Below are 41142 nucleotides of genomic sequence, written 5' to 3'. Positions count from 1 at the left end.
TCCCGGCCGACGGCGCCTGCGCGGGTGGCCGGCGCTGCGGAAGGCGCGGCCGGGCGCTGCGGAGCCGCCTGCGGCTGGGACTGGTCCATCGACGGCGAGGTCGCCTTGACGTCGTCGAACCCGGCGGCGATAACGGTGACGCGCGCCTCGTCACCCAGGGCGTCGTCGATGACGGCGCCGAAGATGATGTTTGCCTCGGGGTGGGCAACTTCCTGGACCAGGCGGGCGGCTTCGTTGATTTCGAACAGGCCGAGGTCCGAGCCGCCCTGGATGGAGAGCAGCACGCCGTGGGCGCCGTCGATGGAAGCTTCGAGCAGCGGGGACGCGATGGCGAGTTCCGCGGCCTTGACGGCACGGTCCTCGCCGCGGGCGGAACCGATGCCCATGAGGGCGGAACCCGCGCCCTGCATGACGGACTTGACGTCCGCGAAGTCGAGGTTGATCAGCCCGGGGGTGGTGATGAGGTCCGTAATGCCCTGGACACCGGAGAGCAGCACCTGGTCCGCCGAGCGGAAGGCGTCCAGGACCGAGACGTTGCGGTCGCTGATGGACAGCAGGCGGTCGTTCGGGATCACGATCAGCGTGTCCACTTCGTCGCGGAGGGCGTCGATGCCCGCTTCTGCGGATCCGGCCCGGCGGCGGCCCTCGAAGGTGAAGGGACGGGTGACAACACCGATGGTCAGCGCGCCAAGTGAACGTGCGATGCGGGCGACGACGGGTGCGCCGCCCGTGCCGGTGCCGCCGCCTTCGCCGGCGGTGACGAAGACCATGTCCGCGCCGCGGAGCACTTCCTCGATCTCGTCAGCGTGGTCCTCGGCCGCCTGCTTGCCGACCTCGGGATTGGCTCCCGCACCCAGGCCACGGGTCAGCTCGCGGCCAACGTCCAGCTTGACGTCGGCATCGCTCATGAGCAGGGCCTGGGCGTCCGTATTGATGGCGATAAATTCAACGCCCCGGAGGCCGACCTCGATCATGCGGTTGACTGCGTTCACGCCACCGCCGCCGATGCCGACGACTTTGATGACGGCCAAGTAATTCTGCGGAGCTGCCACGTTACGTGTCCCTTGTTCGTGTTTATTGCGAAAACTGATGGAGAGCTTGAAGCCTGAAACCTTAACCTTCGACTTGAAGGTTATAGTTATGTCAAGTAACTCATGTCTGTGACGGTATTTCCTCTGGTTCCCACATTCAATAACCGGGTCCGCGTGTCGGATTAATACCGGAAAGAATGCCGGTCACCGCGTCACCGGGTGCCGGGGCACGCTGACGTCGTACACCTTGACCGGGTTTTTGGGGTCGGCTGGAACCTTGAGGAGCGCCTCCAGGACTTTAGCCTTGAGTTCCTTCTCCGATGCGTTCCCCCAGATGATGGTCTGGCCGTCCACGAGCTTGAGCTCAACCGCGTCCACGGACTGTGCCGAGGCATTGCTGAGCTTGGCCAGGACATCGGCCGGCAGCGCACCCAGGACGGCCGCCGTGGCGCGGAACAGGTCCTGGCCGATCGTCCCGGCACCACCGTCAATCACCGGCAGGGAGACCGAGGCGGGATCGGCAGTGGCGGCCAGTTGCACGCCTTCCACGTCCACCAATTGGTACTGCTCCCCCTGCTTGACCAGCGCCACGGGCACGCGCTCCCGCACGGCAACGGCCAGTCCCGACGGGGGCCGCGCTTCGGCCGAGACGGACTTCACCTGGACCAGCGGCTCAAGCAGCCGCCCCACTTCCTCGTCTGTGATTTGCGGCAGGGGCTTGCCCCGCAGCGGCTCCAGCGCGCCCTGCACCTGCTCAGGGGTCAGCAGCCGCGTGCCGGAGACCGAGATGGATTCCAGTGCCAGCACAGGCGAGTAGACGGCTCCCGCCAGCAGCCCGGCAACGAGCGCCACCACGGCAGCTGCCACCATGAGCAGGTTCCTCTTGCGCCGCTTTCCCTTTGGTTCAGGAAATGCCAGGACGTTCGGGGCCCCGCCGGCCGGCTCTGCGGGCTTGTCCTTCCGGAGCCCGGGGAAACGGAGCTTGCCCTCACCGGCCGGTTTTGCGGCCCTCGCGGGTTTTTTGGCTGCGGCAGGCTTGTCCGGCGCTGTTTCCGGAAGGCTGCGGGATGCGGAGATAACGTCATCGCCGCCCATATCCAGCCGCCCGGAAGCCGGCGTGTTTTTCCCGCCGCGGCCGGTGGCCGTGCTCCCCGTCCTTCCGGCGGGCCGGTAGGTGGGCCGGCGCGAGCTAGGCACGCAGTGCCTCGACGATCAGCGGGCCGTACACGGTGACGTCACCGGCGCCCGCCGTCAGGACGATGTCGCCTTCCTTCGCCGCGTCGGCGAGGGCTGCCACAGCGTCGGACGCCGGAACCAGCCTCCCGCCTGCGCCCAGATGGTCGGCGATGAGCTGGCTGGATACGCCGGGAATCGGGTCTTCGCGGGCGGGGTAGATATCCAGTACCAGGGCGGTATCGGCGAGGTTGAGGGCCTCGGCGAACTCCCGGGCGAATTCCCGGGTCCGTGAAAACAGGTGCGGCTGGAAGAGCACATGGACTTTGTGTTCCCCTGCCACCGACCGCGCTGCCGTCAGGGCGGCGCGGACTTCGGTGGGGTGGTGCGCGTAGTCATCGAAGACCCGGACGCCCCTGGCGGATCCCTTCAGTTCAAAGCGCCGGGCCGCCCCGGAGAAGTCAGCCAGTGCAGCGGCCGCGGCGGCGGGTTCAACGCCCAGTTCGAGGGCCACGGCGAACGCGGCGGCGGCGTTCAGCGCATTGTGCCGCCCCGGCACCTGCAGCGAAAGTCCGTGGCGGCCCGCGGGTCCGGACACCCACACCTTGCCGGGACCGTCGTCGTGCAGTACCAGGTCCGAGCCGGCACGGGTGCCGTACAGGACCACGCGGGTGTTGCCGCGCTCCCTGGTCCTTTCGGCAAGGGCCAGCGCCCCGGCGTCGTCGGCGCAGGCAACCAGCACGCCGTCCGCGGGCAGCAGTGCGGTGAAACGGTCAAAGGATTCATAGACCGCCTCCGCCGTACCGTAGTGGTCCAGGTGGTCAGGCTCAACGTTGGTGACCACCGCGATCCGGGGCCGGTAGTTCAGGAATGAACCGTCGGACTCGTCGGCCTCGGCGACGAAGATTCCGGAGTTCCCGTGCGCGGCATTGACACCGAGGGCAGGCACGTTGGCACCGATCGCGAACGAGGGATCCAGCCCTGCACCCTGCAGCAGGACGGTGACCATGGACGTGGTGGTGGACTTGCCATGGGTTCCGGCAACCGTAACCACGAGGTCCTCCCCCATGGTGGCGGCAAGCGCCTCGGAGCGGTGCAGCACGGGCAGGCCTGCCTGCCTGGCGGCAGCAAGCTCCGGGTTGTCTGCGCGGATCGCCGAGCCGGCCACCACCGTCTGCGCGTCGCCCAGGTTGGCAGCGTCGTAGCCGACGGCGATGCGGGCACCCGCCGCGGCCAGGTCCGCCATGACCGGAAGGTCCTTGGCGTCCGAGCCGCTGACGGGGACACCGCGGGCCACCATGATCCGCGCCACGGCGGACATTCCGACGCCGCCGACGCCGATGAAGTGGACCTTGCCGAGGGATTCCAGGCTGCCCGGGGATTCGAGGCCGGCGTTGTGGGGGTTCATGCAGTTACCGCTTCCAGGATGAGACCAGCCATGCGCTGGTCGGCGTTTCGAATGCCGAGCCGGTAGGAATTGGCCGCCATGGTGGCGAGCCGTTCCTTGTCGGTGACCAGCGGTATCAGCTCCCGGGCGACGTAGCCGGCGTTGAAGTCCCGGTCCGGAACCAGCAGCGCGCCGCCGGCCGCCACGAGGCCCGCGGCATTCAGTGCCTGTTCCCCGTTGCCGATGGGCAGCGGCACCAGGACGGCAGGGACTCCTACCGCGGCTGCTTCGCAGACAGTTGCGGCTCCCGACCGGGCCAGCAGCACGTCGGCGGCGGCGTAGACAAGCTCCATGCCGTCGACGTATTCCACCTGACGGTAGCCGTCGGCCGTGATCGGCTTGCCGGCGTCGTCCACGACCGACTTGCCGCGCCCGGTGATGTGCAGGGTCTGGATGCCGGCGGCTGCCAGTTGCCCGACTGCGCCGCCGATGGTCCGGTTGATGCTCTGGGCGCCTGAGGAACCTCCGGTCACGATCAGGGTGGGTTTGTCCGGGTCAAGTCCCAGTGCCGCCCTGGCGGCGGGCCGTGCTGCAGACCTGTCGAGGGAGGAAATCCCGGTGCGCATGGGCATACCGACGTGCACCGCATGCGGGAGCGGCGTGCCGTCGAAGGCGACCGCGACCCGCTTTGTCAGCATCGCCCCAACCCTGTTTGCCAGGCCGGGCCGTGCGTTCGCCTCGTGGATCACGATGGGGATGCGCCGCTTCCGGGCAGCGAGGTACATCGGGGTGCAGACGTATCCGCCGACGCCCACCAGGACGTCCGCCTGCGCCTTGTCGAGGATGGCGCCCGCCTGGCGCACGGCCCCGGCCAGGCGTCCCGGCAGCCGGACCAGGTCCACGGAGGGTCTCCGGGGGAACGGCACGCGGTCAATGGTGGCAAGTTCCACCCCTGCGGCCGGGACAAGCCGGGTTTCCATCCCGGAGGGTGTTCCGACGGCGAGCAGGGCAACATGCGGGGAGGCACTCCGCACCGCTGCTGCGATGGCCAGGAGTGGGCTGATGTGGCCGGCTGTTCCGCCGCCCGCCAGGACGATCGAGGGGGTTTTCGGAGTCATCTCGGATCAGGCACGCTTTCTTGCAGTCTTCTTCTTCGCAGCAGCCCCGCGGCTCCTGCCCTTGAACTTCAGCATCTTCTTGGGGCGGATGGCGGGCGCCATCTGCTCCCGGGCCAGCGACAGCACCACGCCGACGGCGCAGAGCGACATCAGCAGGGCCGAACCGCCATAGGAGATGAAAGGCAAGGGCACGCCAATGACGGGCATCAGCCCGGTGACGACGGCCATGTTGACGGTCGCCTGGCCCAGCAGCCACACCATGATGGTTCCGGCAAGGACCCGGTGGAACATGTCCTCCTGGGCCACCACCACGCGGTAGATGGCCGCGCCGAGGATCGCAAACAGGATCAGGACGACGACGGTGCCCACCAGGCCGAGTTCCTCGCCGATGATGGCGAAGATGAAGTCGTTGTGGGCTTCCGGGATCCAGCTGTACTTTTGCCGGCTCTGGCCGAGTCCCACGCCGAACCAGCCGCCGGAGGCCAGTCCGTAGAGGCCGTTGGTTGCCTGGTAGTTGGCGTCGATGCCGTCGGCACAGGATTCACCGGTCCACCAGGACGTGATGCGGCAGACCCGGTTGGAGCTGGTCACGGCCATGACGGCCGTTCCGGCGGCCGCCGCCAGGCCGGCGATGCCGAAGAGGTAGAGGGGCGCCCCGGCGAAGAACAGCGCTGCAGCGGTGATCATCATGATGATCATGGCGGTGCCGAGGTCGTTGCCCACCAGGACCAGGACAATAACCGCGGCCGCCATGGGGACGGCGGGAATGGCAACGTGCTGCCAGCGGCTCAGCAGCCGGCCCTTGATGGCCAGTACCGTTGCCATCCAGAGGGCGAGAGCAAGCTTTGACGCCTCGGACGGCTGGAAGGTGATGCCGCCCAGGTCGATCCAGTTCTTGTTGCCGTTGACCTCGGCGCCCACCAGCTGGACCAGGACCAGCAGCGCCAGGGCAATGCCGATCGCCGGCCAGGCGAGCCGCTTCAGCCAGACCACATTGATGCGTGAAAGCACGAACATGGTGAAGATGCCGATGGCAGCAAACATGCCCTGCTTCAGGGCATCGCCGTAAGGCGACTTGCCTGCTGCGATGGATTCGACGCTGGAAGCGGAAAGGACCATCATGATCCCGATTGCCGTCAGGGCAAGGGTGGAGCCCAGGATGAGGTAGTACGTGGAGCCGTTCCGGGAGGTTCCGTTGCCCTCGAGGGCGGACCAGAACCTGCGGTACGCATTCCGCAGTTTGCGGGGCAGGGTTGCCTGCCGGCTTGCGGACGTTGCGGAGGAGCCGGGGCCGGGCGTGCGGACCTGTCGTTTGGCTGGCGGCCGGGTGGGCGTGCTGGCCATTCTTACTCCTCGCCGGTCTGTCCCTGCCCTTCCACCAGCCCGCGGACAGCTGCGATGAATGTGTCACCACGGTGAGCATAGGAAGAGAACTGATCCATGGAAGCAGCTGCCGGAGCCATCAGCACGGTGTCGCCGGAGGCGGCCTGCCGGGCGGCGGACGCAACGGCCAGCGACATTACCTGTTCCCCGGACAAGGGGGAACCTGATTCGTCGGCACCCGCTGCGGCAGTCTGCACTTCTTCAGTGTCGCCCGGTACGGCCTCGATCACCGGGACATCCGGCGCGTGTCGCTGGAGGGCGGCGGTGAGGACCGAGGTGTCCTTGCCGATCAGCACCACGGCTTTCAGCCGGGAGGCGTGCTCACGCACCAGGTCGTCATAGGAGACGCCCTTCGACATGCCCCCCGCTATCCAGACCACATTGGTGAAGGCGGCAAGGGAGGCCGAGGCCGCGTGCGGGTTGGTGGCCTTGGAATCGTTGACCCAGAGCACGCCGTTGTGGCGGGCCACGGGCTGGATGCGGTGGTCCCCGGGGATGTAGTCCCGGATGCCCTGCCGCACGGCGGCTGCATCCACCCCGTAGGCACGGACCAGTCCGGCGGCAGCGAGGGCGTTGGCCACCATGTGGCGGGGCGCGAAGGCGCCGAGGTCCTTCATCGACGCGAGCTCGGCCGCGCTGTCCTTGCGTTCCTCGATGAAGGCCCGGTCCACCAGGAGCCCTTCAACCACGCCGAGCATGCTGATGGCGGGCGTGACCGTGGTGAACCCGATGGCCCGGCATCCTTCCACGACGTCGGCGTTCTCCACCATGCGCTCGGTCTCAAACTGTTCGGCGTTGTACAGGCAGGCTTTTTGGGTCTGCTCGTAGACCTTTGCCTTGTCCGCCAGGTACGAGTCGTACGAGCCATGCCAGTCCACATGGTCTTCGGCGACGTTGAGGCAGACGCTTGCCACCGGGGAGAGCGATTCGGCCAGTGCAGCTGGAAGCTGGACAGTTCGACAGCGAAGACGTCGTACTCTACGGGGTCCCGGATGGCATCGAGGATGGGCGTGCCCACGTTTCCCACGGCGATGGCTTTGAGGCCGGCCGCGCGGAGCATCGACTCGGTGAGGCCCACCGTGGTGGTCTTCCCGTTGGTGCCGGTGATGGCGAGCCAGTCGGCGGTCTTCCGGCCTTCCCTGGTCCGTACCCGCCAGGCAAGCTCCACGTCGCCCCAGACGGGGATGTGGGCACGGGCCGCGGCAGCGAGGAGCGCCTGGTCGGGCCGCCAGCCCGGCGAGGTGACAATAAGCTCCGGAAGTTCGCCGTCGATCCGGGGGATCCGGGTGACTGCGTCCTCCCCCAGCAGGACATCGGCTGCGCCGACGATCTTCAGGGTCTCGGCATGGGCTTTGGCTTTCTCGGTGGTGGCGGCGTCCACCACCACCACGCGGGCACCCAGTTCGATCAGGGTGTCGGCCGCAGCGAAGCCTGAAACGCCGATGCCGGTGACGGCCACGCGCAGGCCGCTCCAGTCGGAGTCCCAGGAAACGAGGTTCTGCAGGCGGGGGGAAACGGTCACAGCAATACAACCCATTCAGCGTAGAAGATGCCAAGGCCCACGGCCACGAACAGTCCGCCCAGGATCCAGAAACGGACCACCACCGTCACTTCCGCCCAGCCCTTGAGTTCGAAATGGTGCTGCAGCGGTGCCATTTTGAAGACGCGTTTGCCTCCGGTGGCCTTGAAGTAGCCCACTTGGATGATGACGGACAGGGTGATCAGGACGAAGAGGCCGCCGATGATTCCAAGCAGCAGTTCGGTCCGGGACAGGATGGCGAAGCCGGCGATGGCGCCGCCGATGGCAAGCGATCCGGTGTCGCCCATGAAGATCTTGGCCGGTGAAGTGTTCCACCAGAGGAAGCCCACCAGGGCCGCGCTCATGATGGCCGCCAGCAGCGCGAGGTCAAGGGGGTCCCGCACGGAGTAGCAGCCGCTGCCGGCTTCCCTCGGGGAACCGCAGGCCTGGTTGCTTTGCCAGATGCCCATCAGGGTGTAGGCGCCGAAGACCATGACGGAAGCACCGGCCGCCAGCCCATCGAGGCCGTCCGTGAGGTTGACGCCATTGGTGGCGGCCGTGACGATCAGGTTGGACCAGATCACGAAGAGGATGGCGCCCAGGACGGTTCCGCCGAAAGCCAGGTCCAGCCAGGGCAAGTCCCGGACCAGCGAGATCTTGGTGGACGCCGGCGCCAGGCCGTCCTCGTTCGGAAAGTTGAGGGCCAGCACGGCAAAGATGATGCCCACCGCGGCCTGCAGGATGAGCTTAGCCTTGGCGTTGAGGCCCAGGCTGCGTTGCCGCGAAATCTTGATGAAGTCGTCAAGGAAGCCGACGAGCCCCATTCCCACCATCAGGAAGAGCAGGATGAGGGCCGACGCGGACGGACCGGGTGAGTCCGGATTCATCATGAACATGATGAGGTGGGTGAGTCCGTAGGCCAGCAGGACTGCTGCCACCACGACTGTTCCGCCCATGGTGGGTGTTCCGCGCTTGGTGTGGTGCGAGGTAGGACCGTCGTCGCGGATGAACTGGCCGTAGCCGCGGCGGACCAGGAGCCGGATAAAGAGCGGTGTTCCCACCAGGGCGCACAGCAGGGCGAGCCCGGCGCGATCAAAAGTGCAATCACAGCAGAGTGCTCCTTTCATCGGCGGGTTGGCGGGTTGGGGGTAATGCTATCCGATCGCCCAAATGGCGCAGTCCCACGCTGTTGGAGGACTTGAACAGCACCAGGTCCCCGGGCTGGAGTTCCGCGTTCAGGAGTTCGAAGGCTTCCTCGGCGGTCTCCGTGAAGATGCATTCGTCCCCCCAGGACCCTTCCTGCACGGCGGAAACGTAAAGCGGGCGCGCTTCGCGGCCCACCACTACCAGCCGGGAGATGTTGAGCCGGACCACCTGGGTGCCAACGGCGGTGTGTTCCCGGATGGAGTCGTCCCCGAGTTCAAGCATGGCGCCGAGGACGGCCCACGTGCGCCGCCCGCGCCCCAGGTCGGCAAGGGTCCGGAGGGCGGCCCGCATGGATTCGGGGTTTGCGTTGTAGCGTCGTTGATGACGGTGACGCCGTCGGCACGCTCGGTCCGTTCCATCCGCCAGCGGCTGGCGGCCGTCTGGCTGCTCAGCCCGGAGGCGATGTCCGCGCCGGGGATGCCTGCGGCGAAGGCCGCGGCAGCCGCTGCAAGGAGGTTGCCCGTGTGGTGGGAGCCGATGAGGCGGCTGGAGACGTGGTGCGGCCCGTCACCGTCCGGCAGCAGGAGGTCGAACTCCGGATTGCCGCCGGCGTTGGTGTCCGCATTGAGGGCCTGGACGGCGGCGTCGTCGCGACCTTCGGCGGAGAAGCCGAGCACCTTAGCCGTGGTGCGGCTGCGCATGGCGGCCACCCTGTCGTCGTCGAGGTTGATGATGGCCGTTCCGGCGGCGGAAAGGCCTTCTACCATCTCGCCCTTGGCGAGGGCAATGTTCTCCACTCCCCCGAATTCGCCGGCATGCGCGGTCCCGACGCCGAGGACAACCCCGATGTCAGGCTTGACCATCTCAGCCAGGTAGCGGATGTGTCCGATGCCGGTGGCACCCATCTCGATCACCAGGTAGCGGGTGTCGGTGTCCGCACGGAACACGGTGAGCGGCACTCCGACCTCGCCGTTGTAGGACCCCTGAGGCGCCACGGTGTTGCCGTGGGCCGAGAAAATTCCGGCAAGCAGGTCCTTGGTGGTGGTCTTTCCGGCGGAGCCGGTGATGCCCACCACTGTCAGTTTCCCGCCTGCTGCAGCCCTCGCCGCACGGATCCTGCGGACGGCCTCTGCCGCCAGCGCACCCATTGCCAGGACGGCGTCGGGAACCAGGATGGAGGGGTATGGAAGCCCATCCGGCCCGGCCACGGGCCGCTCGGCAAGGGCCAGGACAGCCCCGGCTTCAAAAGCAGCCGGGAGGAAGTCGTGGCCGTCCGCGAACTCGCCCGGCTTTGCGACGTAAAGCGAACCTGTTGTGGCTTCGCGTGAATCCGTAACCACCGTAAGGGGCGTGATTCCGGGATCGGCGTCCAGGCGCCCGCTGGTGATTTCGGCGATCTCCGCCGCAGTAAATGCAATCATCTCGGTCTAGGACTCTATCCGGTCGTCTTGGAGAACGTTGAATCCCCTGGCTGTCAAGGCGCTCCGCAGTTCCACCCGGTCATCGAGGGCAAGGTTGACGCCCTTCACTTCCTGCCAGACCTCGTGGCCGCGTCCTGCAACAAGAATGGTGTCCTGCGGCCGCGCAAGCTCCACTGCCCGGCGGATCGCCTCGTCACGGGGAAACACCTCCAGCAGTTCGCACGTCAGGCCCTCGCTGGCCTTCTCCTCCTGCGCCCCGGCCAGGACGTCCCGGCGGATGGCGGCCGCGTCCTCGTCGTGGGGGTCGTCGTCGGTGACGATGACGGTGTCCGCAAGCCGCGCCGCGATGGCACCCATTGCCGGCCGCTTGCCCTGGTCCCGCTGCCCGGTGGCGCCGAAGACCACGATGAGCCGGGAATCCGCTGCGGCGAACGGACCGCCTCCAGGGCCCTTGCCAGCGCATCGGTGTTGTGCGCGAAGTCCACCACCGCAGCCGGTTCCCCAGAGATCAGCTGCATGCGGCCGGGGACCGCCACGGTGAAGGGATCCGCGGCGTCCAGGGCTGCCTGCAGGTCCGCGGGTTCCACGCCGGACTGGAGCACCATGAGTGCCGCGAGGGCGGCGTTGGCCACGTTGAAGCTTCCGGGAAGGCCGGTGTGGAGGCGCAGTTCGGTGCCCTGTGGACCGTGAAGCGTGAACTCCGTGCCCAGTCCGCGCGGGGAGGCCGAGGCGACTGTCCAGTCCGCGGCAGTCCCCGGCACGGTGCCGAGGGTGGTGACCGGCACCGCCGTGGCGCCGGCAAGGCGCCGGCCCCACTCGTCGTCGACCGTCACAACAGCCTTGCGTGCCTGCCGGGCGTGAACAGCTCAGCCTTGGTGGCGAAGTAGTCGTCCATGGTGTGGTGCAGGTCGAGGTGGTCCTGCGTGAGGTTGGTGAAGCCGGCGACGTCGAACATCAGACCGTCCACCCGCTGGTAGGAGATGGCGTGGGAGGAGACCTCCATGGCAGCGGCGGCCAGTCCCCGTTCGCGCATCAGCGCCAGCAGCCCGTGCACGTCGGTCGACTCCGGCGTGGTGAGCAGGCTTGGAATGGGGTCGCCGCCGGCTAGGATTTCGATGGTGCCGATCAGCCCGGCCCGCTTGCCAAGGGCGGCCAGCAGGGAGGTGATGAAGTACGTGGTGGTGGTCTTGCCGTTCGTGCCGGTGACACCGAACAGCTGCAGGGACCGGTCGGCACCTGACTGGCTGCGGTAGATCAGGGCCGACAACGGCCCCACCACATTGCGCGGGGCGTCCACGACCAGCACGGGCACCGGCGTATCTGCGGACAATGCCAGCATCCGCGCGCCGGCCTCATCCGTCAGCACCGCCACCGTCCCCGCCTCAATCGCCTGGGCAGCGAAATCGGCGCCATGGCGGGCGGCGCCGGGAAGCGCAACGTAGAGATCGCCAGGTTCCACTGCCCGGGAGTCAAGGGAGATGCCGGTCACTGATGTTTCCGCATCAGGTCCGGGAACGCTGACACCCACAGCGTCACCAATGCTGCCGAGCGGCAGCGCCTCCACGGCCGAAGGCCGGAACCGGGCATTGGTGGCAGGAGCGGCGCTGTCCTGGGGCGGGGTGAACTCAGACAAGGGATCTCCGATGGTGCTAGTGGAAAGTGGCCGGCGCAGAGGGGACCGGATCAGCGGGCTGCTGGTCCGGGCTCCAGGCCGGGATGCTACTTGGCGAACTGGGGCAGCCTGGCCGGCTCGCCGGTGGACGGCTGGACGTTGTAGGTCCGCAGTGCCTGGCTCATCACCGACCGGAAGACCGGCCCGTTGGTAATCCCGTAGATGCTGCCCTTGGGCCGCTGGAGTACCACCTCAACAATAAACCGCGGATCATCCATGGGGGCCATGCCCACCAGGGAGGCCGTGTAGCCGCAGTAGCCGGCGCCGTCATCGCACGGTGACTCCGAGGTGCCCGTCTTCGCCCCCACGCGGTAGCCGTCAATGCCGGCATCCTTGATCTGGCCTTCGGTGACGGCGCTCTCCAGGATGTCCTGGACCTGCTCGGCCGTGTCTTCCGAAACGATCCGCCGCGAGGGCGCTGCGGGCACCTTCTCCTCCGCGCCGTCGGGCGAAACATAGGAGTCGATCAGGCGCGGCTGGAGCATGACCCCGTTGTTGGCAATGGACTGGAACGCCCGCACCGTCTGCAGGGTGGACTGGGACACCCCCTGCCCGAACAGGACCGTGTATTCCTGCCGGCCGTCCCATTGCTCCCAGGGGGTCAGGATGCCGGACGCTTCGGCGGGAAGCCCGATGTCCGGCGCCTCGCCGATACCGAACTTCTGCAGCCATTCGTAACGCTGTTGCTTGCTGAGCCGCTGCCCGGCCATCACCGTGCCGGTGTTCATCGAATAGCCCAGGATGCCGGCCAGGGTCCGTTCCTCAGTGCCGTGGGCGAAGGAGTCGCTGAACGTCTGGCCGTCCACGGTGTAGGAGGGACCCAGGGTGAACGTGTCCAGCGGACTGGCTTTTCCCTCCTCGATCAGGGCGGCAACCGTCATCATCTTCTGTACGGATCCGGGCTCGTAGGCGGCCGTGACGGCCCGCACTCCGCGGTCCTTGGCGGCCACCCTGCCGGGATCATTGGGGTCCGGGGCATTGGTGTCCGCCATGGCCACCAGGTCCCCCGTCTTGGCATCCATCACGATGATGCTGCCCCACTCGGCGCCGAGCTTGTCCGACTGGCTTTGGATGGCCTGCTGGGCGAAGTACTGAAGATCCGAGTTGATGGTGAGCTTGATGTCCTTGCCGTCCTGCGGCGGCGTCAGTTCGTCCATGCCGACCGGGATCCGCAGGCCGTCCGCCCCGATCTCGAAGAGCCGCTTGCCGTCCTTGCCCCGAAGAAGTTCATCCTGGGTCTGCTCGATGCCTGCCTGGCCGGTGCTGCCGTCCTTCAGGAAGCCGATAATGCCGCCGGCCACGGAACCGTTGGGATAAACGCGCTTGCTGACGCCTTCCGTGACGATGCCCGGGATCTGCAGTTTCGAGATGCGGTCTTCAACGTCCGGCTTCACGTCCTTGGCCACGATGTAGTAGGGCCGTTCACCGGTCACGGCTTCACGGATGGCGTCCTTGTCCATCCCCAGGGCGGCAGCTAATTCGGTGAGCCCCTGGTCCCGGGACACGTCCACCAGCTTTTCGTTGGCTTCGTCGAGCCGCTTGAAGGTTTCGGTCTTCGTGTTGACCCGCTGGTCCACCACCACGTTGTAGCGGATGACGCTGTTGGCCAGGACGGTGCCGTTCGAGTCCAGGATGCTTCCCCGCTCGGCCGGCAGGACTGTCTCGGTCATCCGCTTGTCGAGGGCGGCCGCTGCCATGCCGCCAACATCCAGTCCCTGGACCAGGAAGAGCTTGCCGCCCACCACCAGCAGGAGGGTCAGCATGATGCCGAGCCCCAGGCGCAGCCGCCGGGTGGCGTTGGGTACCTTGTCTGCCGGTTTGCCGGTCCTCTGCGCCACCGTGGAATTCCTTGCTGTTAGTCCCTGTTACCTGCCGGATGTCCTGGCTACTGCCCCGGGACCTTCTGCTGCGGCACGGGTACCGTGCCGCCATGAAGCTCAACCGGGGGTGCCGACGGGGCGGGCGGAGCTGCCGGCGCCTGGGTCTGTTCCTGGGCCTGGCCGGCGGGAGCGTCCGCGGCGGGCGTTTGGGCTGCGGGCGCTGCCGCTTCCACCGGTTTGCGGCTCTCCAGCGGCTCCCCCTTTGTTGCCGGCGGGACCACCAGGAGCTGGCCGGCGACGGCCGGGGCAGGGATGACTGCACCCTCGGAGCCGCCCTTAACTGCCGGTGTCGCCTTGCCCGTCACGGACAGGGTGGACAGATCGATCTGGCCCTTGACGGTGGACGCCACCATGCCCAGGTCCTTGGCCTTGGCGGCCAGGTTCTGCGGAGCCTCGAAGTTCTGCACCTGCTGGGTGAGGTCCTGGTTCTGCTTGGTCAGGGTGCTCTGCCGGGCGCGCAGCTCCACGAGCTGGTACTGCGCAGTGGAGACCGAGATGTTCAGGACCAGGACAGCGATCAGCGCCACGGCAAGCAAGGCAAAGCACAGCACCACGAAGGGGGCGCGGCGCTTCCGGGGCATGCTGCGGACCACGGAGAGCGGCGTGCGGCCCTTCCGGCCGGCACCTGGTGATCCTGCAGGCAGGCTGCTGCTGGCTGCCGAACTGCCGGAGACGACGGGAAAGTTCTTGACGGCAGCGGTGCTCATACAGCTCTCCTGGCTCTGATTCGTTCAGCCGCACGCAGCCTTGCTGAGGCTGCCCGCGGATTTTCGGCGATTTCGGCGGCGGTAGGTACCTCGGTGCCTTTGGTCAGGGTTTTCAGTTCCGGTTTGTGCTCCTCGAGCTCCACGGGAAAGCCGAGGGGCGCCGAGGATTTGGAGCGGGACTGGAAGACGCTCTTCACGATCTTGTCCTCCAGCGAGTGGTAGGACATCACGACGATGCGCCCGCCCAATGCGGTGGAGTCGACTGCTGCCGGGACGGCCCGCTCCAGCACATCGAGTTCTTCGTTAACCTCGATGCGCAGGGCCTGGAACGTCCTCTTGGCCGGGTGTCCCCCGGACTTCGCGGCCCCCGCCGGCACAACCGCACGGATCTGGTCCACCAGTTGCCCGGTGGTGGTGAAGGGTGTCTCCGCCCGGGCGGTGACGATGCGGTTGGCTATCCGGCCGGCGAACTTCTCCTCGCCCCACTTCCGGATGATCCTGACCAGCTCTTCTTCGCTGTAATTGTTGACCACGTCTGCGGCGGTCTGGCCACGGCTCGTGTCCATGCGCATGTCAAGGGGGGCGTCGAAGGAGTAGGCGAAGCCGCGCTCCCGCTCGTCGAGCTGCAGTGAGGAAACGCCCAGGTCCATCAGGATTCCGTGGACTTCCGGCACGCCCAGGTCCTCGAGGACGTCCTGGATCTCGTCGTAGACGGCGTGGACCAGGTCCGTGCGGGCTTCGAAGGGCGCCAGGCGCTCCCCGGCGAGGGCCAGGGCTTCCTCATCCCGGTCGATGCCGATGAGGTGGAGGTCCGGGAAACGCTGGAGCATCGCCTCGGAGTGGCCGCCCATGCCAAGGGTGGCATCTATTGCCACGGGCGTTTCGCCGCGCAGCCTGGCCGCCTCGAATCCCGGGGCCAGCAAATTGATGCACCGGTCCCGCAGGACCGGCACATGGCGTTCGGACGTGGGCTTCGGTTGTTCGTTCATGCCTCGTCCTTTCTCGCCGTGGTGGTCGCCGTACCCGCTTCTTGGGCCAGATCCCCATCCGCGCCTATCGACCCGCCCGCCTGGCTCCGGGGAAGTGAGTCAGGTTGGCCAGCCGATGGGCGGCTGGAGATCTCGTCCAAGAAACTCCTGTTGCTTATCCGGGGATTCAGAGAATGCCCGGAATGGGATCATCAGTTTCCGAGAAGGCAGTTTCCTTCTCAGCGAGGTATTCATTCCAAGCCTGGGCGTCCCAGATCTCGGCCCGCGAACCCGCCCCGATAACGGCAAGCTCCCTGCCGAGTCCTGCGTACTCCCGGAGCGCGGGTGGAATAGTCACGCGCCCCTGCTTGTCAGGTACCTCGTCAGAGGCTCCAGAGAGAAAAACGCGGATGTAGTCACGGGCCTGCTTGGAGGAGATTGGTGCCTCCCGCATCTGCTCATGGACCCGTGCAAATTCCTTCTCACTGAAGACGTAGATGCATCGTTCCTGGCCCCTCGTGAGCACCAGCCCGCTGGCAAGTTCCTCGCGGAACTTAGCGGGGAGAATGATCCGTCCCTTTTCATCCAGACGTGGCGAGTGCGTGCCCAGAAACACTGGCCCACCGCCTGTCCGCTGTCAGGAACTGCACATCCCCAATGTTGCAACCACCCTCTTATGTCCTCCACATTACTCCACTTTCCCCCACAGTCAACGCAAAACGCGCCCAGGCCGAGGGAAGTAATGGGAACTTGACCCCGAAACGGCGCGGATTTTGGGCTGGTGGTGGAAAGTGGAGGGCTTTTACCCAGTCCCCACCTTTCGAAGCACGGCCCGGCGCGCCTGTTGACGTGCCCGCAGGAGCCATGAAGGGACAGTGGGAGCCGAGGGCTGGAAAGAAGGCTTAAAGCAAAAAAGATCCCCTTTCGGGGATCTTTTTTGAATTGCCCACCCCCGCAGGGGTGGAAAGTGGAGGGGCCAGGGCCCGGGCGGTTATTGCTCGCCCCTGCGCCTTTCATCCCAGCGCTCTTCAAGCTGCTCATGAAAGAGCTCCTCTGTTTGCCGGACTTTCCGCTGCCGGATTTGGAACCAGGTTTTGCCGCGGCCGAACTTCGCATCGTGGCAAAGTAAACGCCGCCGCCCATCACGATGAAGCCCAGGACGCCGACGAAGATGTTCTGCAGCGTGACACCCACCAACAGCAGGAAGACGCCAGCCAGTGCGCAGAGGACGCCGATCACCACATGCCGCGTGGACCAGGACCGTCCGGGGTCGGACCCCATGGAATTCGCGAACTTCGGGTCATCCTCGTGAAGCTGCTTCTCAAGCTGCTCAAGCAGCTTCTGTTCGTGCTCCGACAGCGGCATCACGACCTCCTTTTGTAGGCCAACGTCCGGGCTGGTTCCCAGCCACTACTTCTGCACCATTAACGACTGTTGTTCCTTAGTGGTTCCCGCTTTGCCGGCATTGGCAAAAACGGAAACCAGGCATACAGCCGCGGGAGCGGGAGCATGTCCAAGAGGGTCCGGCAGTAAGTCCAGTCACTCAAAAACTATGTATCTCTAAGGATAGTTTGTTGAGGGCTGTTCTGAAAGACGGCAATCGGCTTCGTGGACGGCCTGCGGACGGGGACCTGGCCCCTGGTCAGGCGCCCGTTCCCGGCTCCATCAACCGGGCCGGCAATACCGACTTGTTGCCGAATTTTCTGACTACCTCATCGAGCGCCTGTTCCGCCGCACGCCAGTTGTCATCCCGGCGGTCAATGCTGAGCTGGAGGGATGTCCGGGAGGCATCCTCCAGCTGCTCCGCCCTTACTCCCACGAGGCGCACAGCCATGCCCCTGTTTCCCGCCGCCTCCAGCAGCTGGAGGACCACCGCGTAGATGAGCTGGGCGCTGTCCACCGGCGTGGGTACTGTCCGGCTGCGGGTGATAGTGGAGAAATCCGCGAAGCGGAGTTTCAAGGCAACAGTCCGCGCCACCATTCCCGAAGCGCGCAACCGCGCGGCGGTACGGTGCGACAGCCGGAGCAGTTCTCGGTGCAGGACCGCCTGGTCAGCGGTGTCCGTGGCGAACGTCTCTTCTGCCCCGATACTTTTTTCCAGCCGCACCGGGGTCACCGGGCGGGGGTCGATGCCCCAGGAGAGCTGATGGACGTGTTCACCGGTGGCACCCAGTGTCTTCCGGAGTGCTGACACGGGCGTTGCCGCCACGTCCGCAACCGTCCGGATCCCCATTTTGGCCAGGACCTCGGCCGTCTTCGCCCCCACGCCCCACAGCGCACCGACCGGCAGGCTGTGCAGGTACGGCACTGTTTCATCGGGCCCGATGAGCAGCAGGCCGTCAGGCTTGCACCGGGTGGAGGCAATCTTGGCCACGAACTTGGTCTCGGCTATCCCCACGGAAGCGGTAATGCCCAGCTCCGAGGCAACCTGCCGGCGGACCAATTCTCCGATACCCCTCGGCGGACCGAGCCGGCGGAGGGCTCCGCTGACATCGAGGAAGGCTTCGTCGACACTCAACGGCTCAACGAGTTCGGTGATGGACCCGAAGATGGCCATCAGCTGTGCGGAGACGTCGTAGTACAGCTTGTGGCGCGGCTCGATGATCACCGCCTGCGGACACATCCTGGCAGCAACAGCCATGGGCATGGCGGATTTCACACCGAAGGCCCGGGCCTCGTAGGACGCGGAGAGGACTACCGAGCGCTCTCCCGGAAAACCGACGATCACAGGTTTACCGCGCAGTTCCGGACGCGTCCGCAGTTCCACCGAGACGAAAAAGGCATCCATATCCACGTGCATGATGCACTTGCGCCTGCGGCCCGGAACGCGGGCAGCGGCTGGCTGATTGGTACGGTCTGGCCCCACGACTGCAATCCTAGCTGCCGGTACTGACTAAACTGGAGGCTGCATCCGGCATCAACTCCAGGAGGAAAATCCCTGTGACGGTCTTTGGAAACCTCAAGCCTGCGGGCTTGGCCGCCTTCGCTGCCGGTGCAGCCCTGGCGCTGGCAGCCTGCAGCCCCACTCCGTCAGAGGCACCGGGATCCACTTCCGCCACGTCCGCGCCGGCCGCCACGCAGTCCACCCTGACGGCTTCGCCCAGCCCGTCCGCTTCGCCCAATACCTCCGCCACCGTCGGCGCCGTGGTGGAGGGCTTCCCCCAGCAACTGCTGCCCCTCATGCCTGGTGCCACTGTGGTGTCCAGCAGCTTCGACAAGGCATCAACCCCCGCCACCGCCGCCCTGGTGGCAACGGTGGGAGCACCTCCAGCCGCCGTACTCGATTTTTACACCAAGACCCTCGAGGGGCAGGGCTTCAAGGCGGTTCCCGGCGACGCGGTGGGGGCAGTGGCATCCAAGGACTTTGTCCGTGGCGACAACGAAACTGTGAACGTCGCGGTGGTGGAAGCCGCTGGTGTATCCACCTTCACCATCGGCGCCAACGTGGCAGCTGAGTCAGCCAAGTGACGGCCGCGGAGCAACTGCGGCACGAACAGGCAGACTACGTCGCGGCGGTGGCCGGTGAACTCACCGGATTCCTGACATCGCGGCAGTCTGTCATGTCTGCCATCTCCCCGGATATCGACCCGATCATGGGCTCCATATCCAACCTGGTCACAGGCGGCAAGCGCCTGCGGGCCTGATGTGCTACTGGGGCTGGCGCGGCGCAGGCGGCGAAGCCAATGCCGTGGAAGTAGTGACTGCAGGTGCCGCCCTGGAGCTGTTCCAGGCCGCCGCCCTCATCCATGACGACATCATCGACCGGTCGGACACCCGGCGGGGAGGACCGAGCGTGCACCGCCGGTTCAGCCAACTGCACGGTGACCAGGGCTGGGCGCTGGACAGCGAACGGTTCGGCCAGGCGGCCGCCATCCTCGCCGGCGACCTGTGCCTGTCCTTCAGCGAGGAAGCCTTCACGGACATCGGCGAGCGGGCAGCCTCGGGAAGCAGGGCGAGGCTGATCTTCAACCTCATGCGCGCAGAAGTCATGGCCGGCCAGTACCTGGACATCCTGGAGGAAGTGGCAGGCCCTGTCCGGGACCGGGCCGGCGCCGTCAGCCGGGCCCAGTCAATCATCCGCTTCAAAAGCGCCAAGTACTCCACTGAGCACCCCCTTGCCCTCGGCGGTGCCCTGGCGGGTGCCTCCAATGACCTGCTGCGTGGATATTCAGCTTTTGCGCTGCCCCTGGGCGAGGCCTTCCAGTTGCGGGACGACGTCCTGGGTGTCTTCGGTGACCCGCTCACTACCGGAAAGCCTGCCGGGGACGACCTGCGCGAAGGCAAGCGGACCGTCCTGGTGGCCCTCGCACTCGACCAGGCAACACCTGCGGAGTCCGCATTCATCGACGCCAGGCTGGGCAGCCCGGATCTTTCGGATGACGACGTGGCGGAGATCCGCAGGATCATCGAGGAATCCGGTGCACTGCAGGCCACGGAGGTTTTGATCAACGAGTTCGGCTCGGCGGCGTTCGAGGCGCTGGAGGCCCTTCCGCTTGAGGAACTGCCCAAGACAGCCCTGCGGAGGCTGGCTGAGGCTACCGTCAGCCGCGCCTCCTAGGGCTGCTTGTCACCAGGCGAGGGTCTGGGCCCGGCGCCTGATCTCGGTCTTGCGGCCCTCCCGCAGCGCGTCGATAGGACGGCCACGCAGTGATTCGTCTTGGGTGAACAGCCAGATGATCAGGTCCTCGTCCGAATACCCGGCATCGGAGAGAACCACAATTGTCCCTTTAAGGCTGTCGACGACCTGCCCGTCCTGGATGAATTCCGCGGGCACGGAACGGATATTGCGTTCCCCCACCCTTAATGCGGCCAGTGCCCGCTCATCAATAAGGCTGTGCACCCTGGTGATGGAAACATCCAAAAGGCGGGCTACGTCGGGAAGGGGCAACCATTCGCCCACAAGGTCTTCTACATTACTCACGGATCAAGGTTGCCACGGTGGGCCCCCGGGCGCCTAGTCAATAGACCGAGACCCGCCTCCTGACCTGCGGACACTCCCGAAAATCTTTCCTTGCCGGGATTCCCGGAATTCTTGTGCTATTTCCGGATTCATGAGAGATTCACAGTGTTAACGCTAGTAACAGTAATAACTTGAGTAACACTAGTATCAGGAATGTCAGCGGCATCCCCGTCCGCGCCCGCAGTTGAGAAGAGGATTTTTCCATGACAATGTCCCGCTCGCCCAAGCGGCCACCCAAGCCGAGCCTGCCAATGATTGCCGCCACCACAGCGGCACTGCCCGCGGTCGTATTGTCCTCCCTGGCTGTGGCCGAGCCTGCTGCTGCGGAAAAGCCTGCCCGCGCCATTCCTGCAACCCTGGCTGCGGCCATGGAAGCACAGGCTGCACAGGCAAAGGCGGCACACATTCCAGCCGCTGCTGTCTCCACTACCATCCCCACATTCAAGCCGGCGCAGCCGTCGGCCCCCGCTGAATACACCATTGCCCGGGGCGACACCATCAGCAGCATTGCCGGGCGCTACGGCCTGAACACCGGGGAGGTGCTGCGGCTCAACAACCTCCAGGCGAACACCCTGATCTACCCGGGACAGAAGATCAAGCTTTCCGGGGAACCGGCAGCCCCGGCCGCGCCCGCCGCTGCGCCCGCACCGGCAGCACCCGCAACCGGTGAGGGTGCCACCTACACGGTGAAGCCCGGGGACACGCTGGGGGCGATCGCCGCCCGCCACAATGTGCGCCTGTCCGAAGTCTTCAGCTGGAACAACCTCAACATGCGCTCGATCATCCACCCCGGGCAGAAGATCAAGGTGGGCGGCGGGCAGCCCGCACCGGCTGCCCCCGCCGCAGCGCCGGCACCCGCCGCGGTGCTGGCAAATTCAGCAGCCACCCCTGCTCCGGCTACCGGCTCCTACACCGTCAAGGCCGGTGACAGCCTCTATGCCATCGCGGCACGGCACAACGTCAAGCTCACCGAGCTCCTGTCCGCCAACCGGATGAACATGGGCACCGTCATCTACCCGGGCAACAAGCTGGTCATTCCCGGCGCTCCCGGCCAGGCGCCCGCCCCCCAGCCTGCGGCGGCAGTCACACCGCTGGTACCGAGTTCCTTCCTGGGATTCAGCTATCCGCCCGCCGTGGTCAGCTCGGCCAACGAGAACAAGGCGCTCCTTAACGCGGCTCCGGTGCCGTCCCGCGCCGAGATGCGCAACATCGTGGCCGACACTGCGCGGCGCATGGGCGTCGATCCTGCACTGGCCCTCGCGTTCGCCCACCAGGAGTCGGGCTTCGACCAGCGCGCGGTCTCCCCCGCCAACGCAATCGGCACCATGCAGGTGATCCCCAGCTCCGGCCAGTGGGCCTCGGACCTCGTGGGGCGGAAGCTGAACCTCCTGGACCCGTACGACAACGCAACCGCCGGCGTCGCGATCATCCGGCAGCTCCTGGCAACCAGCAAGGACGAAGACAACGCCATTGCGGGGTACTACCAGGGCCAGTACTCCGTCAGCAAGTACGGCATGTACGACGACACGAAGGCGTACGTGGCTGCCATCAAGGCCCACCGGAAGAACTTCGCATAGCCCCTTTGGGCACGCACTGCGGGGATAAAGGGACAGCTGTGGGGAGGGTCCGGACCGATGACGGGTTCGGACCCTTTTCATTGCGGGACTAGGATCGAAGGGTGCAGGAACACGTCTCTGACCCGTTTGTGGGAACGCTGGTGGACAACCGCTACACAGTGCAGTCCCGGCTTGCCCGCGGCGGAATGTCCACGGTCTACCTCGCCGTGGACCAGAGGCTGGAGCGCGATGTCGCACTGAAGGTCCTGCACCCGCACCTGGCCGCGGATGAGAACTTCCTCGGCAGGCTGGGGCGCGAGGCGAAGGCAGCGGCCCGGCTCTCCCACCCCCATGTTGTGGGAGTCCTGGACCAGGGCCATGACGGGCACACCGCCTACCTGGTCATGGAATACATCAAGGGACACACCCTTCGCGACGTCCTCAACAGCAAAGGCGCACTGCCGCCGCGGCTGGCACTTGCCCTGGTTGATCCCGTGGTGGAAGGACTGGCCGCTGCGCACACGGCCGGGTTCATCCACCGCGACGTGAAACCGGAAAATGTCCTGATCGCCGACGACGGCAGGATCAAGATCGGCGACTTCGGCCTGGCCCGGGCGGTGACCACGTCCACGAGCTCCGGGACGCTGATGGGAACCGTGGCCTATGTCCCGCCGGAGATTGTCCTGGGCCGGACGGCAGACGCGCGGAGCGACGTCTACTCCGTAGGCATCATGCTGTTTGAAATGCTGACCGGACAACAGCCGTTCAAAGGCGACGTCCCCATCCAGGTGGCCTACCAGCACGTCAACGGGACAGTGGGACCGCCGTCGGCGCTGGTGCCCGGGCTGGCGGGCGAACTGGACGAACTCGTGCAATGGTGTACGGCCAACGACCCCGAAAACCGGCCGGTGGACGCGAATGCACTTCTGCAGGAACTGCGGCACATCCGGACAAACCTGACCGATTCCGAGCTGGACCTGCATCCTCCGGCCGCCGCCGGGACCGCAGTCTCCGCCGCCCCCGATGCCCGGGAGACCGCCCCGGTCCAGGAAGCTGGTTTCCGGAACCACACGGAGTTCATCGCGCGGACCAGCAACCCCACCACGGTCATGCCCTCGGGCAGGCCGGCACCGCCCGCCCACGGTCCGGCGCTGGGCCGGGAGTTCCTGCAGCCGGACCGCGGCGCCGCCCGGGGCAGCCATATCCTCACCCCTCCCGGCGAGGACGTTGAGGAGCCCTGGGCGCCCCCGGCACCGCAGCTGAGCAAGCGGGCACAGCGCAAAGCCGGGAAGGAGGACGAGAAGGCAAGGGCGCGCGCGGCCGCGACCCCCGTGCGTTCACTCCGCGAAGGCAGTGCCCGACGGCGGGGCGTCCTGTGGGTGGTGGTCCTGGTCCTCGCGGCCCTGCTCGCCACGGGAGCCGGATGGTTTTTCGGCATGGGCCCGGGGGCTGCGGCCACCATCCCGGCCGTGGCAAACAGGACGGTGGCGGAAGCCCAGCAGCTCCTCACTGAAGCCGGCTTCAGGTCCACCACGAGGGACGTTTTCGACGACGATGTTCCCAGCGGCTGGTGGTGGGAAGCGAGCCGGAGGCCGGGACGGAAATCCGGAAATTCCAGCCTGTATCGCTTTATGTGTCCAAGGGCCCGCAGCTGTTCCCCCTGCCGCAGCTCTCCGGAGGAACGCTGGATGACGCCAAGGGCGCGCTAAATGGCGCCGGGATGGCGCTGGGTCCGGTGACCGAGGAATTCAACGAGGACGTGCCGGCGGGCATTGTCCTGTCCCAGGATCCGGTTGCCGGGACGCCCGCCAGGCATGGCACGCCGGTAGCAATGGTGGTTTCCAAGGGACCCGAACCCATCCCCGTTCCCTCTGTGGTGGGCCAGGACGAGGACGATGCCATGGACGCCATCGAGGCGGCCGGGCTGAAGGCTGAGGTGGCCCGGGAAGAAGTGTTTGACCGGAACGTGCCGGAGGGCGCGGTTGTCAGCCAGTCGCCGGCCAGCGGGACGCTCACCCGCGGCGGCACCGTGACCCTGACCATCTCGAAGGGCCCCCGCATGGTGGAGGTTCCGAGTTTTATCGGGCGGCAGGCCAACGAAGCCAGGCGTGCGCTCGAGGCGCTGGGCTTCCAGGTCCGCGTCAACAATGTGCTGGGTGGCTTCTTTGGAACCGTCCGGGACCAGGACCCCGTGGACACGGAGGTCCCAGAGGGGTCCGTTATCACACTGACGGTGGTGTAGGCGGCCGGACCGCCCACACCACCCGGCAGTGTCAGTGCTTGGCGAGTGCGCCGGCCACCAGGAACGCCATTTCCAGCGACTGCATGTGGTTCAGCCGCGGGTCGCAGACCGACTCGTAGCGGTCCAGGAAAGCGTCCTGGTCGATGGGATCGGCGCCGCCAAGGCACTCAGCCACATCGTCACCGGTCATTTCCACATGCAGGCCGCCGGGCACCGTTCCCAGGGCATGGTGCACCTCGAAGAAGCCGCGCACCTCGTCAATGACGTCGTCGAAGTTCCTCGTCTTGTACCCGTTGGGTGACGTGACGGTGTTGCCGTGCATGGGGTCGGTGACCCAGAGCACCTGGGCGCCGGAGGCAGTGACCTTCTCGACGACGGCGGGCAGCTTTTCCCGGATGTTTCCGGCCCCCATCCGCGTGATGAACGTCAGGCGCCCCGGTTCGCGTTCCGGGTCGAGCTTGTCGATCAGGCGCAGGGCGTCATCGCCGGTGGTGGAGGGGCCAAGCTTGACGCCGATCGGGTTCCGGACGCGGGACAGGAAGTCCACGTGCGCGTGGTCCAGTTCGCGGGTCCGCTCCCCGATCCAGAGGAAGTGGGCCGAGGTGTCGTACGGGAAGCCGGTCCGGGAGTCGATCCGGGTCAGCGCCCGCTCATAGTCCAGCAGCAGGGCCTCGTGGCTGGCGAAGAACTCGACGCGCTTGAGCGCCTCAAAATCCGCACCGCAGGAGTCCATGAACTTGATGGCCCGGTCGATGTCCCTGGCCAGCGACTCGTAGCGGGCGTGGGCAGGGTTTTCGGTGAAGCCCTTGTTCCACTGGTGCACCGAGCGGAGGTCGGCGAAGCCTCCCTGGGTGAATGCCCGGATGAGGTTCAGCGTGGAAGCGGAGGTGTGGTAGGCGCGGAGCATGCGCGAGGCGTCGTGCCCGCGCGATTCAGGCGTGAACTCGTAGCCGTTGACGATGTCGCCGCGGTACGCCGGCAGGGTGACACCGTTCCGGGTCTCGTCATTGGAGGAGCGGGGCTTGGCGAACTGGCCGGCCATCCGGCCCATCTTGATGACGGGCATCGCAGCGCCGTACGTCAGCACGACAGCCATCTGCAGGATGGTCTTGACCCTGGCACTGATCTTGTCCGCCGTGGCGGCCTCGAAGGTCTCCGCGCAGTCGCCGCCCTGCAGGAGGAACGCCTTCCCCTGGGCAGCAGCGGCGAGCCGCTCACGCAGGATGTCCACTTCACCGGCAAACACCAGCGGGGGAAGCACCGAAAGTTCCTTGACGGAGGCGTCGAAGACTTCCTTGTCCTGCCAGCTGGGCTGCTGGGAAATGGGAAGGTCCCGCCAGTCGTCCAGTCCGGGATAGTTGGCGGCTCCGCTCTGGGCGGTGCTGGACAGCGAAAAGGCGGGTTTTGCAGATAGCTCAGTCACCATCTAAGACTAACGGCAGCGCAGGACACCTGGACACCGCACCGTCACGCTGGCCGGCGTCCGCGTCACAACCCCCGGTTGCCAAAGCCGCCCCTCAGCCGGTGGCGGCAGCACCGCCGTCGTCATCCCCCGCCCGCTCCACCGGGGCGGAGCCGGGCCTTGGGTCCCCGGCGCCGGTCCCGCCCGCGGAGGGATCATGGATTATGGAACCCGCTTCCGGTTCCACCGGTTTGCCCGCCAGCCGGAGCTTCACCACCGCCGCGTACTCGTCAACATATTCCTGCCCGGAAAGCCGCTGCAGTTCGAACATGATCTGGTCCGTGACTTTCCGCTGCACATCGCGGTCCTCGGCCCGGTCAGCGTAGGCCGTGAAGTCCAGCGGCTCACCGAAGATCATCCCTATCCTGCGGATGTTCGGCAGCCGCTTGCCAATCGGCTGCACCTTGTCCGTGCCGATCATGGCCACCGGGATGACGGGAACGCCGGCCTGCAGGGCCAGCCGGGCGACGCCCACCTTGCCGCGGTAGAGCCTGGCATCCGGGCTGCGGGTGCCCTCGGGGTAGATGCCGAGCAGCCCGCCATGGTTGAGGACGCCCATTCCAGCGCTGAGGGACGCCGCGGATGCGGCACCGCCGGAGCGGTCCATGGGCAGCTGGTTGGTCAGCCGGAAGAACAGGGCTGTCAGCCGGCCTTTAATGCCGGTGCCGGTGAAGTATTCCATCTTGGCCAGGAAGACCACGGGGCGGCGGACCATCAGCGGCAGGAAGATGGAATCGGAGAACGACAGGTGGTTGGACGCGAGAATCGCCGCACCCTCGGCGGGGATGTTGTCCAGGCCCTTGACCCAGGGGCGGAAAAGCAGCTTCAGGACCGGACCGAGGAAGATCCTCTTCATGACCCAATAGAACACGTGGTGAACCTCTCCGGAAGGCGGCCCCCAGGCTCCGCATTGGGCCTGGTCAGCAGTTCAATGCAACCCTACTCTAGTGAGATTTGACCGGAACAGTGACACGATGGACTCATGACTGAAAGCAGCATCCCGCCCCGACCTGCCGCTTTCAGCTATCCCGGCCATGGAGCAAACGCGCAGGTGGGCGTGGCAATCTGCCATGGATTCACCGGCAGCCCGCTGAGCGTGCTGCCGTGGGCGGAGCACCTGGCCGGGCAGGGGTACGCCGTCTCCGTCCCGCTGCTGCCCGGGCACGGTACGGACTGGCGGCAACTGGCCAGGACGGGGTGGGGCGACTGGTACCGCAGCTACGAAGCCGCTTTCCTGGACCTCCAGTCACGGACCGAAACGTGCTTTGCGGCGGGGTTGTCCATGGGCGGGGCGGTGGCCCTGCTGACTGCCTCCCGCCATCCGGTGGCAGGGGTGTCGGTGGTCAATCCGGGGTTGAGTTTCTACGACCGCCGCATCCACATCATCGGGGTGCTCAAATACTTCCAGCGGACCACGATCCCCATCCAGGAGGACCAGCCGACGGCGCCCCACACCGAAGACGGCGACTACTCCCGCACGCCGCTGGCAGCCGTGCACGAGCTCAAGAAGCTCTTTGGTGCCGCAATCCGGGGCTTGCCCCGCATCACGGCACCGGTCCAGGTCTTTAAGTCGAGGACGGACATTGTGGTTCCGCCAACCTCCCTCGCATTGCTCCGGCAACGGCTCGGCCCGCGCCTCAGCGAGGTGGTGGACCTTGCCAGCAGCGGGCATGTGGCTACGCTGGACGTGGACGCGCCGGAAATCTTCGCCAGGTCCAGCGCCTTCATCCGCGCCCATGCCCGATTGACCAGCACTTCGGAGACCCCATGACGTCCAGCCCGGACCACAGTCCCTTCACGAGCGCGCCCAGCGGGGACGGGCCCAGGACCGGCGTGGTCCTCTCCCATGGCTTCACCGGCAGCCCGCATGGGCTTCGGGCGTGGGCACAGGCCTTCGCCGCCGCCGGTTTCGCTGTGCGGATGCCCTTGCTGCCAGGGCACGGCACCAACTGGCAGGAGCTCGCCCGGACCCGCTGGCAGCAGTGGCACGGTGCACTGGACGATGCCTACCTCGAACTCGAAGCGGAATGCGACCACGTGTTCGCGGCGGGGCTCAGCATGGGCGGCGCCCTGGCCCTGCGGGTTGCCGCCACGCGTCCCGTGGCGGGAGTGGTGCTGGTCAACCCGGCGCTGGTGATCGACGATCCGCGGGCACCGCTCGCAGGCATCCTCAAACTCGTGCTGAAAAGCACCCCGGCCATTGCCAACGACATCCTGAAGGAAGGCATGGACGAGGGCGCCTATGCCCGTACTCCGGTTGCGGCGGCCCATGAGATGAACAAGATGTTCCGGGACACCATCCGGCTCCTCCCCCGGATCACCGCCCCTGTCCAGGTCTACAAGTCCACCGTGGACCATGTGGTCTCGGACGCAAGCATCGCCGTGCTGCGCCGCCGCCTGGCCTCGGTGCCCGTGGACGTGGTCCGGCTCGACAACAGCTACCACGTGGCCACCATGGACCACGACGCCGAACGCATCTTCGAGGGCTCGGTCCAATTTATCCGCCGGGTGCTGGCCGCCGGCGCAGCCCCTGCGGCCGGAAGCCAGGAGGTGCAGCATGAACAGGCATGACTCCGGCTCCCCCGATTCCGCGGACCAGGGAGCGAACCAGGACGACGCCGTCTGGCTGGACCTGGTGGCACGGCTGGAAGCCGGCACTCCTTCCGGGGCAACGGATCCCCATACGCCGGAACCGGCGTCACCGGCCGAGCCGGAAGATCCGGCTGCCCGGGGCACCGCGTCCTTCCGCGATTTCGACCCCCTGGGCCTGGCGGGCGCGGCCCCGGCCGAACCGTCCGCGGCACAACGCCGGGCCTCGACCGGCCAGGACCGGAACGCGGATGCGCCGGACGGCCCCCGTGACTACGCCGTGGACGACGACGGTGGCGACTTCATCCCCGAGGAACCCCCGAGCCTGGCCGGCACCGACCCGCTGACCATGCTGGCCTGGCTGGCGGCCGTGGGCGGGCCGATTGCGCTGCTGCTCTCAGCGATGTTCTGGCGTTCCGCGCCGCTGCTGGCGATCGTGGGCATTGTGGCCGCGTTCGTGCTGGGCACCGTGTACCTGATCATGAAGCTGCCGCAGGACAAAAACGAGGACGACGACGGCGCGCGGGTCTAGCTGCCTCCGGCCCGGGTGTTCAGTGGCGGACCCTGCTGCTGACGCGTGACAGATCCGCCGCACCGATCAGTCCTGCATTGGGCCCCAGGGCGGCAAGCTCGATCCCGGCGGCGGGACGGAAGCCGCGCCCGGTCAGGTTCCGCGCGAACGCCTTCCGTGCAGGTTCTACCAGTAGGTTTCCGGCCGAGCAGAGTCCGCCGCCAATCACGAAAAGGCCGGGATCGAGCGCTGCTGCCAGGTTCGCGAGGCCCAGGCCGAGCCATTCACCCACCTCCTCGATCAGCTCACGGGAGGCAGTGTCCCCGGCCAGCGCGAGCTCCGTCACCACGCGCCGGTGATGGTCTCCACGCGGCCGCCGACTGCTGCCAGCAGGTCCTGCGCCATCGGGGAATTGCTGCGGGCCAGGATCCTGGCCTCCCGCCCCAGGGCGTTGCCGGAGGCATACTGCTCCCAGCATCCGCGGTTGCCGCACTCACACCGGTGCCCGCCCGGCATGATGATCTGGTGGCCGAACTCGCCGGCCACTCCGAACCGGCCGCGCTCCACCCTGCCGTCCATGACCATGGCACCGCCGATGCCGGTGCCGAGGGTGATGCAGACCAGCCGGTCTTCACCCTGACCGGCACCGAAGCGCCATTCAGCCCAGGCCGCGGCGTCGGCGTCGTTGGCGAGCAGCACGGGCCTTCGCAGGAGCTGCTGCAGGTTGGCCCGGAGGGGCTCATTGCGCCACGCCAGGTGCGGACTGAACAGGACGGTGCCGCCGTCGAGGTCCATCCACCCGGCGGCGCCTATCCCAACCGAGCGGATGCGCTGCCCCCTGCCCAGCTCTTCCACGAGTTCCACGATGACCTGCTCAACGGCGCGAGGATCAGTGCCGGGCGTGGTGCGGCGCGCCTCACTCAGGATCCTGCCTTCGGCATCCACCACGCCGGCCGCCACCTTGGTGCCGCCAATATCGATGCCGATAGCCAGGCCCCTGCGGCCAAGCCGCACCTGTCCGTGGAAGCCGCCGCCCCCTCTTCTGCCTGCCCGGTAGGGGGCGGAGCGGCGCCGCCAGGGGACGGGCCGGCTGAGGGGACCGGCCTGTTCGCCGGAAGATTGTGCGTACATAGTTTCCCATTCTAGGTTTTGCATCTCCGGGTAGCGGAACCCGCCCGCCGCGCCGCCGTCCGCATGTGTTGACGGATAAGTTACTCACCAGTAGGTTTAGGTGCTGCACTGCTCCCGCACCGGCGTACTACTCTTTAGGCATACCCCTGAAGCGGGAGTTCGGATATCAAAGGAGCTATAGTGCGCGAATTCAGTGTTCCGCCTCTTGTTGTTGTTCCACCGGAAACCAATATCACCGATCTGGTGCTGCGGCAGGCGAACAAAGCCAGCAACCCGGCACTGTTCTCGCGCCTGGATTCAGCGGGTTCCTGGCAGGATGTTTCCGCCACCGATTTCCTCGCCGACGTCAAGGCGCTGGCCAAGGGGTTGATTGCCAGTGGCGTCGGTGCGGGTGACCGCGTCGGCATCATGTCCCGCACCCGGTACGAATGGGCCCTGGTGGACTTTGCCATCTGGTTCGCCGGCGGCGTCTCCGTCCCCATTTACGAAACCTCCTCGCCGTCCCAGGTTGCCTGGAACCTCGGCGACTCGGGTGCCGTGGCCGCCTTTGGCGAAGCCGCCCACCACGAGAACGTCATCCGGCAGGCCGTCGCGGCGGAAGGCCTTACCGCCCTTCAGCATGTCTGGCAGCTGGAAGGTGCAGGCCTGGATGTGCTCCGTGCGGCCGGGTCAGGGGTCAGCGACGACGAGCTTGAGTCCCGCCGGACGGCCGCGAAGCTGTCCGACCTTGCCACGATCATCTACACCTCGGGCACCACCGGACGGCCCAAGGGCTGCGAACTGACCCACGGCAACTTCGTCGAACTCTCCGACAATGCCTTGGCAATCATCGGCGAGATCGTCCACGAGAACGCCAAGACCATCATGTTCCTGCCGCTGGCCCACGTCTTCGCACGGTTCATCTCGGTGCTGGCCATGGCCGCCGGCACCACCGTTGCCCACACACCGGACATCAAGAACCTGCTGTCGGACCTGCAGAGCTACGAGCCCACGTTCATCCTCGCGGTCCCGCGGGTTTTCGAGAAGGTCTACAACTCGGCCATGACCAAGGCGGAGGACGGCGGCAAGGGCGCCATCTTCCACAAGGCGGCAGACACGGCCATCGCCTTCTCCAAAGCGCGGCAGGCCGGCAAGGTGGGACTGGGACTGAGGCTGCGCCACGCCTTGTTCGACAAGCTGGTCTACGGCAAGCTCCGGGCTGCATGGGTGGCCATGTCGCCCACGCGGTGTCCGGCGGCGGACCCCTCGGCGAACGGCTTGGCCACTTCTTCCAGGGCATCGGCCTCCAGGTCCTGGAGGGCTACGGCCTGACCGAGACCACGGCTCCCATTACGGTGAACACACCGTCCCGGATCAAGATCGGTTCGGTGGGCAAGCCGCTGCCCGGGAACGCCGTGCGGATTGCCGAGGACGGGGAGATCCTGGCCAAGGGCGTCTGCGTCATGCGCGGCTATTACAAGCGCGAGGACCTGTCGGCGGAGACGTTCACCGACGGCTGGTTCCGCACGGGCGATATCGGCCGCCTCGATGAGGACGGCTTCGTCTGGATCACCGGGCGCAAGAAGGAAATCATCGTCACGGCCGGCGGCAAGAACGTCATTCCTGCCCTGCTTGAGGACCAGATCCGTGCCGATGCCCTGGTGTCCCAGGTGCTGGTGGTGGGTGACAACCGGCCGTTCATCGGCGCGTTGGTGACCCTGGACCAGGAAGCCCTGCCGGGCTGGCTGCAGCGCCATGGGCTGCCGGCGGACACCACCCTGGACCAGGCCGCCGCCAACCCTGTGGTCAAGGCCGCGGTCCAGGACCTGATCACGGCAGCCAACGCCTCCGTGTCCCAGGCGGAGGCCATCAAGTCGTTCCGGATCGTGCCCGCCGATTTCACCGAAGCCTCCGGCCACCTGACCCCTTCGATGAAGGTCAAGCGGGCGCAGGTCATGAAGGACTTCGAGACGGTCATCGAGGAAATGTACGCGGCGCCGCGTTCCTGACACAGGCAACAACAAAGGTCCTTCACAACGTGAAGGACCCTTTGTTGTTGTGGCTGGTGTTACTGCTCGACCACCAGGAGCAGGTCTCCGCCCTGCACCTGCTCCACGGAGGAGATGGCCAGGCGGGAAACCTTGCCGCCCACCGGCGTCGTGATGGAAGCCTCCATCTTCATCGCCTCGATGGTGGCCACGGTGTCTCCGGCGTTGACGGTCTCGCCGGGCTTGACCGTAACGGTGACGGCACCGGCGAACGGGGCCGCAACGTGGCCGGGCTGGGCCGGGTCTGCCTTCTCGGCCGCCTTGACGTTGCTGACCACGGAACGGTCGCGCACCACCACGGGCCGTGACTGGCCGTTGAGGGTACACATCACGGTGCGCATGCCTTTTTCGTCGGGCTCCGAGACCGCCTCCAGGGAGGCGATCAGCCGCACGCCCTTCTCCAGCTGGATCTCGTGCTCCTGGCCGCGCTGGAGCCCGTACAGGTAATCGCGCGTATCCAGGACCGAGATGTTGCCGTAGGTTTCGACGCTCTTGAGGTAGTCCTTGGTGGGACCGTCGAAGAGCAGCCGGTTCAGCGTGTGCTGGCGGGTCTTGGAGTCGGACTTGAGGGCGGCACTGTCCTCGGCGCTGAGCTCGGCGTCGCGGACCTTCACGCTCCGGCCCTGCAGGGCCTTGGTGCGGAAGGGCTCCGGCCAGCCGCCGGGGGGATCACCGAGCTCGCCGGACAGGAAGCCGATGACGGAATCCGGAATGTCGTAGTTTTGCGGGTTCTCGTTGAAGTCGGCAGGGTCCGCGTTGAGGCCCACTAGGTGCAGGGCGAGGTCGCCCACCACCTTGGAGGACGGCGTTACCTTGACCAGGTGGCCCAGGATGCGGTCGGCAGCGGTGTACATGTCCTCGATGGCTTCAAACCGCTCCCCCAGGCCCAGCGCCATTGCCTGCTGGCGCAGGTTGGACAGCTGCCCGCCCGGAATCTCGTGCTTGTAGACCCGGCCGGTGGGGCCCGGAAGGCCCGACTCGAAGGGGGCGTAAACCCGGCGGACCGCTTCCCAGTAGGGCTCCAGGGAACTGACGGCGTCCAGGTCAAGGCCGGTATCGCGCGGCGTGTGCGCCAGGGCCGCGACCAGGGCCGACGCCGACACCTGGCTGGTGGTGCCGGCCAGGGATGCGGAGGCGACGTCGACGGCGTCCACGCCTGCGTCGACAGCCGCCAGGAGGGTGGCCAGCTGGCCGCCCGCCGTGTCGTGGGTGTGCAGGTGCACCGGCAGGTCGAAGCGTTCGCGCAGGGCCGCGACAAGCTTGGCGGCGGCCGCGGGACGCAGCAGGCCTGCCATGTCCTTGATGGCCAGGATGTGCGCACCGGCGTCGACGATCTTCTGGGCCAGCCCGAGGTAGTAGTCCAGCGTGTACAGCGTTTCCTTGGGATCCAGCATGTCGCCCGTGTAGCACAGCGCCACTTCCGCGACGGCGGTGCCCGTAGCCCGGACGGCGCGGATCGCGGGTGCCATCTGGCTGACGTCGTTCAGTGCATCGAAGATGCGGAAGATATCGATGCCTGTTGCTGCGGCCTCGTTGACGAACGCTTCGGTGACCTCTTCCGGGTACGGCGTGTAGCCCACCGTGTTGCGGCCGCGCAGCAGCATCTGCAGGCAGACGTTCGGCAGCGCCTTGCGCAGCGCCGCCAGCCGGTCCCAGGGGTCTTCGCCGAGGAAGCGGAGTGCGACGTCGTAGGTGGCGCCGCCCCAGCACTCGACCGACAGCAGTTCCGGCATGAGCGCGGTCACGGCAGGACCGGCGGCAACAAGGTCCCGGGTGCGGACACGGGTTGCGAGCAGGGACTGGTGCGCGTCGCGGAACGTTGTGTCCGTCACCGCCACTGCCTGCTGCTCCCGGAGCGCCCGGGCGAACCCGTCCGGTCCCAGTTCAAGGAGCTTCTGCCGTGAGCCTGCGGCGGCCGGACGGTCCTTGACGGAGGGAAGCTTGTCAGCCGGGTTCGAGTGGACCTTCAGCTCGCCGTTGGGCTTGTTCACGGTGACGTCGGCCAGCCAGGTGAGGAGCTTGGTGCCGCGGTCGGCGGACACCCGGGCCTTGAGCAGCTGGGGGCGTTCGTCTATGAAGCTCGTGGCGACGTCGCCGGCGATGAAGTCCGGATCGTCGAGCACGGCCTGCAGGAAGGAGATGTTGGTTGATACGCCGCGGATGCGGAATTCGGCGAGGGCACGGCGCGCGCGTGCCACGGCTGCGGGGTAATCCCGGCCGCGGCAGGTGAGCTTGACCAGCATGGAGTCGAAGTGGGGGCTGATTTCGGCACCCGAGTAGACGGTGCCGCCGTCGAGCCGGACGCCTGCGCCGCCCGCGGACCGGTAGCCGGTGATCTTTCCGACGTCGGGCCGGAAGCCGTTGGCGGGGTCCTCGGTGGTGATGCGGCTCTGCAGGGCCGCGCCCTTGAGGTGGACGGTTTCCTGGGAAAGGCCGAGGTCTGCCAGCGTCTCACCCGAGGCGATCCGCATCTGTGCCTGCACCAGGTCGACGTCGGTGACCTCTTCGGTGACGGTGTGCTCCACCTGGATGCGCGGGTTCATTTCAATGAACACGTGCTGGCCGGCGCGCTCACCGGCGGTGTCCACGAGGAACTCCACCGTGCCGGCGTTGACGTAGTTGAGTGCCTTGGCGAACTTGACGGCGTCGCGGTAGAGGGCCTGGCGGATGCCCTCGTCCAGGTTGGGCGCCGGGGCGATCTCGATGACCTTCTGGTGGCGGCGCTGGATGGAGCAGTCGCGCTCGAACAGGTGCATGACGTTGCCCTCGGCGTCTGCCAGGATCTGCACCTCGATGTGGCGGGGGCGCAGGACGGCCTGCTCCAGGAACATGGTGGGATCGCCGAAAGCGGCATCGGCTTCACGCATGGCGGACTTCAGCGCTTCGGGCAGCGCCTCACGGGTGTCCACGCGGCGCATGCCGCGGCCACCGCCGCCCGCGACTGCCTTTGCAAAGATGGGGAAGCCGATCTCGTCCGCAGCCGCAAGGAGTTCGTCCAGGTCCTTGGAGGGTTCACTGGACTTAAGGACGGGAACGCCGGCTTCGCGGGCGGCCTTGAGCGCCGCCACCTTGTTGCCTGCCAGTTCCAGCACTTCCGCCGGCGGCCCAACGAAGGTGATGCCGGCTTCCTTGGCTGCACGGGCCAGGTCCGGATTCTCGGACAGGAAACCGTAGCCAGGGTAGATGGCGTCCGCACCGGACTCCTTGGCCACCCGGACGACCTCTTTGACGTCAAGGTAGGCCCGGACGGGGTGTCCTTCCTCGCCGATCAGGTACGCCTCGTCCGCTTTCTGGCGGTGGATGGAGTTCCTGTCCTCTTGAGGAAAAACGGCAACGGTCTTGGCGCCCAGCTCGTAGCCGGCGCGGAAGGCCCTGATCGCGATTTCGCCGCGGTTGGCCACCAGAACTTTGGAAAACATACTTCTCCTGCATCATTGCGGGTGGATCGGTGAGTGGTCACAGTGTCTAGGACCTACAAGGACAAACACAAATCTTTGTGTCGACCATCACAGATTTCCCCGTCATGTCCCGATCGCTTCCGCCTGTCGCGGCGGAAAGGGCCCCGGCAGCACAGTGGATGCCATGCCGACCCCCGATAAGGCGGGATTCGCCAACGCATCCACATATGATGAGTAGGGCGGCAGGACCGTCCGGCTTCGGCGCTGCCGGAGCAAACATTACTCCCAACACGGCATCCGGCGTTAGGTTTTGGTCTCTCAAGTGCAAGTAGTCAGCATCAGCAGCCTTAAGGGTGGAGTCGGCAAGACTTCCGTCACCACAGGATTGGCGTCTGCGGCGCTGGCCGCGGGCGTCAGCACGCTGGTGGTGGACCTGGATCCGCACGCCGACGCAACCACGGCACTGGGCGTGCAGCCCGGGGACCAGCTGGATATTGGCAGGATGCTCAAGAGCCCGCGCCGCGCCAAACTGGCGGAGAACGTGGTCGGCAGCAGCTGGACAGCCCGGGCCGCTTCCAACGGGTCCGGCCCCGCGGTACTTGACGTCGCCGTCGGCTCCGCCTACACGGGTATCTACGACCGGCCGGACCTTGGCCGCCGCGACCTCCGCCGGCTCTCAACGGTCCTGGCCGGAGCCGACAACTACCAGCTGGTCCTGGTCGACTGCCCTCCGTCACTCAACGGCCTCACCCGGATGGCCTGGTCCGCCAGCGACAAGGTTGCCCTCGTGGCCGAGCCGGGACTGTTCTCCGTGGCCGGTACGGAACGCACCATGCGGGCCATCCAGCTGTTCCGGCAGGAATTCGCCCCCAACCTCTCCCCTGCCGGCATTGTGGCCAACCGGGTCCGGACCGGCTCCTCCGAGCACAGCTACCGGCTCGCGGAAATGGAGTCCATGTTCGGCGATCTCCTGCTGAGCCCGCGCATCCCCGAGCAGGCGAACTGGCAGCAGATCCAGGGCGCCGCCCACCCGGTACACCACTGGCCGGGCGAGTCGGCCAAGTCTGCAGCCGCCCTCTTCGACGACCTGCTGGCCAACCTGATGGAAGTGGGCAGCGGGCTGCGCGCACGCGCGAGGTAGGCATGGCGTCCGGGCCGATGCCCGGCCGCGCCAGGAGACAGGAAGAGGGCCGCTCCCGTGGGAGCGGCCCTCTTCCGTTTAACTAAGCCTCAGCTGATCTTGCGTGCTGCGCGGCGCTTGCTCAGCTCGTCGTCGGGAAAGGACTGCTCGGCCGCGTGTTCGCTGGGCAGCGAAGCAAGGCTGCCTTCCACCTCGCGCCAGACCCGGCCCACGGCAATGCCGAACACGCCCTGCCCGCCCTGCACGAGATCGATGACCTCGTCAGCCGAAGTGCATTCGTACACGCTCGCGCCGTCGCTCATCAGGGTAATCTGCGCCAGGTCCTCGACGCCGCGTTCACGCAGGTGCTCCACCGCGGTGCGGATCTGCTGCAGGGATACACCGGTGTCCAGGAGCCGCTTGACGACTTTGAGGACCAGGATGTCGCGGAAGCCATACAGCCGCTGGGATCCGGAGCCTGCAGCGCCGCGGACAGCGGGTTCCACCAGCCCGGTGCGGGCCCAGTAGTCCAGCTGCCGGTAAGTAATGCCTGCCGCTTTGCATGCAGTGGGTCCCCGGTATCCGGCGTCCTCGTCCAGCACGGGAAGGTCCTCGGTGAACAGGAGGCCCTGGGCACCGCTCGCGGGCACAGCAACACCAGCCGTGGGCTGTTTCAGCCCGCCTGCTTCGCCTTTGGGACTCACCTGGATCCTCCTTGTCCTGCGCTCCCGGGGAACACCTGCAGCAACTGGCATGAAAAGCATGCATGTAATTTTCGCGGGGCGCACTTTCCAGTGTGACTTGCGCGGCTGCCGTAGGCAATGGGAACTTGATACTTCGACGTTAGGCCCGGCAGGCCCAAGGTCAAAGACCTTGGAGGCTTTGGGCAGGCGTGTCGAAACTTTCAGCCTCAACTTTAACCTTAACGTGACCTCAGCCGTCGAAGTCTTCGGGCTCCACGTCATCGAGGAATTCACGGAACCGCCGGAGCTCGCGCTCCTCATCAACGGTTGGACCGGGCTCGGTATCCTCGCCCTCGTCATGCTCGGTGATGCGGACACCGGCCTCGTCCATCACCGAATCGGCGCACCAGATCCGGCACTTCGCGCGGAGGGCGACGGCGAGGGCGTCCGAGGCCCGGGAGCTGACCGTGGTGCCGTTCTCAAACTGCAGTTGTCCGTAGAAGATGTTGTCCTCAACGGCCACGATGTTGACGCTGACCACGCTGTGGCCGAGTGCCTCCACCACATCCACAAGCAGGTCGTGTGTCATGGGGCGCGGCGGGACCACACCCTGCTGGGCAAGGGCAATGGCGCTGGCCTCGGGGGTGCCGATCCAAATGGGAACATGCCGTTCCCCGTGCATCTCCCGCAGCAGGACCAGGGGCTGGTTGGAAGGCAGTTCAATCCGAACGCCAACAATCTCGACTTCAATCATCAGATGTCCATGCGTGAGATGTGGTCCTGCACCAGGGCGCGGTGCAGGGTGAGGCAAAGGTCGCTGATCTCACGGGCGGCCTCGGCAGCCCGTGCCTGGGACGCGGAGTCCTTCCGTGAGGCAAGTGGTGCCACCGCCCGTTCCACCAGGCCGAACTCGCGTTCCGCCGCCGCCTGAAAGGGACGCAGGTGCCGGGGTTCCAGCCCGTGGCTTTCCAGCTGTACGCAGGCGCGCGCCACCTGGAGGGCATGTTCGTCGAACATGCCGTTGCTGTGGCTGATGAGCCCGAAATCCAGGAGTGCCTGGAGCAGGGGGACGCTGGCACCTGATTCCGTGCGCAGCTGTTCCTCTGTCAGCTTCCGGCCGCGGTTCTGCAGCTCGGCGGCCAGCTCGTCGGAGACGATGCGCGGCGAAACCACGACGCCGGGCGGAAGGTTCTCCGGCCGCTCTCCCCTGTCGATGGCGTCAAGGTAGTCCTTGATGACTTTCAGGGGGAGGTACTGGTCCCGCTGCAGCGCCAGGACGAAGCGCAGCCGTTCCACGTCGCCGTCGGAATACTGGCGGTAGCCGCTGGGGTCCGCCGCGGGTTGATAAGTCCCTTTTCCTCAAGGAACCGGATTTTGGACGCTGTCATGCCCGGGAAGTCGGCGCTCAGCTGCGCGAGGACTTCCCCAATGTTCAGGACCTGCGGTCCCCGGCGTTCCGGTTGTGCCATTGCCACAGGCAGCGGTCCCCGGATCAGCCGCGGCCTGCAGCGGTGGCAGGGCTCAGGTAGAAGGTAAGGCGGAACTTGCCGATTTGGACTTCGCTGCCGGATTTAAGCTCCACGGCGTCCACGCGGTCATGGTTGACGTAGGTGCCGTTGAGGCTGTTCTTGTCCACCACCTCAAAGCTGCGGGCGGTGCGGCGGAACTCCACGTGCCGGCGGGAGACGGTGACGTCATCAAGGAAGATGTCAGCGTCCGGGTGCCGGCCGGCGGTGGTGACGTCCGAATCCAGCAGGAAGCGGGCGCCGGCGTTGGGACCGCTGTGTGCCACCAGCAGCGCGGAACCGGCGGGCAGTGCCTCGACGGAGCTCCGCTCTTCGGAGGACAGCTTGGGGGCGATGGTGGGCTCGTCCCTGACCGGAGTCAGGTTGATGGAGGTGGTCTCCGACGCCTTAGCCGCACCCGTGCCGTATTCCCCATCGGCAGGGTTCGATGTGTGGCCAGCCATGGATTCCTCCTCTTCCCGCTGCAGCCCTCCGGCGTGCAACCAACGTTTGCCCTCCGGACCTGCCCGGCAGGTCCGGCACCGGCTCCCCATCCGGCCCTTGACGTGCGACGACGTCCTGCCTGCGACGCGGGGCCGGACCGGATATACCGGTTAGCTTTAGCCTACCTGTTGTTCGTACTCCGATGCACTGAGCAATGAATCAACGGCGTCGGCCTCGGCCAGTTTGACCTCGATCAGCCAGCCGTCACCGTAAGGATCCGTGTTGATCAGCGCTGAATCGGTGTCCAGGGACTCGTTGCGGGCTACTACTTCACCGCTGACCGGGGCGTAGATGTCGCTGACACTCTTCGTGGACTCCACCTCGCCCACAACTTCGTTGGCCGTAATTTTGGTGCCGATCTCGGGCATCTGGGCGTAGACAACATCTCCAAGCGCGTCCTGCGCGAAGTCGGTAATGCCCACGCGGACCACGCCGTCGGCATTGGGAGCGGAAACCCACTCGTGTTCGGCGGTGTAGGACAGGTCTTCGGGAATGTTGCTCATGGGGGGCCTTTCATCGGGTCAAAACTCGAAGGTCACGGGGCCCGGGAAACAGACCGCCGCTGAAAGTATAGGCACATCTGCCGGAGCGTCCACCGGGGTTTCTGACAAGATGGGAACCATGAGCGTGCGCCATGGTGCAGGACGTCCGGGACCCGGCAGGTAGGCCGTGCCGGAACTTCCCGAAGTGGCCGGACTGGCCCGGTTCCTCGACGAGCAGCTGCGGGGCTGCGTCCTCGACAAGCTGCAGATTGTCTCCTTTGCCGTGCTGAAGACGGCCGACCCGCCCTACTCGGCGCTGGAGGGCCGGACCGTGTCCGGGGTCCGGCGGTTCGGGAAGTTCATCAGCATTGACACGGACGGGATCTCCTTGGTGTTCCACCTGGCCCGCGCCGGCTGGCTGCGCTACACGGACTCCCCCGCCGCCGGCCAGCTGAAGATGGGCAAGGGCCTCATCGCCGTCCGCTGTACCTTCACCGGCCCGGACGGGCCGAGGGGGTTCGACCTCACCGAGGCCGGGACGAAGAAGAGCCTGGCCATCTACGTGGTGCGGGACCCCCAGGATGTGCCCGGAATCGCCACACTGGGTCCGGATCCCTTCGCGGAGGCGTTCGACGCCGGCACGCTGGCTGAGATCCTGGCAGGCAGTTCCCAGCAGATCAAGGGGCTGCTGCGGAGCCAGAGCGTCATAGCGGGCATCGGCAACGCCTACAGTGACGAGATCCTGCACGCGGCCCGGATCTCCCCGTTCGCCACGGCCAAGTCCCTGGACCGGGAGACGGTGCAGGTCCTCTATGACGCCATCCACGACGTCCTGGGCGCAGCCTGGCGGAGGCCGGCGGCAAGCCGCCCAAGGAACTCAAGGACGTCAAGCGGAGCCACATGCGTGTCCACGCCAGGACGGGCCTGCCATGCCCGGTGTGCGGGGACACCGTCCGGGAGGTGTCTTTCGCAGATACAGCCCTGCAGTACTGCCCCACCTGCCAGACGAAGGGCAAGATCCTCGCGGACCGCAGGACATCGAAGTTCCTGAAGTAGGTACCTCCGGCAGCCACCATTGTTGAGACGTGGCTGCGTAATTGAGGCCTTGGTCCTGCGGCAGCGCCGCGGGCGGTGCCGCGCGGATCCCCATTGCATTTCGGGACCTCTGGCCCTGCCCGGGCGTCCCCCTGGGGCGTAGCGTCTGGACCAAGGCTCGCATATCTCGGTCAACACGAAGGGGTCACAATGCGCCGGTCTCGATCCGCCGTCCTTGGAACCGCTTTGGCCCTCGCCTTCAGCGGTGGCCTCGGGGGCACGGCCCTGGGGCCGCCCCCGTCTTCCGCATCAGCGGTTGCCGCGCAACACAGCGATCCGGCGTCGATGGTGCCGGTGCAGGCCGGCGACGACGCGATCGTCCAGCACTACGAGCAGCTCGGCGGCAGCGCATCGTTCCTCGGCACGCCAGTCGGCAGCGCGTACGACATCGCTGGCGGACGCGCCCAGGACTACACCGGCGGCACGATCTACTTCAGCGCCGGTACCGGGGCACACGAAGTCCACGGCGCAG

Annotated in this window: 26 protein-coding genes and 10 pseudogenes; 11 read left to right on the top strand and 25 right to left on the bottom strand. The window is 66.5% G+C overall.

Annotated elements, in window-relative coordinates; genetic code table 11:
• The 15 genes and pseudogenes from ftsZ to dinB form a co-directional block, all read right to left on the bottom strand.
• Nucleotides 1-1052, bottom strand: a 1052-nt coding sequence (gene ftsZ / locus G205_RS14440; protein WP_009358622.1) for a cell division protein FtsZ, incomplete at its 3' end; no start/stop codon positions are given.
• 183 nt (nucleotides 1053-1235) lie between these two features.
• Nucleotides 1236-2228, bottom strand: coding sequence for a cell division protein FtsQ/DivIB (locus G205_RS14435; protein ID WP_035753189.1), 993 nt, complete (start codon nucleotides 2226-2228; stop codon nucleotides 1236-1238).
• Nucleotides 2221-3612, bottom strand: a complete 1392-nt coding sequence (gene murC, locus G205_RS14430; RefSeq protein ID WP_009358620.1) for a UDP-N-acetylmuramate--L-alanine ligase — start codon at nucleotides 3610-3612, stop codon at nucleotides 2221-2223. Before murC ends, G205_RS14435 begins: the two co-directional genes overlap by 8 nt.
• Nucleotides 3609-4709, bottom strand: coding sequence for an undecaprenyldiphospho-muramoylpentapeptide beta-N-acetylglucosaminyltransferase (gene murG, locus G205_RS14425; RefSeq protein ID WP_009358619.1), 1101 nt, complete (start codon nucleotides 4707-4709; stop codon nucleotides 3609-3611). The genes murC and murG overlap by 4 nt, the downstream gene beginning before the upstream one ends.
• A 6-nt stretch (nucleotides 4710-4715) precedes the next feature.
• Nucleotides 4716-6053, bottom strand: coding sequence for a putative lipid II flippase FtsW (gene ftsW, locus G205_RS14420; protein WP_009358618.1), 1338 nt, complete (start codon nucleotides 6051-6053; stop codon nucleotides 4716-4718).
• Nucleotides 6054-6055: 2 nt separating this feature from the next.
• A pseudogene (murD, locus tag G205_RS14415) lies at nucleotides 6056-7629 on the bottom strand (UDP-N-acetylmuramoyl-L-alanine--D-glutamate ligase).
• Nucleotides 7611-8738 (bottom strand): phospho-N-acetylmuramoyl-pentapeptide-transferase, encoded by a 1128-nt coding sequence (gene mraY, locus G205_RS14410; protein ID WP_200859168.1) that lies wholly within the window; start codon nucleotides 8736-8738, stop codon nucleotides 7611-7613. Before mraY ends, murD begins: the two are co-directional and overlap by 19 nt.
• Nucleotides 8716-10178, bottom strand: a pseudogene (locus G205_RS14405) (UDP-N-acetylmuramoyl-tripeptide--D-alanyl-D-alanine ligase). The gene mraY and the pseudogene G205_RS14405 overlap by 23 nt, the downstream one beginning before the upstream one ends.
• A gap of 6 nt (nucleotides 10179-10184) precedes the next feature.
• Nucleotides 10185-11811 (bottom strand): annotated as a pseudogene (locus G205_RS14400) (UDP-N-acetylmuramoyl-L-alanyl-D-glutamate--2,6-diaminopimelate ligase).
• Between the two features lie 86 nt (nucleotides 11812-11897).
• Nucleotides 11898-13688, bottom strand: coding sequence for a peptidoglycan D,D-transpeptidase FtsI family protein (locus G205_RS14395; protein ID WP_009358616.1), 1791 nt, complete (start codon nucleotides 13686-13688; stop codon nucleotides 11898-11900).
• A gap of 47 nt (nucleotides 13689-13735) precedes the next feature.
• Nucleotides 13736-14437, bottom strand: coding sequence for a cell division protein FtsL (ftsL, locus tag G205_RS14390; protein ID WP_009358615.1), 702 nt, complete (start codon nucleotides 14435-14437; stop codon nucleotides 13736-13738).
• The gene (gene rsmH, locus G205_RS14385) at nucleotides 14434-15426 is read right to left on the bottom strand and encodes a 16S rRNA (cytosine(1402)-N(4))-methyltransferase RsmH (RefSeq protein WP_009358614.1); all 993 of its coding nucleotides are present in this window, start codon (nucleotides 15424-15426) and stop codon (nucleotides 14434-14436) included. Before rsmH ends, ftsL begins: the two co-directional genes overlap by 4 nt.
• A 166-nt stretch (nucleotides 15427-15592) precedes the next feature.
• Entirely contained in the window at nucleotides 15593-16021 is a 429-nt protein-coding gene (gene mraZ / locus G205_RS14380) for a division/cell wall cluster transcriptional repressor MraZ (protein ID WP_009358613.1), read from the bottom strand.
• A 375-nt stretch (nucleotides 16022-16396) separates the two neighbouring features.
• A pseudogene (locus G205_RS21205) lies at nucleotides 16397-16770 on the bottom strand (DUF3040 domain-containing protein).
• 277 nt (nucleotides 16771-17047) lie between these two features.
• Nucleotides 17048-18205, bottom strand: coding sequence for a DNA polymerase IV (gene dinB / locus G205_RS14375; RefSeq protein WP_085939512.1), 1158 nt, complete (start codon nucleotides 18203-18205; stop codon nucleotides 17048-17050).
• Between the two features lie 140 nt (nucleotides 18206-18345).
• On the opposite strand from dinB, the gene G205_RS14370 reads away from it, so the two are divergent.
• Nucleotides 18346-18873: a hypothetical protein gene (locus tag G205_RS14370; RefSeq protein ID WP_009358611.1), complete on the top strand. Its 528-nt coding sequence runs from the start codon at nucleotides 18346-18348 to the stop codon at nucleotides 18871-18873.
• Nucleotides 18870-19963, top strand: a pseudogene (locus G205_RS14365) (polyprenyl synthetase family protein). Before G205_RS14370 ends, G205_RS14365 begins: the two are co-directional and overlap by 4 nt.
• 9 nt (nucleotides 19964-19972) lie before the next feature.
• Here G205_RS14365 and G205_RS14360 read toward each other — a convergent pair.
• On the bottom strand, nucleotides 19973-20326 hold the full coding sequence (locus G205_RS14360; RefSeq protein WP_035753185.1) for an Rv2175c family DNA-binding protein: 354 nt from the start codon (nucleotides 20324-20326) through the stop codon (nucleotides 19973-19975).
• A gap of 242 nt (nucleotides 20327-20568) precedes the next feature.
• On the opposite strand from G205_RS14360, the gene G205_RS14355 reads away from it, so the two are divergent.
• Together G205_RS14355 and G205_RS14350 are read left to right on the top strand one after the other, a co-directional pair.
• Nucleotides 20569-21942 carry a lytic transglycosylase domain-containing protein gene (locus G205_RS14355; protein WP_035753183.1) on the top strand — a complete coding sequence of 458 codons (1374 nt, stop codon included), beginning with the start codon at nucleotides 20569-20571 and terminating at the stop codon, nucleotides 21940-21942.
• Between the two features lie 101 nt (nucleotides 21943-22043).
• Nucleotides 22044-24163: pseudogene (locus G205_RS14350) on the top strand (Stk1 family PASTA domain-containing Ser/Thr kinase).
• Between the two features lie 31 nt (nucleotides 24164-24194).
• On the opposite strand, the gene G205_RS14345 reads toward G205_RS14350, so the two are convergent.
• On the bottom strand, nucleotides 24195-25589 hold the full coding sequence (locus tag G205_RS14345) for a class II 3-deoxy-7-phosphoheptulonate synthase (RefSeq protein WP_009358608.1): 1395 nt from the start codon (nucleotides 25587-25589) through the stop codon (nucleotides 24195-24197).
• Nucleotides 25590-25680: 91 nt separating this feature from the next.
• The gene (locus G205_RS14340; RefSeq protein ID WP_009358607.1) at nucleotides 25681-26496 is read right to left on the bottom strand and encodes a lysophospholipid acyltransferase family protein; all 816 of its coding nucleotides are present in this window, start codon (nucleotides 26494-26496) and stop codon (nucleotides 25681-25683) included.
• Between the two features lie 111 nt (nucleotides 26497-26607).
• On the opposite strand from G205_RS14340, the gene G205_RS14335 reads away from it, so the two are divergent.
• The 3 genes from G205_RS14335 to G205_RS14325 are packed head-to-tail and all read left to right on the top strand — an operon-like array spanning nucleotide 26608 to nucleotide 28746.
• Nucleotides 26608-27396, top strand: coding sequence for an alpha/beta hydrolase (locus tag G205_RS14335; protein ID WP_035753181.1), 789 nt, complete (start codon nucleotides 26608-26610; stop codon nucleotides 27394-27396).
• Nucleotides 27393-28196 (top strand): alpha/beta hydrolase, encoded by an 804-nt coding sequence (locus tag G205_RS14330; protein WP_009358605.1) that lies wholly within the window; start codon nucleotides 27393-27395, stop codon nucleotides 28194-28196. The genes G205_RS14335 and G205_RS14330 overlap by 4 nt, the downstream gene beginning before the upstream one ends.
• Nucleotides 28183-28746 carry a hypothetical protein gene (locus G205_RS14325; RefSeq protein ID WP_009358604.1) on the top strand — a complete coding sequence of 188 codons (564 nt, stop codon included), beginning with the start codon at nucleotides 28183-28185 and terminating at the stop codon, nucleotides 28744-28746. Before G205_RS14330 ends, G205_RS14325 begins: the two co-directional genes overlap by 14 nt.
• Nucleotides 28747-28765: 19 nt before the next feature.
• Here G205_RS14325 and G205_RS14320 read toward each other — a convergent pair.
• Nucleotides 28766-29856, bottom strand: a pseudogene (locus tag G205_RS14320) (ROK family glucokinase).
• 180 nt (nucleotides 29857-30036) lie between these two features.
• Between G205_RS14320 and G205_RS24085 the strand changes: the two are divergent.
• A pseudogene (locus G205_RS24085) lies at nucleotides 30037-31844 on the top strand (AMP-dependent synthetase/ligase).
• Between the two features lie 59 nt (nucleotides 31845-31903).
• Here the strand turns inward: G205_RS24085 and G205_RS14310 are convergent.
• Nucleotides 31904-35302, bottom strand: coding sequence for a pyruvate carboxylase (locus G205_RS14310; RefSeq protein ID WP_009358603.1), 3399 nt, complete (start codon nucleotides 35300-35302; stop codon nucleotides 31904-31906).
• A gap of 301 nt (nucleotides 35303-35603) precedes the next feature.
• On the opposite strand from G205_RS14310, the gene G205_RS14305 reads away from it, so the two are divergent.
• On the top strand, nucleotides 35604-36422 hold the full coding sequence (locus tag G205_RS14305; protein ID WP_009358602.1) for a ParA family protein: 819 nt from the start codon (nucleotides 35604-35606) through the stop codon (nucleotides 36420-36422).
• 89 nt (nucleotides 36423-36511) lie between these two features.
• Here the strand turns inward: G205_RS14305 and G205_RS14300 are convergent, their stop codons facing one another.
• The 5 genes and pseudogenes from G205_RS14300 to gcvH form a co-directional block, all read right to left on the bottom strand.
• The gene (locus tag G205_RS14300; protein ID WP_009358601.1) at nucleotides 36512-37105 is read right to left on the bottom strand and encodes a MerR family transcriptional regulator; all 594 of its coding nucleotides are present in this window, start codon (nucleotides 37103-37105) and stop codon (nucleotides 36512-36514) included.
• Nucleotides 37106-37334: 229 nt separating this feature from the next.
• Nucleotides 37335-37838 carry a bifunctional nuclease family protein gene (locus tag G205_RS14295; protein WP_009358600.1) on the bottom strand — a complete coding sequence of 168 codons (504 nt, stop codon included), beginning with the start codon at nucleotides 37836-37838 and terminating at the stop codon, nucleotides 37335-37337.
• A pseudogene (gene ftsR / locus G205_RS14290) lies at nucleotides 37838-38553 on the bottom strand (transcriptional regulator FtsR). Before ftsR ends, G205_RS14295 begins: the two are co-directional and overlap by 1 nt.
• A 23-nt stretch (nucleotides 38554-38576) precedes the next feature.
• A complete protein-coding gene (locus G205_RS14285; protein ID WP_009358598.1) occupies nucleotides 38577-39053 on the bottom strand; it encodes an FHA domain-containing protein in 477 nt (158 codons plus the stop codon).
• Nucleotides 39054-39209: 156 nt separating this feature from the next.
• A complete protein-coding gene (gene gcvH, locus G205_RS14280) occupies nucleotides 39210-39596 on the bottom strand; it encodes a glycine cleavage system protein GcvH (RefSeq protein WP_009358597.1) in 387 nt (128 codons plus the stop codon).
• A gap of 166 nt (nucleotides 39597-39762) precedes the next feature.
• Here gcvH and G205_RS14275 point away from each other — a divergent pair.
• A pseudogene (locus tag G205_RS14275) lies at nucleotides 39763-40631 on the top strand (Fpg/Nei family DNA glycosylase).
• 189 nt (nucleotides 40632-40820) lie between these two features.
• The coding region (locus G205_RS14270; RefSeq protein WP_476855430.1) for a hypothetical protein at nucleotides 40821-41142 on the top strand (322 nt) is incomplete at its 3' end.

It is taken from the genome of Arthrobacter nitrophenolicus (genome assembly GCF_000332815.1).
GTDB lineage: Bacteria > Actinomycetota > Actinomycetes > Actinomycetales > Micrococcaceae > Arthrobacter > Arthrobacter nitrophenolicus.
The sequence above is the reverse complement of the archived record's forward strand: the minus strand, read 5'-3'. Positions and strand labels throughout refer to the sequence as shown.

Bases quoted from the DNA above. Each gene is read 5' to 3' on its own strand.
- G205_RS14285 (WP_009358598.1), bottom strand. From the start codon at position 39,053: ATGGCTGGCCACACATCGAACCCTGCCGATGGGGAATACGGCACGGGT.
- G205_RS14355 (WP_035753183.1), top strand. From the start codon at position 20,569: ATGACAATGTCCCGCTCGCCCAAGCGGCCACCCAAGCCGAGCCTGCCA.
- ftsL (WP_009358615.1), bottom strand. From the start codon at position 14,437: ATGAGCACCGCTGCCGTCAAGAACTTTCCCGTCGTCTCCGGCAGTTCG.
- murC (WP_009358620.1), bottom strand. From the start codon at position 3,612: ATGAACCCCCACAACGCCGGCCTCGAATCCCCGGGCAGCCTGGAATCC.
- G205_RS14325 (WP_009358604.1), top strand. From the start codon at position 28,183: ATGAACAGGCATGACTCCGGCTCCCCCGATTCCGCGGACCAGGGAGCG.
- ftsW (WP_009358618.1), bottom strand. From the start codon at position 6,053: ATGGCCAGCACGCCCACCCGGCCGCCAGCCAAACGACAGGTCCGCACG.
- rsmH (WP_009358614.1), bottom strand. From the start codon at position 15,426: ATGAACGAACAACCGAAGCCCACGTCCGAACGCCATGTGCCGGTCCTG.
- G205_RS14310 (WP_009358603.1), bottom strand. From the start codon at position 35,302: ATGTTTTCCAAAGTTCTGGTGGCCAACCGCGGCGAAATCGCGATCAGG.
- G205_RS14330 (WP_009358605.1), top strand. From the start codon at position 27,393: ATGACGTCCAGCCCGGACCACAGTCCCTTCACGAGCGCGCCCAGCGGG.
- murG (WP_009358619.1), bottom strand. From the start codon at position 4,709: ATGACTCCGAAAACCCCCTCGATCGTCCTGGCGGGCGGCGGAACAGCC.
- mraY (WP_200859168.1), bottom strand. From the start codon at position 8,738: ATGAAAGGAGCACTCTGCTGTGATTGCACTTTTGATCGCGCCGGGCTC.
- dinB (WP_085939512.1), bottom strand. From the start codon at position 18,205: ATGCACGTGGATATGGATGCCTTTTTCGTCTCGGTGGAACTGCGGACG.
- G205_RS14295 (WP_009358600.1), bottom strand. From the start codon at position 37,838: ATGATTGAAGTCGAGATTGTTGGCGTTCGGATTGAACTGCCTTCCAAC.
- G205_RS14345 (WP_009358608.1), bottom strand. From the start codon at position 25,589: ATGGTGACTGAGCTATCTGCAAAACCCGCCTTTTCGCTGTCCAGCACC.
- gcvH (WP_009358597.1), bottom strand. From the start codon at position 39,596: ATGAGCAACATTCCCGAAGACCTGTCCTACACCGCCGAACACGAGTGG.
- G205_RS14335 (WP_035753181.1), top strand. From the start codon at position 26,608: ATGACTGAAAGCAGCATCCCGCCCCGACCTGCCGCTTTCAGCTATCCC.